52 protein-coding genes, 1 tRNA gene and 1 pseudogene (2 of these 54 only partly in view) are annotated in these 56,026 nt (G+C 67.2%); 30 read left to right on the top strand and 24 right to left on the bottom strand.

The annotated features are described in order from the left end of the window. The 9 genes and pseudogenes from C6Y53_RS14670 to C6Y53_RS14625 all read left to right on the top strand — a co-directional run. Positions 1 to 652, top strand: the 3' portion of a protein-coding gene (locus tag C6Y53_RS14670; protein WP_106473107.1) for an adenylate/guanylate cyclase domain-containing protein. Its footprint begins 632 nt before the window's first position; 652 of the gene's 1,284 nt are visible here — the last part of the coding sequence; the start codon falls outside the window, past its left edge; its stop codon occupies positions 650 to 652. Between the two features lie 471 nt (positions 653 to 1,123). Beyond that, positions 1,124 to 1,672, top strand: a complete 549-nt coding sequence (locus C6Y53_RS14660) for a hypothetical protein (RefSeq protein WP_149615536.1) — start codon at positions 1,124 to 1,126, stop codon at positions 1,670 to 1,672. Continuing rightward, on the top strand, positions 1,665 to 2,237 hold the full coding sequence (locus tag C6Y53_RS14655) for a hypothetical protein (RefSeq protein WP_149615535.1): 573 nt from the start codon (positions 1,665 to 1,667) through the stop codon (positions 2,235 to 2,237). Before C6Y53_RS14660 ends, C6Y53_RS14655 begins: the two co-directional genes overlap by 8 nt. Before the next feature lie 49 nt (positions 2,238 to 2,286). Further along, positions 2,287 to 2,811, top strand: a complete 525-nt coding sequence (locus C6Y53_RS14650; protein WP_149615534.1) for a hypothetical protein — start codon at positions 2,287 to 2,289, stop codon at positions 2,809 to 2,811. A gap of 341 nt (positions 2,812 to 3,152) precedes the next feature. Further along, complete coding sequence (locus C6Y53_RS14645) at positions 3,153 to 4,094, top strand: IS630 family transposase (protein ID WP_106473102.1); 942 nt, start codon at positions 3,153 to 3,155, stop codon at positions 4,092 to 4,094. Between the two features lie 44 nt (positions 4,095 to 4,138). Further along, positions 4,139 to 4,627: pseudogene (locus C6Y53_RS14640) on the top strand (IS3 family transposase); the annotation flags it as partial. A gap of 102 nt (positions 4,628 to 4,729) precedes the next feature. Beyond that, positions 4,730 to 5,134, top strand: coding sequence for a recombinase family protein (locus tag C6Y53_RS14635; RefSeq protein WP_106473100.1), 405 nt, complete (start codon positions 4,730 to 4,732; stop codon positions 5,132 to 5,134). Continuing rightward, on the top strand, positions 5,080 to 5,676 hold the full coding sequence (locus C6Y53_RS14630) for a recombinase family protein (RefSeq protein ID WP_211299397.1): 597 nt from the start codon (positions 5,080 to 5,082) through the stop codon (positions 5,674 to 5,676). The genes C6Y53_RS14635 and C6Y53_RS14630 overlap by 55 nt, the downstream gene beginning before the upstream one ends. 111 nt (positions 5,677 to 5,787) lie before the next feature. Continuing rightward, entirely contained in the window at positions 5,788 to 5,985 is a 198-nt protein-coding gene (locus tag C6Y53_RS14625) for a hypothetical protein (protein ID WP_149615532.1), read from the top strand. Positions 5,986 to 6,271: 286 nt separating this feature from the next. On the opposite strand, the gene C6Y53_RS14620 is transcribed toward C6Y53_RS14625, so the two are convergent. After that, positions 6,272 to 6,346, bottom strand: a tRNA-Thr gene (locus C6Y53_RS14620). Between the two features lie 83 nt (positions 6,347 to 6,429). Between C6Y53_RS14620 and C6Y53_RS21045 the strand changes: the two genes are divergently transcribed. From C6Y53_RS21045 to C6Y53_RS14570, 11 genes are all read left to right on the top strand, one after another. Further along, positions 6,430 to 6,594, top strand: coding sequence for a hypothetical protein (locus C6Y53_RS21045; RefSeq protein WP_211299396.1), 165 nt, complete (start codon positions 6,430 to 6,432; stop codon positions 6,592 to 6,594). 6 nt (positions 6,595 to 6,600) lie between these two features. Then, complete coding sequence (gene murA / locus C6Y53_RS14615) at positions 6,601 to 7,869, top strand: UDP-N-acetylglucosamine 1-carboxyvinyltransferase (protein ID WP_106473097.1); 1,269 nt, start codon at positions 6,601 to 6,603, stop codon at positions 7,867 to 7,869. Beyond that, a complete protein-coding gene (locus tag C6Y53_RS14610) occupies positions 7,866 to 8,345 on the top strand; it encodes a DUF2948 family protein (protein ID WP_106473096.1) in 480 nt (159 codons plus the stop codon). The genes murA and C6Y53_RS14610 overlap by 4 nt, the downstream gene beginning before the upstream one ends. A gap of 155 nt (positions 8,346 to 8,500) precedes the next feature. Then, entirely contained in the window at positions 8,501 to 9,802 is a 1,302-nt protein-coding gene (gene hisD / locus C6Y53_RS14605; protein WP_106473095.1) for a histidinol dehydrogenase, read from the top strand. Positions 9,803 to 9,808: 6 nt separating this feature from the next. Continuing rightward, positions 9,809 to 10,288 (top strand): UPF0262 family protein, encoded by a 480-nt coding sequence (locus C6Y53_RS14600; RefSeq protein WP_106473094.1) that lies wholly within the window; start codon positions 9,809 to 9,811, stop codon positions 10,286 to 10,288. 3 nt (positions 10,289 to 10,291) lie between these two features. Further along, positions 10,292 to 10,762, top strand: coding sequence for an arsenate-mycothiol transferase ArsC (locus C6Y53_RS14595; RefSeq protein ID WP_106473093.1), 471 nt, complete (start codon positions 10,292 to 10,294; stop codon positions 10,760 to 10,762). Between the two features lie 76 nt (positions 10,763 to 10,838). Next, on the top strand, positions 10,839 to 11,714 hold the full coding sequence (locus C6Y53_RS14590; RefSeq protein WP_106473092.1) for a carbon-nitrogen hydrolase family protein: 876 nt from the start codon (positions 10,839 to 10,841) through the stop codon (positions 11,712 to 11,714). Between the two features lie 84 nt (positions 11,715 to 11,798). After that, entirely contained in the window at positions 11,799 to 12,017 is a 219-nt protein-coding gene (infA, locus tag C6Y53_RS14585; RefSeq protein WP_005620785.1) for a translation initiation factor IF-1, read from the top strand. Between the two features lie 10 nt (positions 12,018 to 12,027). Beyond that, the gene (locus C6Y53_RS14580; RefSeq protein ID WP_106473091.1) at positions 12,028 to 12,606 is read left to right on the top strand and encodes a Maf family protein; all 579 of its coding nucleotides are present in this window, start codon (positions 12,028 to 12,030) and stop codon (positions 12,604 to 12,606) included. Then, complete coding sequence (locus C6Y53_RS14575; protein WP_106473090.1) at positions 12,603 to 13,625, top strand: ribonuclease E/G; 1,023 nt, start codon at positions 12,603 to 12,605, stop codon at positions 13,623 to 13,625. Before C6Y53_RS14580 ends, C6Y53_RS14575 begins: the two co-directional genes overlap by 4 nt. Beyond that, the gene (locus C6Y53_RS14570; RefSeq protein ID WP_106473089.1) at positions 13,622 to 13,801 is read left to right on the top strand and encodes a DNA gyrase inhibitor YacG; all 180 of its coding nucleotides are present in this window, start codon (positions 13,622 to 13,624) and stop codon (positions 13,799 to 13,801) included. The genes C6Y53_RS14575 and C6Y53_RS14570 overlap by 4 nt, the downstream gene beginning before the upstream one ends. Before the next feature lie 16 nt (positions 13,802 to 13,817). Here the strand turns inward: C6Y53_RS14570 and C6Y53_RS14565 are convergent, their stop codons facing one another. Genes C6Y53_RS14565 through hslV form a run of 3 tightly spaced genes read right to left on the bottom strand, consistent with a single transcriptional unit; the run spans position 13,818 to position 16,841 of the window. Next, on the bottom strand, positions 13,818 to 14,927 hold the full coding sequence (locus tag C6Y53_RS14565; RefSeq protein ID WP_106473088.1) for an alpha/beta hydrolase: 1,110 nt from the start codon (positions 14,925 to 14,927) through the stop codon (positions 13,818 to 13,820). A 52-nt stretch (positions 14,928 to 14,979) separates the two neighbouring features. Beyond that, a complete protein-coding gene (gene hslU / locus C6Y53_RS14560; RefSeq protein WP_106473087.1) occupies positions 14,980 to 16,287 on the bottom strand; it encodes an ATP-dependent protease ATPase subunit HslU in 1,308 nt (435 codons plus the stop codon). After that, positions 16,284 to 16,841 (bottom strand): ATP-dependent protease subunit HslV, encoded by a 558-nt coding sequence (hslV, locus tag C6Y53_RS14555; protein WP_106473086.1) that lies wholly within the window; start codon positions 16,839 to 16,841, stop codon positions 16,284 to 16,286. The genes hslU and hslV overlap by 4 nt, the downstream gene beginning before the upstream one ends. 98 nt (positions 16,842 to 16,939) lie before the next feature. On the opposite strand from hslV, the gene C6Y53_RS14550 reads away from it, so the two are divergent. Continuing rightward, positions 16,940 to 17,860, top strand: coding sequence for a hypothetical protein (locus C6Y53_RS14550; protein ID WP_106473085.1), 921 nt, complete (start codon positions 16,940 to 16,942; stop codon positions 17,858 to 17,860). Positions 17,861 to 17,913: 53 nt separating this feature from the next. On the opposite strand, the gene trxA is transcribed toward C6Y53_RS14550, so the two are convergent. The 8 genes from trxA to regB form a co-directional block, all read right to left on the bottom strand. Next, entirely contained in the window at positions 17,914 to 18,234 is a 321-nt protein-coding gene (gene trxA, locus C6Y53_RS14545) for a thioredoxin (protein ID WP_106473084.1), read from the bottom strand. Positions 18,235 to 18,271: 37 nt separating this feature from the next. Then, positions 18,272 to 21,682 carry a double-strand break repair helicase AddA gene (gene addA / locus C6Y53_RS14540; RefSeq protein WP_106473083.1) on the bottom strand — a complete coding sequence of 1,137 codons (3,411 nt, stop codon included), beginning with the start codon at positions 21,680 to 21,682 and terminating at the stop codon, positions 18,272 to 18,274. Beyond that, positions 21,679 to 24,615 (bottom strand): double-strand break repair protein AddB, encoded by a 2,937-nt coding sequence (gene addB / locus C6Y53_RS14535; RefSeq protein ID WP_106473082.1) that lies wholly within the window; start codon positions 24,613 to 24,615, stop codon positions 21,679 to 21,681. Before addB ends, addA begins: the two co-directional genes overlap by 4 nt. Beyond that, complete coding sequence (locus tag C6Y53_RS14530) at positions 24,608 to 25,300, bottom strand: nucleotidyltransferase family protein (RefSeq protein WP_211299395.1); 693 nt, start codon at positions 25,298 to 25,300, stop codon at positions 24,608 to 24,610. Before C6Y53_RS14530 ends, addB begins: the two co-directional genes overlap by 8 nt. After that, positions 25,297 to 26,298 carry an aminoglycoside phosphotransferase family protein gene (locus C6Y53_RS14525; protein ID WP_106473081.1) on the bottom strand — a complete coding sequence of 334 codons (1,002 nt, stop codon included), beginning with the start codon at positions 26,296 to 26,298 and terminating at the stop codon, positions 25,297 to 25,299. Before C6Y53_RS14525 ends, C6Y53_RS14530 begins: the two co-directional genes overlap by 4 nt. A gap of 16 nt (positions 26,299 to 26,314) precedes the next feature. After that, positions 26,315 to 26,800 carry a tRNA (adenosine(37)-N6)-threonylcarbamoyltransferase complex ATPase subunit type 1 TsaE gene (gene tsaE / locus C6Y53_RS14520; protein ID WP_106473080.1) on the bottom strand — a complete coding sequence of 162 codons (486 nt, stop codon included), beginning with the start codon at positions 26,798 to 26,800 and terminating at the stop codon, positions 26,315 to 26,317. A gap of 52 nt (positions 26,801 to 26,852) precedes the next feature. Further along, positions 26,853 to 28,394 carry a PAS-domain containing protein gene (locus C6Y53_RS14515; RefSeq protein ID WP_106473079.1) on the bottom strand — a complete coding sequence of 514 codons (1,542 nt, stop codon included), beginning with the start codon at positions 28,392 to 28,394 and terminating at the stop codon, positions 26,853 to 26,855. 76 nt (positions 28,395 to 28,470) lie between these two features. Then, positions 28,471 to 29,835: a sensor histidine kinase RegB gene (gene regB / locus C6Y53_RS14510; RefSeq protein WP_106473078.1), complete on the bottom strand. Its 1,365-nt coding sequence runs from the start codon at positions 29,833 to 29,835 to the stop codon at positions 28,471 to 28,473. A 120-nt stretch (positions 29,836 to 29,955) separates the two neighbouring features. On the opposite strand from regB, the gene C6Y53_RS14505 reads away from it, so the two are divergent. After that, on the top strand, positions 29,956 to 30,576 hold the full coding sequence (locus C6Y53_RS14505; RefSeq protein WP_106474127.1) for an SCO family protein: 621 nt from the start codon (positions 29,956 to 29,958) through the stop codon (positions 30,574 to 30,576). 70 nt (positions 30,577 to 30,646) lie between these two features. Further along, positions 30,647 to 31,201, top strand: a complete 555-nt coding sequence (locus tag C6Y53_RS14500; RefSeq protein WP_106473077.1) for an ActR/PrrA/RegA family redox response regulator transcription factor — start codon at positions 30,647 to 30,649, stop codon at positions 31,199 to 31,201. 45 nt (positions 31,202 to 31,246) lie between these two features. On the opposite strand, the gene C6Y53_RS14495 is transcribed toward C6Y53_RS14500, so the two are convergent. The 4 genes from C6Y53_RS14495 to C6Y53_RS14480 form a co-directional block, all read right to left on the bottom strand. Beyond that, positions 31,247 to 33,388, bottom strand: a complete 2,142-nt coding sequence (locus C6Y53_RS14495; protein ID WP_106473076.1) for a hypothetical protein — start codon at positions 33,386 to 33,388, stop codon at positions 31,247 to 31,249. A 42-nt stretch (positions 33,389 to 33,430) separates the two neighbouring features. Beyond that, the gene (locus C6Y53_RS14490; RefSeq protein WP_106473075.1) at positions 33,431 to 34,465 is read right to left on the bottom strand and encodes a hypothetical protein; all 1,035 of its coding nucleotides are present in this window, start codon (positions 34,463 to 34,465) and stop codon (positions 33,431 to 33,433) included. Between the two features lie 99 nt (positions 34,466 to 34,564). After that, positions 34,565 to 36,610: an oxidoreductase gene (locus C6Y53_RS14485; protein ID WP_106473074.1), complete on the bottom strand. Its 2,046-nt coding sequence runs from the start codon at positions 36,608 to 36,610 to the stop codon at positions 34,565 to 34,567. A 21-nt stretch (positions 36,611 to 36,631) separates the two neighbouring features. Next, the gene (locus C6Y53_RS14480) at positions 36,632 to 38,203 is read right to left on the bottom strand and encodes a trimethylamine methyltransferase family protein (RefSeq protein WP_106473073.1); all 1,572 of its coding nucleotides are present in this window, start codon (positions 38,201 to 38,203) and stop codon (positions 36,632 to 36,634) included. Between the two features lie 71 nt (positions 38,204 to 38,274). On the opposite strand from C6Y53_RS14480, the gene C6Y53_RS14475 reads away from it, so the two are divergent. Further along, on the top strand, positions 38,275 to 38,907 hold the full coding sequence (locus tag C6Y53_RS14475; protein ID WP_106473072.1) for a TetR/AcrR family transcriptional regulator: 633 nt from the start codon (positions 38,275 to 38,277) through the stop codon (positions 38,905 to 38,907). Here C6Y53_RS14475 and C6Y53_RS14470 read toward each other — a convergent pair. Further along, positions 38,895 to 39,539, bottom strand: a complete 645-nt coding sequence (locus C6Y53_RS14470) for a sulfotransferase family 2 domain-containing protein (protein WP_106473071.1) — start codon at positions 39,537 to 39,539, stop codon at positions 38,895 to 38,897. The genes C6Y53_RS14475 and C6Y53_RS14470 overlap by 13 nt on opposite strands. A gap of 14 nt (positions 39,540 to 39,553) precedes the next feature. Next, positions 39,554 to 40,453 carry a DMT family transporter gene (locus tag C6Y53_RS14465; RefSeq protein ID WP_106473070.1) on the bottom strand — a complete coding sequence of 300 codons (900 nt, stop codon included), beginning with the start codon at positions 40,451 to 40,453 and terminating at the stop codon, positions 39,554 to 39,556. Between the two features lie 75 nt (positions 40,454 to 40,528). Between C6Y53_RS14465 and C6Y53_RS14460 the strand changes: the two genes are divergently transcribed. Together C6Y53_RS14460 and C6Y53_RS14455 are read left to right on the top strand one after the other, a co-directional pair. Beyond that, positions 40,529 to 42,154 (top strand): AMP-binding protein, encoded by a 1,626-nt coding sequence (locus C6Y53_RS14460; protein WP_106473069.1) that lies wholly within the window; start codon positions 40,529 to 40,531, stop codon positions 42,152 to 42,154. A gap of 85 nt (positions 42,155 to 42,239) precedes the next feature. Then, entirely contained in the window at positions 42,240 to 43,232 is a 993-nt protein-coding gene (locus tag C6Y53_RS14455) for a hypothetical protein (protein WP_106473068.1), read from the top strand. Between the two features lie 50 nt (positions 43,233 to 43,282). Here C6Y53_RS14455 and C6Y53_RS14450 read toward each other — a convergent pair whose 3' ends face one another. From C6Y53_RS14450 to C6Y53_RS14430, 5 genes are all read right to left on the bottom strand, one after another. Continuing rightward, positions 43,283 to 43,891, bottom strand: coding sequence for a DUF6778 family protein (locus tag C6Y53_RS14450; protein ID WP_106473067.1), 609 nt, complete (start codon positions 43,889 to 43,891; stop codon positions 43,283 to 43,285). A gap of 175 nt (positions 43,892 to 44,066) precedes the next feature. Beyond that, positions 44,067 to 44,699, bottom strand: coding sequence for a uracil phosphoribosyltransferase (upp, locus tag C6Y53_RS14445; RefSeq protein WP_106473066.1), 633 nt, complete (start codon positions 44,697 to 44,699; stop codon positions 44,067 to 44,069). A 78-nt stretch (positions 44,700 to 44,777) separates the two neighbouring features. After that, positions 44,778 to 45,989 (bottom strand): phosphopentomutase, encoded by a 1,212-nt coding sequence (locus C6Y53_RS14440; RefSeq protein ID WP_106473065.1) that lies wholly within the window; start codon positions 45,987 to 45,989, stop codon positions 44,778 to 44,780. Beyond that, positions 45,986 to 47,305, bottom strand: a complete 1,320-nt coding sequence (locus tag C6Y53_RS14435) for a thymidine phosphorylase (protein ID WP_106473064.1) — start codon at positions 47,303 to 47,305, stop codon at positions 45,986 to 45,988. Before C6Y53_RS14435 ends, C6Y53_RS14440 begins: the two co-directional genes overlap by 4 nt. Positions 47,306 to 47,309: 4 nt before the next feature. Beyond that, complete coding sequence (locus tag C6Y53_RS14430; protein WP_106473063.1) at positions 47,310 to 47,699, bottom strand: cytidine deaminase; 390 nt, start codon at positions 47,697 to 47,699, stop codon at positions 47,310 to 47,312. A 187-nt stretch (positions 47,700 to 47,886) separates the two neighbouring features. On the opposite strand from C6Y53_RS14430, the gene C6Y53_RS14425 reads away from it, so the two are divergent. From C6Y53_RS14425 to C6Y53_RS14415, 3 genes are all read left to right on the top strand, one after another. Next, positions 47,887 to 50,160: an NADP-dependent malic enzyme gene (locus C6Y53_RS14425; protein WP_106473062.1), complete on the top strand. Its 2,274-nt coding sequence runs from the start codon at positions 47,887 to 47,889 to the stop codon at positions 50,158 to 50,160. 220 nt (positions 50,161 to 50,380) lie between these two features. Next, complete coding sequence (gene prpE, locus C6Y53_RS14420) at positions 50,381 to 52,270, top strand: propionate-CoA ligase PrpE (protein WP_106473061.1); 1,890 nt, start codon at positions 50,381 to 50,383, stop codon at positions 52,268 to 52,270. A 60-nt stretch (positions 52,271 to 52,330) separates the two neighbouring features. Next, a complete protein-coding gene (locus C6Y53_RS14415; RefSeq protein WP_106473060.1) occupies positions 52,331 to 53,761 on the top strand; it encodes an amidase in 1,431 nt (476 codons plus the stop codon). Between the two features lie 238 nt (positions 53,762 to 53,999). Here the strand turns inward: C6Y53_RS14415 and C6Y53_RS14410 are convergent, their stop codons facing one another. After that, positions 54,000 to 54,761, bottom strand: a complete 762-nt coding sequence (locus C6Y53_RS14410) for an NAD kinase (RefSeq protein WP_106473059.1) — start codon at positions 54,759 to 54,761, stop codon at positions 54,000 to 54,002. Positions 54,762 to 54,939: 178 nt separating this feature from the next. Here C6Y53_RS14410 and glyA point away from each other — a divergent pair, with 178 nt between their 5' ends. Further along, on the top strand, positions 54,940 to 56,026 hold the 5' portion of the coding sequence (gene glyA, locus C6Y53_RS14405) for a serine hydroxymethyltransferase (RefSeq protein WP_106473058.1). Its footprint extends 209 nt past the window's final position; only the first 1,087 of its 1,296 coding nucleotides appear in the window; its start codon is at positions 54,940 to 54,942; its stop codon lies off the right edge, out of view.

Below are 56,026 nucleotides of genomic sequence, written 5' to 3'. Positions count from 1 at the left end.
CGAACGCATGGGCAGACTCAAGCGTTTCCTGCCCACTGCCGTAGCCGATGTCGTTGTCTCTTCCGGTTCCGAAAAGATACTCTCCAGCCACCGCGCGTTACTGGGCGTGCTTTTCTGCGACATCCGCGGCTTTACCGCATTCTGTGAAACCGCCGAGCCTGAAGAAACCATCGAGGTGCTACAAACCTATCACGAGGAAATGGGCAAACTGATCAATGCCCACGGTGCGGGTGTCGATCTTCGTATGGGCGACGGGATAATGGTGCTGTTCAACGACCCGATCCCCCGCGACGATCCGGCAGGGGATGCCATTCGCCTGGCGATTGCAATGCGCGCCCGTATGGCGGAGCTGGGGAAAGACTGGAAGCGCACAGGCTATCGTCTTGGTTTTGGTGTGGGCGTGTCGCTGGGATACGCGACCGTCGGTCTGGTGGGCTACGAGGGGCGGTCCGACTACACCGCCTCGGGCACCGCGATCAACGTCGCTTCGCGTCTGTGCGAAATGGCCGATGACGGCGAAATTCTGCTCAGCGCTCGCGTCGCCATCGCGGTGGAAGACACGTTTTCATCCGTATCAACGGGCAAGGTCACACTCAAAGGAATACGCGAGCCGGTAGAGGTGTTCAGGTTGGACCCAGGACATGCCTCTTAGCAGGTGAACATCTGCGGACAAGATCGCTATGTCCACTGCCCCGACGGATGGGAAGAAATTCTGAAGCCAATCATCGCTTGATAGCCGATTGGTCACGGACCACCCTGCAGGCCCGGCTGATCAAGACTGGCGCGCGCGTTGTCGGCCATGCCCGTGCCATCGCGTTCCGGCATGGCGGTATCAGCGCCAAAGTCACGAACGAAACCGGCTCGACCGGTCTGCACAATGGGTGGCCGATCCGCCCCACACCCGAACCAAACCCGCTGCCGAGACCAGAAACCGCGCTCGACACAGGTGCCAACGCCCGATCACCGGTCCCGCGTGCCCAAGAGGCTTGATCAGAACAATCTGCACCGGCACCTTGGTGCAGAGGGCGTTCTACTTCGGGGATGTCGGCCAAAATTGCTTGTTGATATGAAGACTGTCACGATGGGTCCGCCTGCTTGACGGTTCCGGGCACAGGAGCGCTGCGTGTATCGTTTCTTTCGAGGCCACGTTTTGGGCCTAGCAATTCTGACGACCATTTTGGCGGCCCCCGGCTTCGCGGATACGCTGGGCACGCTCAGTTTTGAGTTTGAGGGCGCGAAGAGCGAATGGATCACCCGATCGCGCGAGGTCAGGGGAAAGCTCAGGCATTCGGCAACGCTCACGAAGGGTTCACTGCTCGATACCATCGACGTAACCGCCTATCCTGAAGAGGCAGCCATCAGGGAGCGGTTTGCGATTTCGATGGTGTTCTCCCGCCTGCTGACTGAAAACGGCAGTTCCGAATATGGTCGGCCAACGGGCACGACGATCATCCGGTTGCTGGGCGGAATTACCGGTCCTCGCTGGGAAGCGCGAGACATTTCCGTGTCCTTTGACCTTACCGAGACGTCCGAAGCCGAGGCGATGCTTGTTGGGAGCTTTGAAGGTGTTTTTTGTTATCTTGAAAAAGTCTATGCAACTGCCCAGGAAGACAGCTGTCGGCCCGGTTCGGGCGCATTCCACACCAGGTTGGTGATCGAAAACGATGAGTGAGGCTTCAGGTTCCGGCACGATTGTCGGACTGCTTTTACCACTCATTCTCGGTGCCGGCTCGGTCAAGGCAGAGCCGTTGACCAGTGTCTATTCGTCAGCTGATCCTGCGAATTGCACGTTCATCTCGAACGAAAACGGTGGGTCACTATATCGCTGCCCCGGGCCGGTTGGCCGGGATTTCATGCTGAACATTGAGGAACACAAGGTATTCCTGTCCTTTGGCACCGATCCGACACAGGAACAGATCTGGACCCAAGCCATGCCGGGCACACACAGGATCGGCGATGTCATTGAATGGGTCATGGACGGAGCCGTGCCGGTTGCGACCATCGTCCGGTATTACATCGACCGATCCGCAGCTGGTCTTCCCGAGGAACAGGTGCTGGCGGTGACGCGCATCGATCAAGGCACCGCGTGTCATGTTGCCTTGATCGACGCACGCCGAAACGACAATGCCAACGTGATTGCCCGTGAAGCAGCGTCCGTTGCGGCACCCGAGGGGACCTGTCGCGGTATGGAGGCACAGACGATAGGAATCATGGGGGTTCCAGAGCTTGTTAAGTAGCGCGGCCCTGTAGTTCGGCCGATGAGATCAAGGAGAGGGAAATACCGGCATGAAAGGAATACAGGCAGCCATCATCGTGGCTTTGGTCGTTCCAACCGCAGTTTCGGCAGAGGGCGTAGGGACAATCACAGCCGATTTCGGTGGCGAAACGAAAGAATGGCATATCATTTCTGTCACGCGGGGAAACGAGACGGCGATTTCCGCCGGTTATCGGGATCATCGGCTGCTGCCGACGTTGAGCCTGCAGGGCCATCCGGAACCCAGGTTCACGGTGAACGACGTCCTGTCGATTTCCGGCAGATGGTTTGGTGGATACGATGAGTCCAAGCCGATTTCAGGGGTCGAGATCATCTTCATGCCAAACGGCTTGTCCAATCCCTTTTACACAAGCGATCAGGTCCCGGGCGATCCGGTGATGACACTCGAACGGTTTGAAAAGGATGGCGAGGCGGGGCATGCGACAGGTGTGTTTTCAGGCAAGGTCTGCCTTGTTCCCGAGATGTATGCCGAACCCGACATGAGTGATTGCAAGGATATTTCCGGCAGTTTCGACACGCCCTTGCGGATCGACTGATGCGGCTGAACTGGAGAAACCCCGCAGAAATCTTGCTGGTGGCCGGCGTTGGAGCGGGAGCGCTGGCCGACCCCTGACCATCGACAGAATGGACGCCGAATTGTTTCGACGATCGTGCCGGCACAGGTGAATGCGACCTTTGATGCAAAACTTCAGACTTGATCTGACGGACGCCTCAGCGAACGGCGCTGAGAATGCGTTGCTGGCTGTCCGATGGCTCGGAAGCCCTGATCGTCTTGCCCACCGCGATATCTAGAGCGTGTCGCTCCTGATCAGATTCAGGATTCCCATGCGGCTCGGCCTGTGCTTCCATGTCTTTGAGGCAGATATGGGGGTCAGAGATGGGCAAACCGCATCCTCTTGAGTTGTGTGAACGTGCCGTGCGGCTTGTGGAACAGGGCCGCACGCATACCGAGGCGGCGCGGCGGCTGTGCGTTTCGATCAAGTTCGTCAACGACATGGTTCGGCTCAAGCGCGAGACCGGCTCGCTCGCGCCGAAACCTCAGGGCAATCCCGGGCGCGGCAAACTGACCGACGTAAAAGGCTGGGTGGAGAGCCGGATCGCGGCGCGGCCCGATCTGACTATTGACGAGCTGACCGCGGAACTGGACACGGAGCACGGGGTGAAGGTGCATCGCTCGTCGGTCGGTCGGCTTCTGCTCAGGCTCGGGCTGTCACACAAAAAAAACCTGCAAGCGCTTGAGCAGAAGCGCCAGGACGTTGCCGACCTGCGCCGCATCTGGATTGGCAAGCGCCAACCCTTCATGGCCAGGCATCTGGAAAGACTGGCATTTATTGACGAGACATCGCTCAAGACCAACATGGCCAAAACCACTGGCTGGGCCCCGCGCGGGCAGCGCCTGGTCGATCACGCGCCGTTCGGAAATTGGCGCACCCAGACCTTCATCGGCGCCCTGCGCCATGACCGCCTCAATGCCCCGTGGGTGATCGATGGCGCAATGAATGGGGAGATGTTCGACCTCTATGTCGAAACTCAGCTGGCGCCGAGCCTGCGTCCGGGCGACGTGGTCATCCTCGACAACTTGTCCAGCCACAAAAGCCCCGGCGCGGCCAAAGCCATGCGCGACATCGGCGCGTGGTTCCTTTTCCTGCCGCCCTACAGCCCCGACCTCAACCCGATCGAAGTGGCATTCTCAAAGCTCAAGGCGCTGATCCGAAAGGCCGCCGCCCGAACCTACCAAGAGCTCAGGAAGGCCGTCGGTCATGTGTGCGACCTCTTCACCGACGAAGAATGCTACAACTTCTTCAAGGCAGCTGGATAAAAAACCAATTAAACGCGACACGCTCTAGCGTTTCACGGAAGGTCACCTATGTGTCGACATGGGCGGGGATGGTCTATGTGGCCTTCATCATCGATGTCTTCGCCCGCAAGATCGTGGGCTGGCGCGTCTCGACCTCGATGACGACAGGCTTCGTGCTGGATGCCCTGAACCAGGCCATCTGCCAGCGATGCCCAACAGGCGGCGGGTTGATCCATCACTCCGATCGCGGCAGCCAGTATCTGTCCATCCGCTACACCGAGCGCCTGGCCGATGCCGGTATCGACACTTCGGTGGGCAGCGTGGGCGACAGCTATGACAACGCGCTGGCCGAGAGCGTCATCGGCCTGTTCAAGACCGAGGTGATCAACTTCCTCGGCCCCTGGAAATCCATGGCCCAGGTCGAATGGGAGACCCTGCAATGGGTCAGCCGGTATAACAACGAGCGGCTACACAGCGCCATCGGGCACCGGCCGCCACAGGAAGTGGAGGATACATTCTACGAACAGATGAACACCCTTGAAAAAGCCGCGTAGGTCTTGAACAAAAAAGCCTCTCGGAAACCCGGGGCGGTTCAAACCGGATTAATCCAAAAGATCAGAGGCCCCGCGAGATAGTGGGGCCGATCTGGAGGCAAGATGAACGAAGAAAACAAAAAACTGACGCAAGCGCGAAACGCGGTGATTTACTGCCGCGTTTCCTCGACCAAACAGCGGCTCGAAGGCAGCGGCCTTGAGAGTCAAGAGCAGCGTTGCCGCGCCTATGCAGATGACAAGGGCTACACTGTCGAAGCGGTGTTCCCAGATGATGTCAGCGGCGGCGGCGATTTCATGAAGCGCCCCGGCATGGTGGCACTGCTCAGCTACTTGGATGCGCAAAAGGGCAAGCCGTACGTCGTCATATTCGATGATCTCAAGCGCTTTGCTCGCGATACGGAGTTTCACCTAAAGCTCCGGCGCGAGTTTTCGCAGCGCGGTGCGACTATCGAATGCCTCAATTTCCGCTTCGAGGATACGCCGGAAGGCAATTCATCGAAACGGTGATTGCTGCGCAAGGTGAGCTTGAGCGCGAACAAAACCGCCGTCAGGTGGTCCAGAAGATGAAGTCCAGAGTCGAAAGCGGTTTCTGGGTCTTCCGCGCACCGGTCGGCTATCGATACGAGCCAGCGACGTCAGGCGGGGGCAAGGTGCTCGTGCCAGATGAGCCTTTGGCCGCAGTGCTACGCAAGGCGCTTGAGGGCTATGCCAGCGGTCACTTTGCATCGCAGGCGGAAGTTCAGCGGTATCTTGAACGCGATCCGCACTTCCCGAAGGACCTGAAAGACGGGACGCTGCGCCCCATGACAGTTACGCGGCTATTGAAGAAGGTCGTTTATGCCGGATATGTCGAGGCCCCGAAGTGGGACGTGAGCCTGCGCAAGGGTCAGCACGAAGGGCTAATCAGCTTCGAGACCTATCAGCAGATTCAGGACAACCTTGAAGGACGCAAACGCGCCCCTGCGGCACGCAAGGACTTTAACGAAGACTTCCCGCTACGGGGCTTCGTGCTCTGCGATTGCTGCGGCAACGCCATGACCGGAGCCTAGTCGAAAGGTTGCCGGAAGCATTACGCCTATTACCGTTGCGAGACGCGGGGCTGTGAGGCCAAGAGCAAATCGGTTCCACGGGCCAAATTGGAAGATGGGTTCGCGGAGATCATGAAGAGCCTGCAGCCGGTGCCCGCGCTATTCAAGGTGGCCAAGGCCATGCTGTGCGATGCGTGGGACATGCGCCTTGCCGAAGCGCAGAACACGAAGTCCGCTTTGCTTAAGCAACTCAAGGAAACGGAGCGGCAGATCGAGAACCTGCTGGACAGGATCGTAGATGCTGCAAACCCGTCCGTGGTCGGTGCCTAAGAAACACGGATAGAAAGGCTGGAACGGCAAAAGATCGTGCTGAGCGAACGAGCGGATAATACGGTGCCACCGAAGGGACGGCTGGAGGGTTGCATTGAACTCGCCCTGAAATTCTTGGCAAGCCCTTGGGGTATATACTAAAATGGCGACTATGTGATGCGCCAAACAGTCCTTAGATTGGCGTTCTCAAGGCCGCTCAGATACGATCAAAATGGGGTGTATGGAACTCCCGAATTTTCCTTCCCTTTCAGGGCATTAGAGGGAAAATCAGGGTCAAAGAGCGAGATGGTGCTGCTGGAGAGAATTGAACTCTCGACCTCTCCCTTACCAAGGGAGTGCTCTACCTCTGAGCTACAGCAGCATCGTGCGCGGGTCATTAGCTTCTATCAGACAAAGGCGCAAGGGCAATCTGGACGCTTTTTCGCCGCTGCGATAGACAGGGCCATGGCAGAGAAAACAACCGACGGCGCGCGGCAGAAAACCGGTGCGAAACAGGCGGGTTCCCGCGAGGAACGGCTGAAGGCGGCGCTCAAGGCCAACCTTGGACGCCGCAAGGCCCAGGCGCGGGCGCGGCGGACTGGAACGGAAACGGGCAGGAAAGAGGACTGAACACGCATGGATTCGATTCTGGTGACCGGCAACGGTCCGCTGTCCGGGCGCATTCCGATCGCAGGCGCCAAGAATGCCTGCCTGACGCTGATGCCGGCCACCCTGCTGTCGGACCAGCCGCTGACGCTGACCAACGCGCCGCGGCTGTCGGATATCCGCACCATGACCACGCTGCTGCAATCGCTGGGCGCCGAGGTGAGCAGCCTGCAGGACGGCCAGGTGCTCACGATGTCGAGCCACGACCTGGACAACCTGACCGCCGATTATGACATCGTGCGCAAGATGCGCGCCTCGATCCTGGTGCTGGGACCGATGCTGGCGCGGCATGGCCAGGCGATCGTGTCCCTGCCCGGCGGCTGCGCCATCGGCGCGCGGCCGGTGGACCTGCACCTGCGGGCGCTCGAAGCGATGGGCGCCGAGATGGACCTGCGCGACGGCTATGTGCATGCCAAGGCCCCGAACGGCCTGAAGGGCGGCCGCTTTGCCTTTCCCTTCGTGTCGGTCGGCGCCACCGAAAACGCGCTGATGGCGGCGACGCTGGCGCGTGGGACCACGGTGCTGGAAAACGTGGCGCGCGAACCGGAAATCGTCGACCTTGCCCGCTGCCTGCGCGCGATGGGGGCGCAGATCGACGGCGACGGCACCGACACCATCACCGTTCAGGGCGTGGATCAGCTGGGCGGCGCCACCCACCCCGTCGTGACCGACCGGATCGAACTGGGCACCTACATGCTCGCCCCCGCGATCTGCGGCGGCAAGGTCGAGCTGCTGGGCGGCCGCCGCGACCTGGTCGGCGCCTTCTGCGACAAGCTGGAAGAGGCCGATATCGACGTGACCGAAACCGCCGACGGGCTGACGGTTTCACGCCGCAACAACGTAGTGCGGGCGGTGAATGTCACCACCGAGCCCTTCCCCGGGTTTCCCACCGATCTGCAGGCGCAGATGATGGCGCTGCTATGCACCGCCAGCGGCACCAGCGTGCTGGAGGAAACCATCTTCGAGAACCGGTTCATGCATGCCCCCGAACTGATCCGCATGGGCGCCCGCATCGAGGTGCATGGCGGCACCGCCACGGTAACCGGCGTCGACTGCCTCAAGGGGGCGCCGGTCATGGCCACGGATCTGCGCGCCTCGGTGTCGCTGATCCTGGCGGGGCTGGCCGCTGAAGGTGAAACGCGGGTCAGCCGGGTCTATCATCTGGATCGCGGATATGAACATGTTGTGCGCAAGCTTTCGGGCGTCGGCGCGAAAATCGAACGGATCAAGGAAGAATGAGCAGGGACGCGACATTCCAGGAGGGCGGCGAAACACCGCTCAATCTCGGCGCACTGGACGCCGATGATCTGCAGGTGGTCTCTGCCCTGACCCAGGACGCGGTGTTTCCGATCACGGAAATAGGCTGGAAACCCGGCCAGCACCGCTTTGCGCTGCTGCTGAACCGGTTTCGCTGGGAGGACCGCGCCGCCGCCGCGGCCCGTGGCCGCGCCCCCGAACGGGTGCAGGCGGTGCTCAGCGTGAACAATGTGCTGGGCGTCGCGTCGCAGGGCGTGGACCGCAGCGACAGGGATGTCGTCCTGTCGCTGTTGTCGATCGGGTTCGAACCGGGCGAGGATGCCGCCGGGCATATCCTGCTGACGCTGGCAGGCGATGGGGCGCTGCGGCTGGCCGTCGAGGCGCTGGACGTGACCCTGCGCGATGTCACCCGCCCCTACCTGGCGCCGTCGCGGCAGGTGCCCGAACACCCGGAATAGGCGGGAACGGTCCGCGGCGCGCCCTGCCCCGGACCTGTCTGGACCCGTCCGGCCACGTTCCCGAACAAACCCCGCCGAGCCCGCCGTGCCGCTGGCGGCTTGAGCCCCGGCACCCGCACCGCTATGCCGGGCACCGACAACCAAGCGAGGATGCCATGCCGGTCTTTCTGGACAGCGCCGCCCCCGATTTCGAAACCGCCTTTGCCAGCCTGCTGGGCGCAAAGCGCGAAGATGCACCGGACGTGGACGACACCGTGGCGGCGATCATCGCCGACGTGCGCGCGCGCGGCGATGCGGCCGTGATCGAACTGACCGCGCGTTTCGACGGGCTCGATCTGACCGCCGACCGCCTGGCCTTTTCGGCCGGAGACATCGCGCGGGCGGTCGATGACGTGTCGGACGAGGACCGGGCCGCGCTCGAACTGGCCGCGGCGCGCATCCGCGCCTATCACAAACGCCAGATGCCCGCCGACGAGAGCTGGACCGACGACACCGGCGCCATGCTGGGCTGGCGCTGGACGCCGGTTTCGGCGGCGGGTCTCTATGTGCCGGGCGGGCTGGCCTCCTACCCGTCATCGGTGCTGATGAACGCGATCCCGGCCAAGGTGGCGGGCGTCGGGCGGCTGGCCATCGCGGTGCCGACGCCGCGGGGCGAAGTCAACCCGCTGGTGCTGCTCGCCGCCCGCCTGGCCGGCGTGGACGAGATCTACCGCATCGGCGGCGCGCAGGCGATCGCGGCGCTCGCCTATGGCACCGCGACCATCGCGCCGGTGGACAAGATCACCGGGCCGGGCAACGCCTATGTGGCCGCCGCGAAACGGCGGGTGTTCGGCAAGGTGGGCATCGACATGATCGCCGGGCCGTCCGAGATCCTGGTCATCGCGGATGCCGACAACGACCCGGACTGGATCGCGCTCGACCTGCTCAGCCAGGCCGAACATGACGAAAGCGCCCAGTCGATCCTGATCAGCGACGACGCCGGGTTCGGGCGCGCGGTGGCGCGGGCCGTCGATGCCCGGCTCGAAACGCTCGACCGGGCCGCCATCGCCGGGGCCAGCTGGCGGGATTTCGGCGCAATCGTCACCGTCCGCGACCTCGACGAGGCGGCGCGGCTGTCGAACCGCATCGCGCCGGAACACCTGGAGCTTTGTGTGGCGGACCCCGAAACGCTGGCCGGCAAATGCACCCATGCCGGGGCGATATTCCTGGGCCAGTGGACGCCCGAGGCGATCGGCGACTATGTGGGCGGGCCGAACCATGTGCTACCCACCGCCCGGTCGGCCCGGTTCTCGTCGGGCCTGTCGGTGATGGATTTTCTCAAGCGCACGACGCTGGCGAGGATGACACCGCAGGCGCTGCGTGCTATCGGGCCCGCGGCGGAACGGCTGGCCAGATCCGAAAGCCTGATGGCGCATGGACAGTCGGTGACCGCGCGACTGGACAAACTGAACGGGTAAGAGCTCATGTCGCATATCGCAAACATCGCGCTCGACGATGCGGGCCTGCCCCCGCCCACGCCCGAGATCGAACAGGAACGGCGGGTTGCGATCTTCGACCTGCTCGAAGACAACCGGTTCGAGCTGCCCGGCCGCGATGACCGGCCCGCCCCCGCCGGTCCCTACAATTTGGCGCTGTCCATACGCGACAAGCGGCTGGTGTTCGACGTGGCCACCGCCGACGACCGCAAGGCCGCCGAGTTCCACCTGTCGCTTGGCCCGTTCCGCCAGGTGGTCAAGGATTACTTCCAGATCTGCGAAAGCTATTTCGAGGCGGTCAAGAAGCTGCCCCCGCACCAGATCGAGACCATCGACATGGCACGCCGCGGCATTCACAACGAAGGCAGCCGCGTGCTGAAGGAAAGGCTCGAAGGCAAGGTCGAGCTGGATGAAGACACGGCCCGGCGCCTGTTCACCCTGATCTGCGTCCTGCATTTCGGAGGCTGACCCGTGAAGCCCCTGCCGCAGTCGGTTCTGTTCTGCTGCGACCACAACGCGGTCCGGTCGCCCATGGCCGAGGGCATCATGAAGAAATTCTACGGCACCGACACCTATGTCCAGTCGGTCGGGGTGCATAACGACATGGAAATCGACGGGTTTTCCATCGCCGTCTGCCAGGAGATCGACGTGGAACTGTCCCGCCACCGGTCGCGCTCTTTCGACGAGATGGAGCAATGGGGCGATGATCTCTCCTCGTTCGACCTGGTGGTCGCGCTGTCCCCGGCCAGCCAGCGCCGGGCGCTGGAACTGACGCGGTATTTCCATCTCGATGTCGAATACTGGCCGATTCTCGACCCCACCGGGCTGGGCGAATCGCGTCAGGACAAGCTGGCCAGCTACCGGCAGGCACGCGACCAGATCGTCAGCAAGCTCAGGGAACGCTGGGGCGAACCGACCGAAACTGGACAGCAGCCGCAATGACCGGCACCGGTCGCGCCCGCGCGCCACGGACCGGTCCGGCGTTCCGCGACATGGCCCTGCCCGTTGGGAGACCGCATTGATCATCGCCACCGCCGCCTACCCGCTGGACCGCCTGCAAAGCTGGGCGCACTACGAGGACAAGATCGCCACCTGGGTGGAGGACGCCGTATCGAACCGGGCGGACCTGCTGGTTTTCCCCGAATATGGCGCGATGGAACTGGCGTCGCTTGCGGGCGCGGACGTGGCGGGCGATCTCGAGGCATCGCTGCATGCGGTATCCGACCGGCTGGCCGATGCCGACGCGCTGCACGCGCGGCTGGCCGCCGATCATCGCGTGCATATCCTCGCCGCCTCGGCGCCGGCCGCCGCCACGCCCCGCCCTGTCAACCGCGCGCGGCTGTTCACGCCCGGCGGCGGCATCGGCGTGCAGGACAAGCAGATCATGACCCGGTTCGAGCGCGAGGACTGGCACATCGCCCCCGGCGGGCCGCTGACGCTGTTTGACACCGCCCTGGGCAAAATCGGCATCCTGATCTGCTACGATGCCGAGTTTCCGCTGCTGGGCCGGGCCCTGGCCGAGGCCGACGTGATTCTCGTGCCCTCCTGCACCGAGGCGCTGGCGGGCTATTGGCGGGTGCGGGTCGGCGCGATGGCGCGGGCGCTGGAAACCCAGTGCGTGACCGCCATGGCCTCGGTTGTCGGCGATGCCGCATGGCTGCCCGCGGTCGAGGCCGGCGTCGGCGCGGGCGGCGTGTTCGGCCCGCCGGACACAGGTTTCCCGCCCACCGGGGTGCTGGCCGAAGGGGCGCTGAACAGGCCCGGCTGGACCTTTGCCGAGATCGACCCGGCCGCCATCGCCCATGTGCGCCGCGACGGTGTCGTGCTGAACCGCGACCACTGGTCCGAGCAGGAAACGCGGCTCGAATCGGTCACAACCCTGCGTCTTGGCTGAATTGAACCCTTGAATCCTGATGGTTTTGGGCGCATCTAGCGACTGCGGCCCGCCTTTCAGCGGGCTTTCAGTGATGGAGACAACATGGCCAAGGAAGATACGCTCGAATTTCCCGGTGTCGTGAAGGAACTCCTGCCCAATGCGACATTTCGGGTCGAGCTTGAGAACGGCCATGAGATCATCGCGCACACGGCAGGCAAGATGCGCAAGAATCGCATCCGTGTTCTGGCCGGCGACCGGGTTCAGGTGGAAATGACCCCCTATGATCTGACCAAGGGTCGGATCAACTATCGTTTCAAGTAACGCCGGTCACATGGCGTTCATTCTCGGATCGGGCAGCCAGAGACGGCTGGACCTGCTGGGTCAGATTGGCCTGACGCCCGATGCGATTCTGCCCCCCGACATCGACGAAACCCCGCGACAGGGCGAATTGCCACGCCCCTATTGCACCCGTATCGCCCGCGAAAAGGCGCAGGCGGTCGCCGCCGGTGCCGATGACGTGGTGCTGTGCGCGGATACGACCGTGGCGCTGGGGCGGCGCATCCTGGGCAAACCCGCCGATGCCGGCGAGGCGGCAGAGTTCCTGCTGGCCCTGTCGGGACGGCGGCACCGGGTCTTCACCGCTGTCGCGGTGCGGCGCGGCGACCGGATATGGGAACGCGTGGTGGAAAGCCGGGTCAGGATGAAACGGCTGTCGGACACGGAACTGAACGCCTATCTCGCCAGCGACGACTGGCGCGGCAAGGCGGGCGCCTATGCGATCCAGGGGCCGGCGGGGGTCTTCATTCCGTGGATCAGCGGCAGTTTCACCGGCATTGTCGGCCTGCCGCTGGCGGAAACCGCGACGCTGTTGCAGGCGGCGGGCCTGCAATCCCGCGAGGCCGCGGCATGAAGGGGCGTTCCATCCTGCTCGACCATCTGGGTGGCCGCGAGGCGGCGGCTCTGGTGGTGGATGGGCGGCTCGACGATCTGCTGGTCGCCGGTGACGCCCCTGCCCCCGGCACCATCTATCGCGCCCGCGCCGACCGGCCGGTGAAAGGTCAGGGCGGCATGTTCGTGACCACGCCCGACGGGTCCGCTTTCCTGCGCCAGGTCAAGGGGCTCGCGCCCGGGGCCACGCTGCTGGTGCAGGTGTCGGGCTATGCCGAACCGGGCAAGGCGATGCCGGTCACCCAGAAGCTGCTGTTCAAGAGCCGCCACGCCATCGTCACCCCCGACGCGCCGGGGCTGAACATCTCGCGGCGCATCCGCGATGAGGACGAACGCGACCGGCTGCTCGAAATCGCGCATGAAACCATGGGCGACAGCGGTCACGGGCTGATCCTGCGATCCTCCTGCGAGGGCGCGGATGGCGATGCCATTGCCGCCGATATCGCCGACATGGCCGAGCTGGCGGCACGGGTGATGGGCGATGCGGGGGAAACCCCCGAAATGCTGATCGAGGGCGACGGCCCCCACGCGCTGGCCTGGCGCGAATGGGCAGAGCCGGCCGATATCGACCGCGCTCCGGGCTGTTTCGACGATCACGGCGTGCTGGATGCGATCGACGCGGCACGGGATCCGCGCGAAGCCCTGCCGGGCGGCGGGCATCTGTTCATCGAACCCACCCGCGCGCTGGTGGCCGTGGACGTGAATACCGGTGCCGACACATCGCTGGCGGCGGGGCTGAAGGCCAACATGGCGCTGACGCGCGCCCTGCCCCGCGCCCTGCGCCTGCGCGGCCTCGGCGGGCAGATCACGCTCGACCTGGCGCCGATGCCCAAGAAGGACCGGCGCGGGTTCGAAACCGCGCTGCGTGCCGCGCTGCGCGCCGACCCGATCGACACGGTGCTGGCGGGCTGGACACCGCTGGGCCATTTCGAGCTGCAGCGCAAACGCGACCGGGTGCCGTTGTCGGAAACCGCCGCATGAGCTGTCCGATCTGCAGCAAACCGACCCGCAGGGACTGGCGGCCATTCTGTTCGAAGCGCTGCGCCGACCTGGATCTGGGCCGCTGGCTGAACGGCGGCTATACCCTGCCCGACACCGATATCGACGCCGCCGACCAGACCCCGCCTGAACCCGGGCCCGACGACACCCGTCACTGACCGCGACCGGATTCCTCTAGTCGGCCCCGGTCCGTTGAGGCGGCCCTGCGCGGACCGCCTGATTGCGCGGCTGCACTGTCCCGGTGAGGATCTCCACCAATGTCGGATCCTCGGGCGCGACCCCGGTCGAGAGAACCTCGGCGTCGTTCAGCATGGCGATCAGGGCGGGCGAGCTCGCGACCACGAAATGCGATGACTCGGCCTCTTCCACAAAGGCGCTGGTATCGATCACCTCGATCGGCAGACCGGCCAGGTCGCCGGTGTTGCCGATGCTGCCCAGCCGTTGCCGGTCGGCAGTGCCCCGGATCCGCCCCGAGATATTCAGCGCCCTGTCCTTCGGGCTGGCGAAAATGACGAAAGGCTGCGGAAGGTCCCGGATCGCGGCCACCTGTTTGCGAAACAGCTCGACATCGATATCCGGGGAAATCAGCACGACGCCCGCCAGGTTGCGCCTGGACCAACCCGGCTGCCTGATCTCGATCTGGCGCAGGGTTTCCATCGTCAGGGCGCTGCCCAGCGAATGCGCCACCACCACCACGCGCCGCGCGCGCGACGAGCTGACGACGCGCAACAGCTGCTCCAGCCCGTCACGGGCGAACATCATGCTGTCGATGTCATAGGCATAGCCCAGCGCGCGGCCCCGGCTGGGCCAGGAATAGATCATCATCGCGCCGGCCAGGTTCATGTCTTGTGCCATCTGCGCCGACCGGAACGCGGCCTCGGACTGGGTGTAGTTGAAGCCATGAACGAACACGACCACCTCGCTTTCGGACGCGGCCCGCCCGGCGAGATGGCGGTTCAGCCGGGCGAGGAAATCCTGCTGCGAGGCAAAGGCGTGCCGGCCCGCCATGGTGAACTCGGTCGTGGCATCGGGGGTTCGCCCGCCGAACCTGAGCTCGCCCGGCCTGTGCGTGGGCGGCACCGAAACCGTGAGTTCGAGATACTGGACCTCATGCGACCGGTCGAACCGGAAATACCCGTCCGCGTCCCGTTCGCGTGTCGTCGCGCTGAACACAGTCTGCGGTGTCCCGACCGCCAGCGCATCGGGCACGGTCGGCGTGTATCGCTTGGAGGCGCAGGCCGGCAACACCGCCAGTGCCGCCAGCGCGATCCACAGCTTTTTCATCCGGCCGCCTCCGAACCGTTTTCGCCGACTGCCACGGACGGCCCCGCCGCGCCTAGAGAACGTAGCGGCTCAGGTCCGACGAACGGGTCAGTTCGCCCAGGTTGGCCTCGACGAATGCCGCGTCGACCACCACCGCCTCGCCAGACCGGTCCGGCGCGGAAAAGGACAGTTCCTCGAACACGCGCTCCATCACCGTGTAGAGCCGCCGCGCACCGATGTTTTCCACCGACTGGTTCACGTCGGCGGCGATCCTGGCCAGCGCCGCGATCCCATCATCGGTAAAGCTCACCACGACCTCCTCGGTCCCCATGAGCGCGGTGTATTGCAGGGTCAGCGCGTTGTCGGTCTCGGTCAGGATGCGCACGAAATCGCCTTCGGTCAGCGGCCGCAATTCGACGCGGATCGGCAGGCGCCCCTGCAGTTCCGGCAACAGGTCGCTGGGCTTGGCGATGTGAAACGCGCCGCTGGCGATGAACAGGATATGGTCGGTCTTGACCGGCCCGTGCTTGGTGGACACGGTCGTGCCCTCGATCAGCGGCAGCAGGTCGCGCTGCACCCCTTCGCGGGACACGTCGCCGCCACGCGCATCGCTGCGGGCGCAGACCTTGTCGATTTCATCGAGGAACACGATGCCGTTCTGCTCGACCGCCTCCAGCGCGGTGCGGGTCACGGTTTCGTCGTCCAGCAGCTTGTCGGCCTCTTCGGAAATCAGCACCTCGTAGCTGTCGGCCACCGTCATCTTGCGCCGCACCGTGCGCCCGCCGAACGCCTTGCCGAAGATGTCGCCGAGGTTCATCATCCCCATGTTCGACCCCGGCTGTCCCGGAATTTCCATCATCGACAGCGGGTTCGAACTGTCGGCGACATCCAGCTCGATCACGGTGCCGTCCAGTTCGCCCGACTTCAGCTTCTTGCGGAACATCTCGCGGGTCGCCTCGCGCGCATCGTCGCCGGCGATGGCCGCGATCACCCGGTCCTCGGCCGCCTGATGGGCGTTGGCCCTGACCTCGTCGCGCATGTATTCGCGCGTCTGCAGGATCGCCGCATCGACCAGATCGCGCACGATCTGTTCGACATCGCGGCCGACATAGCCGACCTCGGTGAACTTGGTCGCCTCGACCTTGATGAACGGCGCCCGCGCCAGCTTGGCCAGGCGGCGGCTGATCTCGGTCTTGCCGACGCCGGTGGGGCCGATCATCAGGATGTTCTTGGGATAGACTTCGTCGCGCAGATCGTCGGCCAGCTGCTTGCGACGCCAGCGATTGCGCAGCGCCACTGCAACGGCACGCTTGGCGTCCTTCTGGCCGATGATGAACCGGTCCAGTTCGCTGACGATTTCGCGGGGGGTCAGGTCGGTCATTTGGTGATCTTCTCCACCGTCAGGTTGCCATTGGTGTAAACGCAGATATCGGCCGCGATCGCCATCGCGTCGCGGGCCACCTGTTCGGCGCTGCGGTCGCTGTCCATCATGCCGCGCGCGGCGGCGAGGGCAAAGTTGCCGCCCGACCCGATCGCGGCCACGTCATGTTCCGGCTCCAGCACGTCGCCCGCGCCGGTGATGACGAAGATCTCGGCCCCGTCCGACACGATCAGCATCGCCTCGAGCTTTTGCAGATACTTGTCGGTGCGCCAGTCCTTGGCCAGTTCGACGCTGGCGCGGGCAAGCTGGCCGGGCGTCGCCTCCAGCTTGGCCTCGAGCCGTTCCAGCAGGGTAAAGGCATCCGCGGTCGATCCGGCAAAGCCCGCGACCACCTCGAACCCGCCGGGCGACAGGCGGCGCACCTTGCGGGCGGTGCCCTTGATCACGGTCTGACCCAGCGACACCTGCCCGTCACCGGCGATCACCACCTCGCCGCCCTTGCGGACGCCGATGATCGTGGTGCCATGCCAGCCGGGGAATTCGCTCTCGCTCATGCGCCTCTCCTTCGTTCTCGCGCCTATATGGAGCCGACACGCCGGGGACTCAAGGGCATGGCTTGCACCCGCCGCACCCGGCTCCTAGCTTGGCGCCCATGGCCGAACCGCGCATTCTCCGCATCCACCTCGACGACGGGCTGCGCGCCAGCGCGCGGGCCGGGCAGCACAATTTCATCAACAAGCTGGCGCGGGTGGCGCAAGCGGCCGGATATCGCGTCGAATACCGCCCCGATACCATCGCCGAACGGATGAAAAGCGCAGCACGGCGGGGGTTTGCGCTGTTCCACATGGCCGACCCGCCGCATGACCGCGCCCTGTGTTTCCGGCGCGTCTATCACTATCCGTTCTGGGCGATCGAACGCAGCGGGCGGCGCTGGGACTGGCATGTCGCCCGCAGCCGGTTCGACCCGGCCGACCGGGCGCCCGACGCGGACCGGTTCTGCCGGTTCTGGCGCCGGCGCCTGTTCGGTGAGGCAACCGGGGCGGCGCAGCCGGGCGATTTCATCTATGTGCCGCTGCAGGGGCGGCTGCTGCGGCACCGGTCGTTCCAGTCCTGCGCGCCGATCGACATGCTGCGGGCGGTGCTGGACCATGACGACCGGCCCGTGATCGCGACGCTGCATCCCGGCGAGCGCTACACCACCGCCGAACTCGACGCCCTCGATACGCTCGCCCGCGCCCACCCACGGCTGGACCTGCGCTGGGGCGGCATGGAGCCGTTGCTGGCCGGGTGCCATCATGTGGTGACGCAGAATTCGGCGGTCGCCTTCAACGGCTATTTTTTCGCCAGGCCGGCGGTGCTGTTCGCGCGGGTCGATTTTCACCACATCGCCGCCAACGTGCATGACCTGGGCGTTCGGCGCGCGCTGGAAACCGGACCGGGCATGACCCCCGATTATGCCGGGTATCTGCACTGGTTCTGGCAGCGCATGTCGATCAATGCGGGCAATGACCGGGCACCGGACCGGATCGCCGCGGCGCTGGCGCGCGGCGGCCTGCCGATGGCCCCGCCATGACATGCAAAGGGCGCCCGAAAGGCGCCCGATGACCGTTCCGCGCTGGCGCGGGCTCAGATCGCTTCGTCGATCCAGCTTTGCAGCGCGGCCTTGGGGGCCGCACCGGCGCGGTTCGACACGACCTCACCGTTCTTGAAGACGAACAGTGCCGGGATGCCGCGCACGCCCAGCCCCGCGGCGGTGTTGGGGTTGTTGTCCACGTCGACCTTGGCGATTTTCACGCGCCCCTGGTATTCGACGGCCAGTTCTTCCAGCGCGGGGCCGATCTGCTTGCAGGGGCCGCACCATTCGGCCCAGAAATCCACCACGACGGGGATATCGGAGTTGCGCACTTCGGCGTCGAACGTGGCGTCGGTGACGGCGACGGTGGACATGGTCTTGCTCCTGAACAGGTATCTCTGGCGAGTGAACCTAGGTACCCCCACCGCCATCGTCAAGGCGCGACGCACGCGACAGCGCCGCGGACACGAGATCGTGCGGCAGCGGCATCAGATGCGCGGTGCGCGTCCACAGGATCGCGGTGTCGACAACCCGGTCGGGCCAGACCTGCGCCAGCGCCGCCGCATAGGCGCCCATCTGCCGCAACAGACCCTCGGGACATGCCTCGGCGCGGGCGGGAACCGTCGCGTTGGTCTTGAAATCCACCGCCAGCACGCGCTCGGGCGAGACCAGCAGCCGGTCGATCTGCCCGTGAACCCGCGCCGCGCCGACCGGGGCGCTCACCGCCACCTCGGCCAGCGCATCCGCCGCGAACAGCCCGGCGAGGTCGGGCGCATCCAGCACCCCCGCGGCCTCGGCCAGCAGGGCCGCGCGTTCCGGGTCCGGCCAGTCCGGCAGCAGCACCGCCGCGCGGCGGGCGCGGTCCCCGGCCGGCAATCCGGGCAGATGTTCGAGCAACATGTGCAGCGCGGTCCCGCGCCGCATGGCCGCATCTTCGTCCAGGCCATCGCCGCCGGGCAGCGCCTTTTCCCCGCCCAGGTCCGATGGCGTCAGGGTCGGCACCGCCATGACCGGAGCCGGCGCGGGGCGCGTCAGGCACTCGGGAAGCACCGGCTCGGGCGGCACATCGGCGGTCTCGGCCGTGACCGGCAGTCCGGACCAGTCCCCCTCGGCCAGCCGCAGCCCGTCGCCGCCCTCGAACGGGACCGCTTCGGCCCCCGCCTGCGTCATGGCATCGCGGATCATGGTGAACCAGCACTCCGCGTCCTCCTTGAAATCGCCCGCCGCCGCGACGATCAGCCATTTCTCGGCCCGCGTCATCGCGACGTAGAGCAGCCGCAGCCGTTCCTGTTCCTGCCGCGCCTGCACGCCGGCATCCGCCTCGGCCATCAGCGCGGGCATCTCGGCCTGCGCCACCCGCCACAGCGGTGTATCGCCGGTCATCACGATGCCGGCGCCGGGCGGTTTGCGGCGCGGAGCGGTGTCGGGCAGGATCACGATCGGCGCTTCGAGCCCCTTGGCCCCGTGCACGGTCATCACCCGGATCAGATCGCCCCCGCTGTCCACCTGGCGCTTGATCTCGAGGTCGTCGGTTTCCATCCAGGTCAGAAATCCGGTCAGGCCCGGGATCTCGGTCCGCTCATAGGCCAGCGCCTGCCCCAGCAGCGCGTTGATCCCGTCCTCGGCCTCGGGCCCCAGCCGCGCCAGCAGTTTCCGGCGGCCGTCATGGCGGGTCAGGATGCGTTCGATCAGGTCGTAGGGACGCAGGAAATCGACGGCATCGCGCAGGTCCCGCAACATGGCGATCTCGGCCGCAAACTCGGCCTCGCGATCCCGCAGCGCCCGCCACAGGAACCGTGTTTCGCGCCGATGCGCCAGGTCGAACAAGGCCTGTTCCGACCAGCCGAACAGCGGCGATTTCAGTGCCTCGGCCAGCGACAGGCTGTCCTCGGGCGTGGCCAGGAACCGCAGCAGCGCCGCCAGGTCCTTCACCGCCAGTTCCGCGCCCACCTTCAGCCGGTCGGCCCCGGCGATGGGCAGCCCGCCCGCCTTGCAGGCGCGGATGATCTCGGCAAACAGGTCGGACCGGCGCTGGACCAGGATCAGGAAATCCCCCGCCCGCACCTTGCGGCGGCGGAACTGGCCCGGCCCGGCCCCGTCGACAGGAATGGTCTCGGTTCCGATCATGTTCGCGATCGCCCGCGCGATCCGATTGGCCAGCACCACGTCGTGGTGGTGTTCGCTGCGGCGGTCCACCGGGTCGGCCCAGTGCCCGTCATCGCCATCGTCGGATTTCGGCACCACCGGCCACAGATCGACCCGCCCCGGCAGATCGGATTTGAACGCGCGATGCAGCCCGTCGGCGCCAAAACCCGCGCTGTCGCACCCCTCGAACACGAGATCCACCAGCCGCAGGATCGCCCCGGCCGAGCGGAAGGAATATTCCAGCGTCAGGCTTTCCAGCGGCTTGCCCGCATCACCCAGCCGCTGGCCGAACTCGGCCTGCATCCGGTCGAACTCGGCCGGGTCCGCGCCCTGAAAGGAATAGATCGACTGCTTGCGGTCGCCGACCACGAAGATGGTGCGCGCATCCGCGTCGCGCGTGCCCTCGCCGCTGGCAAACTCCTGCGCCAGGCGTTCGATCACCTGCCACTGCGCGGGGCTGGTATCCTGCGCCTCGTCGACCAGGATATGGTCGATCCCGCCATCGAGCCGGTAGAGCACCCAGGCCGCCACCGCCGGATCGCTCAGCAGGCGCCGCGCGCCCAGGATCAGGTCGTCGAAATCGAGCAACCCGCGCCGCTGCTTGCGGCGTGCGTATTCCGGCAGGAAATCGGCGGCGAACGCATGCAGCGCCGCCGATTTCCGCGCCGCCGCCAGCGCCAGCCGCCGCTGCCGGGCGGTCTCGACCCGCCCCATCAACGATTCCAGCGCCGGCATCTGCGCCGCCAGCGCCCCTTCGCGCAGGGCCTTGGTGGGAAAGCTGCTGATCTTGGCGGTAAAGGGCTCCCTGGCCGAGGCCCCGGTCAGGAACGCGCCCTCGAACGCGGTCAGCGCGTCGACCGACGGAACCACCAGCCCGGCCAGCTTTTCGGCCGCCTTGGCGTTGTTGCCGCCGCTGTCGCGCAGGACCGGCAGAATGGTGGCGAGCAGCCCGGTCTCGCCGCCCAGGAACACATCGGACAGCAGCGCGGTGTCGTCATAGCCGGCGGGCAGGCCGAACAGCGCCTGCAGGTCCGCTTCGCCCATCGGTCGGGCATCGAACGCGGCCCGGCGGGCGGCAACCGCACCGGCGATGCGGTCGAAATCCATGTCCGACAGGTGCCGCGCCAGCCCGTCGATCAGCCCCGCGCGGGGCCCGTCCGCGAAATCCTCGACGATCTCGGCGCGCAGCAGCGCGGCGGCGCGGTCCTCCATCTCGGTGAATTGCGGGCTCACCCCCGCCTCGAGCGGGAACCGCCGCAGCAGCGCCGCGCAAAACGAATGAATGGTCTGGATCTTCAGCCCGCCGGGCGTTTCGATCGCCCGCGCGAACAGCGTCCGGGCGGCCCGCAGCGCGGTGGCATCCGTTGCCCCGTCGGCGCCAAGATCCTGCAACTGGCCCGCCAGGTCGTCATCGGACATCATCGCCCAGGCGCCCAGCCGCCGGAACAGCCGGTTCTGCATCTCGCTGGCCGCGGCCTTGGTATAGGTCAGGCACAGGATGTTCTGCGGCTCGGTGCCATTCAGCAACAGCCGCGCGACCCGGTCGGTCAGCACCCGCGTCTTGCCCGACCCGGCATTGGCCGACAACCAGGTGGACACGTCCGGCCGCGCCGCCTGCACCTGCCGTTCGGTGGCGTCATCGCGCGGTGTTTCGGTGGCGTCATCGCGCGGTGTCATGTCAGATCCTCCGGGGTCGCATCGACGGCGCGATCCCATTCGCCGAACCGTGCCAGGTGGTCATAGCTGCCGCGATCCTTATCGCTGAACAGCATCCGGCGCGAGGTATAGCCCTGTTCGGGGTCGAGATAGCGGGCGATCAGCCGGGTGAAATCGGCGCGGATCCCGGCCACGGGTTCCTCGTCCAGCGGCGCGTGGCGGATCGCGCCCTTTCCCGACAGCCCGACAAAACTGGCGCCCGCGACATGGGCCGGGGCGAACCCATCATAGCCCCCGTCCTCGGCGATCAGCGCACAGAGCAGAAGCTGCTTGTCGAACTGCACCTGCTGCTTTTCGGAGGGCACCTGCCCGGTCTTGTAGTCATAGATCCACAGCGCGCCGCGGTCATCGCGGTCGATCCGGTCGGCACGCCCGGTCAGGGTAAAGGCCGGCGCGGACAATTCCAGCCTGCCATCGGTTTCGAACCCGGTCGGACGGGCAATGGCCTGCCGGCCGGTCTCATCGCGCACGAAAGCACCGGCAATCCGCTCCAGCCGCGCCAGCCACAACCGCCTGGTCGCGGCCCAGGGCACGTTCTGTTCGAGCCCGTCATGGCACAGTTGCAGAAAGGTCTCGCGCGACAACAGCGCCGGGTCGTCCAGCGTCGCCCTGACAAAGCGGTCCAGCACGTCATGCACGACGATGCCGCGCAACCGCGCGTCGGGCGCGTCGGTCAGCGGGTCGAGCGGGGTCAGCTTCAGGACATGCCGGGCATAGATGGCATAGGGGTCGCGGATCAGCGTCTTGATCTCGGTCACCGACAGTCGGCGGGGCCGCGCGGCGACCGGCGGGCGTGGCGACGGGCGCGGGGCCGCGGCGATCCGGGGAGCGGCGTCGAGCCTGTCGGCATGGCGCAACCAGATCGCGCCGCGTTCCCGCATGGCCGCCAGCGCGGCGCGCCCGCCCGCATCGGGCAGCCCGTCCAGCAGGTTGGTCAGCCGGTTCAGCCAGCGCGACGGCACCGTCTCGGCGTCCTCGGAACGTTTCGCACGGGTCAGCCAGACCTCGGGCGCGGCCACCGCCTGTTCGAAATCATGCGCCGAAAGACCGATCCGGCGTTCCGGCAGCAGCAGGCCCGCGCGGTGGCGCATCGCCCGGTTCAGCCAGGGATCGGGAGGCGGCGCCTCGGGCCAGCTGCCTTCGTTCAACCCGCCGAGGATCAGCAGGTCCGCCCCCATGACCCGCGCCTCCATCGTGCCCCAGATCATGATGTCCGGATGCGGCGCATCGCGGTCGCGCACCTCGCCACCGGCCAGCAGGTTGCCCAGCAGGTCGGCAAAATCCCCGGCCCGCATGTCGCCGCCATGGCCGGCGGCGGCCCCCAGGTCGTCGAGCACCGCCCGCGCCGCCTGCCCCGCATTGCGGTCCCACAGCCCGCCGCTGCCGTCGCCGGCGCTGCCCCCGGCCACGGCCTCGGCCACCGAACAGAGCCGTGCCGTCCAGTCCGCCAGCGGGTGGATGCCATCGTCGGCCAGGCCGCAGAGACACCGGTCCAGCCAGTCGATCCAGGCCGCGAGCACCGCATCGGGGTATTTCGCCGCAAAGCTGCGCAGGCTGGCGGTATCCGGATATGGCACGCCCTTGCGGCGCAGGTGCAGTTCCAGGTCGCGGGTGTGGCGCAGGTGGTCGCCGCGTCCCGCGCCCGAATGGCAGAGCGGATGCTTGAGCAGCGCCAGCAGCCGGTCGGCGGTGAGCCGCTGGCGGAACAGGTCCGCGACCTGCCGCAGGAACCGGCCCGGCGGCGACAGTTGCAGCGGCAGCCCGGCGCTGTCGTCCGGTTCGATCCGCCAGCGATCCAGCGCCGCGGCCACCTGCCGGGTCAGCATCCGGTCGGGCGTGATCAGCGCGGCGCGGCGGCCGGTCTCGGCGGCCTCGCGCAGCCGCGCCGCGATGGCCAGCGCCTCGGTCCGGGGGCTGGGCGCCTCGAGCAGCGTCAGCCCGGCGGTGGCCGCGCCGATCCCGTCCAGCCGCGGCCCCTCGGACAGCCAGGCATCGGTCACCGGCGCGGGCCGCAGCGCCAGCGATACCAGCCGGTTGCGCTCGGCGCTGGGTGGCGCGGCATCGTGCCAGCGCCGGATGTCGCGCGGGGCCATGCCCAGCGCGGCGGTCAGCGCCCGGAACCGGTATTGCGGATGATCCTCGGCCAGCAGCGCGTCACCCATGCCGTCCCAGACCTCGTCCGGCATCTCGAAATCGAAGCCCGGCAGGACGACCGCGCCCTGCGGCAGCCGCGCCACCGCCTGCATCAGCAGTTGCGTGGTGCCGCGCGACCCGGTCGAGCCGGCCAGGATGACCGGGTGCGCCGGCGGATCGTCCCGCCAGCGGTCAACCAGCGTTTCGACCACCTGGCGCTGCCGCGCCGCCGGGTCGGGGCTGTCCGCGCCCGCCCCGGTGAACCGTTCGGCAATGTCGAAAAACGCCTGCACACGGTCCCAGTGGCCCGACAGGTCCGACACGTCCAGCGCGCGGATCGCCTCGGCGCGCACGCCTTCGCCCTGCATCTCGTCCATCAGCGCCGCCAGGCTGTCGGCCAGGTCGAACCGCGACGACTGCGCCGCCAGATCCGGCTGCGCCTCGAGCAGGCGCGCGATCAGCTGCGCCAGTTCCAGCCGCCGCTGCAAGGACGGCCGCGCGGGCGGCAGGCCGGTCGCGCCAAAGACGGCTTCGGGATCGGTGACATCGCAGAGCCGCGGCAACAATCGGGCCGGTCCCGCGTCGAACAGCATCCGCAGCCGCCGCGCCATTCGCCGGGTGTTGACGATCAGCACCACCCGCGCCAGCGCCTCGGGCGGCGCACCGTCGAGCCGCGCCAACAACCCGTCGATCAGCGCGCGCGGGAAATCGACGCCGGGCGGCACCGCGAACAGGCGCGGCGCGGGATCGGTTTCAAACATTGGGTTCCTCCAGCAGCGCTTCGGCCATCGCGATCCCCTCGGGGCGCCCGACATCGCACCACATGCCCGGATATTCGAGCAGATACAGCCGTTGCGCTCCGATCATCCGGTCCCAGAGCAGGTTGAGCGAAAACACCCGGTCGGCAATATCCGCCAGCCCCTCGGTGCGCAGGATCTGCGCGCCGCCATAGATCAGGCCCGACCCGCGCCGGGCGCGGCCGCCGTCGTCGATGTCGAAATCGCCCCCGCCCCGGCGGCCCCGCGCCCGGTCGGGCGGCACGCCGAGCAGCAGCGCGTCCATCCGCGCCGGATCCCATGCCTCGCGCAGCAGCCGCAGGGGGTTGGGACCGCGCCAGATCACATCGGGGTTCAACGTGAAAACAGGGCCGGTGCCCAGCAGCGGCAGCGCCGCCTTCAGCCCGCCGCCGGTATCGAGGATCTCGCCCGGCTCGGGTGACGCAGTCACGCCGCGCGCGGCCAGATGCGCCTCCATCCTGTCGGCCCGGTAATGGGTATTGGCGACGATGCGGCGCGGCGCGACATCCCGGACCAGCGCCAGCGCGTGATCAAAGAGCGGCTTGCCCGCGACCTCGATCAGCGGCTTGGGGCACTCGCGGGTCAGCGCCCCCATCCGGGTCCCGAACCCGGCGGCAAAGATCATCACGGCATCGGGCCCGTCGGTCATCGCGGTTTCAGCCTGTCCAGATTGGCCGGGGTCGGTTCGGGCAGCAAAGCGGCCAGATCGTCGCGCACCGGGGCCAGCGCCTCGTGGCGCAGCCCGTGCATCACATGGCCGTGGACGCGCGGCATGAACGCGAGATAGCGGGTCTTGCCATGATCGCGGGCCAGCCGGGCAAACACGCCGAGGATGCGCAGGCTGCGCTGGACACCCAGCAGCGCATAGGCGGTGCGGAACCCCGCAGCATCGCCCCCCGCGCCCCGGACATAGCGGTCGATGCAGGATCGTTCGATCGCGGCCGGGATATCGCGGCGGGCGTCCTGCAACAGCGACACCAGATCATAGGCCGCATGGCCGGTCACCGCATCCTGGAAATCCAGCAGCCCAACCCGCGCGACGCCATCGCGTTCGGGCAGCCACAGCAGGTTCTCGGCATGATAGTCACGCAGGATCAGAACCGGGTCGCCGCCGATGGTCCCGGCAAAGATGCGCCCGAGCCGGGCCACCAGCGCGTCGATCGCGGCCTCCGGCGGCGGGCCGGCCAGCGCCGCGCCGTAGCAGTCAAAGGCGATCCGGGTCATCTCTGCCAGCACCGGCGGTGTCAGCCGCGCCAGGTCGGGCGCGGGGTGGCGGTGCAGGTGCAACAGCAGGTCGGTGGCCGCCTCGTAGAGCGGCGCTTCGCGGGCCGCATCGGCCGCGATCACGCGGGCGAACAGGTCGTCGCCCAGGTCTTCGAGCAGCAGGAACCCCTGCGCCGCATCCTGCGCCAGAATGCGCGGCGCGCTCAGGCCCCAGCCGCGCAGCAACCCGGCGATCCGGACAAAGGGGCGCACGTCCTCGCCCCGGCCGGGCGGCGCATCCATCAGCACGGCGCGGGTGCCGCCGGGGCCGGTGAGGCGTTCGTAGCGCCGGTTCGACGCATCGCCGGCCAGCGGGTCGCGGGCGCAACCGGCCCAATCGGTGCGCGACAAGAAACGGTCGGCCAGGCGGCCACGCTCGGTCATACGGTCAGACATACTGTCAGTCATGGCGCAGACGCTCCAGCCTGGCCTTCCATTTCGGATCCCGCCACCGCAGCCGGGCGTGGCGGGCATCCTCGTCGCCGCTGTCCGGGTCCAGCCGCAGGGTCAGCGCATTATCCGGGACCAGCGGTCCCAGCCGGTCGGGCCACTCGATCAGGCAAATCGCGGTGTCGAACGCCTCGGACAGGCCCAGTTCGTCGATCTCGTCCGGGCCGCCCAACCGATAGAGATCCGCGTGCCAGATCTCGCCCGCCCGCGTGTGGTAGGTCTGCACCAGCGTGAAGGTGGGCGACGGCACATCCTCGGGGATCTCCTGCAACGACCGGATCAGCGCGCGGGCCAGAAACGACTTTCCCGCCCCCACCGGACCGTCGAGCAGCACGGTATCGCCCGCCGCCAGCACCCCGCCCAGCGCATGGGCGAACCGGGTGGTGTCATCGGGAGAGCCAAGTGCAAGGGTCAGGCCGGGCGCGGTCGTGGTCATGGCGCCACAATGGCCCCGGCATCGGCGGGCCGCAAGCCGGTTCGCGCCCGCCTCAGGTCAACACCGGGGCGGGTTCGCCATCGCCCTGATCCGGCAGGTCCGGGGCAGGCGCGGCCACCTCGGACACACGAAAGCTGACCATGGTCGCGCCGCCGGGAACCGGATAGACCGAACAGGTCAGGTTCGTGCCGTCACGCATGGTCACCGGCGCCCACCATTCGGCCCGGTTTTCCGAACTGGCCACGAAATCGCGCAGGTCGCCCCAGGCGGGGGTCGCCTCGCACAGCGACTGCCACAGGCGGGTCGCGTCCAGGATCGACGTCTGCGCAAAGCTCTTGTCCGGGTCGGCCTTCCACAACCGCCCATAGGCGGCATTGGACAGCGTCAGGTTGCCATCCGTCGCGAACACGGCGATCGCGTCATCGAGCCGATCCAGGATCGACTGGCCGAGTTCGAGATCCGAACGGAACCGGCGGGTCAGCGTGACCTCGGCGGTGATATCCTCGAACAGAAAGGCCACCGCGCCGTCGGGATGCGGCCGACCAGTGACCGAATAGACCGACCCGGACGGCAGCGACCAGGTTTCCTGGTAGCGCCCGTCCGATGCCGCGGCGACCAGATCCGCCATCTGGTGCCGCCAGCTGCCGTAATTCTTGGGTTCGGGCATCATCCGGTTGTCGCGCAACCGGTCGAAAAAGGACAGCAAAGTCGGCCGCGGGCTGAGGAATTCGGCCGGCAGCCCGGTCAGGTCGACCAGCGCCGGGTTGAACAGGACCAACTGGCGGTTGCGATCGAAGATCGCCAGCCCGATCGACAGCTGCGCGAATGTCTTGGCGAGGGTCTGGACGAAATTGCGCTGCGCCTGTTCCGCCTCGATCACCGCGTTGACATCGGTGGCATAGGTCAACGCGCCGTCACCGCGTTCGATTTCGAACAGGTCGAACCAGAGCTTGCGGCCGGTGCCACGGACCGGAACCGAGTGGCGGGTGCCGGCCTGGCGGCGGTCATCGCCGGAGAGGTCGAACAGGGTGGTATCCGGATCGGGATCGCGGCCATGCACCCCGGCAAAGAGGCGCGCATAGGCCGCGTTATGCCACGCCACCCGCCCGGCGCGGTCCGTCCACCAGATCGGGTGCGGGGCATCCTCGACCACCGCGCGCAGCCGGTCCAGTTCGCAGGTGCCCGCGCCGTCGGCGGCATCGGGGCCGGGGTCGGGATCGGGCCGGAGCGTCGCCCGCACCACGCCGCCGATCCATTCGCAGCCAAGCGTCATCGCCGGCCCCGGTCCCGAGGCGGCCATGGTCAGCGAACCGGCGCGGCGCAGGTCGGCGGGATCGTCCGGCAGGTCGGGGAACCGGGTGGCCAGACCGGCGCGGAACTCGGCCCAGTCACCGACCCGTCCCGCCATCGCGCGATCCGCCGCCGCCGATGCCTCGATCAGCTCGGCGCCGTCGAACAGCCATACCGCCTCGTCCGCCAGCACCGGCGCGGGACGGGCGACCGGGCGCGGCGACAGCGCGGCAAAGGCCACGGCCGCCGTCATCAGGCAGATAGCGGCCACCGCCAGCCATTCCCAAAGCACAAGATCCTGCATCGGGCGATCCCATTGCACGTTCCATCGTCACAATGCCGCCCAAAGGGTTAACGATATCTTAACGAAGGCACGGGTCTCACATCCCGATCCGCTGGTTCCGGCCGGGCGGCACCACGTTGGCGCCATGCTGCGCATCCAGGCTGTCGCGCGGCCAGGTGACCTCGACCACCGCGCCGCTGCGGTCGCCGGTGCCGTTGGCAAAGGTCAGCTCGGCCCCGGTCCGCTCCAGCAGGGTCTTGGCGATGAACAGGCCCAGCCCCATGCCTTCGTATTCGGGCCGGACGCGCCGCTCGCCCTCGCCGCGCCGCCGCCGCACGAAAGGATCGCCGATCCGGCCGATCAGCTGGGTCGGAAAACCGCGCCCGTCATCCATGATCCGCACAGAAATCGTGGCGTCTCCCCAGGCGGATTCGACCCAGACATTCGCCTGCGAGAAATCGACCGCGTTCTGGATCAGGTTGCGCAGGCCGTGAATCACCTCGGGCTTGCGCAGGATCGACGGCTGCGGCCCGCCCGATGCGGCGTTTTCTTCGAAACGGATCGCCTTGCCGCGATCCGCATGCGGTTCGGCGGCTTCGGCCAGGACGGCGCTCAGCGGCGCCTGGCGCAGGTGCAGGTCATCCTTTCCGGCCCGCCCCATGTCACGCAGGATGTCGCGGCAGCGGTCCGCCTGCTCGCGGATCAGCTCGGCATCCTCGCGCAGGTCGGGCCGGTCCTCCAGCTCTTCCACCAGTTCGCCCGAGGCCAGCTTGATCGTCGCCAGCGGCGTGCCCATCTCATGCGCCGCCGCCGCCACCACCCCGCCGAGATCGGTCAGCTTCTGTTCACGCGCCAGCGCCATCTGCGTCGCCGTCAGCGCGTCGGACATCGACTGCATCTCGATGCTCAGCCGCCGCGTGTAGGAGCCGATGAACACGGTGGCGATGATGATCGCGGCCCACATGCCGAACACGAACACGTCGGGAATGCGCAGGATGAACCCCTGTTCGGTGCGCAGCGGAACGTGAAACTCGGCCAGCAGGGTGACGAGGATGATCGCCGTACCGCCGATGATCAGCGTCGACCGCAGCCCCATAACCGTGGACGAAATCGTCACCGGCCCCAGCAGCAGCAACGCGAACGGGTTGTGCAGACCGCCGGTCAGATACAGCAGGAACGACAGCTGCAGCAGGTCGAACAGGACCATCAGGAAATACTCGCTTTCCGTCAGGCGCTTGTTTTCCGGGAACACCGAGATCGCGATCAGGTTGCCGATCACCGACACCCCCACTGCCATGTAGCACAGCCCCAGGTCGAGCTGCAGGTGATACATGCGCTGCGCCACGATGAGCGCGGTGAGCTGGCCGCAGATCGCCACCCAGCGCAGCAGGATCAGCGTGCGCAGGCGTATCCAGCTGCCGCGGGCTTCGCCGTGGATCGGACTGATATCGGTATCGGGCATGGATCAACCTGCCGGTTGCAACGGTTGTTCAAACTGATAGGGGTGCGGGCGCAATCGATCAACCGCCGCGCCCCGCGATCCCTGGCCGGGACGCGCCGGTGCCAGGACCGGAGACCCGCCATGAACCGCACCTATGCCATTGCTGCCGCCGCGGCCGTTGCCGCCCTGCTGGGCGGGCTTTACCTCTCGTCGCTGCGTTCCGGCGGCGACGACCGCTTTGCCGACTGCCGCACCGCGCAGGTGGCCGGCGGCTCGAACCAGATCGGCGGCCCGTTCGAACTGGTGAACGATCGCGGCGAAACGGTGACCGATGCCGATGTCATCACCGGGCCGACGCTGATCTATTTCGGCTATACCTTCTGCCCCGATGTCTGCCCGCTGGACACGGCGCGCAACGCCGAGGCAGTGGACATCCTGGAAAGCCGCGGCAAGACGGTCACGCCGGTCTTCATCTCGATCGACCCCCGCCGCGACACGCCCGAAGTCGTGGGCGAGTTCGCCGCCAACCTGCATGACCGGATGATCGGGCTGACCGGGTCGCCCGAACAGGTCAAGGCCGCCTCGACCGCCTACAAGACCTATTACAAGGCGCATGAGGCCGAGGATGAATTCTACCTCGTCGATCATTCGACCTTCACCTACCTGGTCGCGCCGGGCGAAGGGCTGCTCGAGTTCTTTCGCCGCGATGTCGGCGCCGAGGAAATGGCCGATACCGTCGGCTGCTTCGTCGACAAGCTGTAACGCGTTCGTTTGACCTCGCAGCGTCAGCCGTTAAGACTGTTTCGACGCGAGGCTGATCCGGAGACTGAACATGACGGAAGCGGAACAGGGCGAGATCGGCCCCGACAAATCGCTGCTGCTGGTGGATGACGACGAACCGTTCCTGCGCCGGCTGGCCAAGGCGATGGCCAAGCGCGGCTTTGCGGTCGAAACCGCGGGCTCCGTCGCCGCCGGCCGGGCCATCGCCACCGCCCGCCCGCCCGCCTATGCCGTGGTGGACCTGCGGCTCGAGGACGGCAACGGGCTCGACGTGGTCGAGGTGCTGCGCGAACGGCGCCCCGACAGCCGGGTGGTAGTGCTGACCGGCTATGGCGCGATCGCCACCGCCGTGGCGGCGGTCAAGATCGGCGCGACCGACTACCTGTCGAAACCGGCCGATGCCAATGACATCGCCAACGCGCTGCTTGCCACCAATGACGAACTGCCGCCGCCGCCGGAGAACCCGATGAGCGCCGACCGCGTCCGCTGGGAACATATCCAGCGGGTCTATGAGCTGTGCGACCGCAACGTGAGCGAAACCGCGCGGCGCCTGAACATGCATCGCCGCACCCTGCAGCGCATCCTGGCCAAGCGCAGCCCGCGCTGAGGATCCGGGCCGCGCCCGTCCCCCGTCAACCGCGGCCGGCGCGGTCTAGGTGTCGACCCGCTTCATCACCATCGTGGTGGCGTTGGCGACCACATGGTCGTCATGGCAGTTCACCGCGTGGAACGACCCGTCGCCGTCGGGGCGGTAGAGCGCGAAATACCAGTCCTCGTTCACCGCGCGCTGATCTTCGACCGACAGGTTCTCCAGCGCCATGAACGACCCGTCGTCATTGACCATCACCACACCGGCCCAGTGATAGTTCCAGATGTCCCGGCCTTCGTCCTCGGCTTCTTCCTTGCGGATATCGTCGTTGAGCTGGCACATGGCATCCCCCACCGCCGGCCGGGCATATTGGTTGAGGCCCAGTTCGCGTGACAGCGCGTCCATCAGCGCCGGATCTTCGGCAATGGCCATGTAGGTCTTGCGCATGTCCTTGGGGACCGGAACGGTCGGCGCGTCCCTGCCCGCAAAGACGAGGCCGGATTCCGCCTCCATCAGGGTGACCAGGCGCTTGAGTTCGTCGATGGCCGCGCTGGCCCGCGCCACATCGGCGGCGTCGTAATCGGCATCGTCCTTGAACACGTTGTCATAGATGCGCACCTGCGCCGCGACGCCCTTGGACATGCGGGTTTCGAGCCCGTCCTTGATGCCGGCGTCGAGATCCTTGTTTTCCCGCACGACTTTCCAGATCTGGGTGAACCGGGAATTCAGGATATCGAACTCGATCTTCAGCTGCTGCACCGTGTCGGCAAGGGCCAGTTCGTCCAGCACCTTCTGTTCCGCCGGTCCGGGGTCGGGTTTGCCCGCCAGCCTGGCGCCGACAAAGCCGGGCAGACAGGCGTCGAGCATCCCGTAGAGCGCGCGGGCGGCCCCCGAATCCTTGCCCTTGCGGATATGCTGCACCGCACCGCGCGGCAGCGGCTGCAAAGCCCGCTTGCCATCGCCGGTTCCAACCACGATGCGTTCGCTGTCGTCCACGCCGCCCGGCTGGTCCTCGGACCCCATGATCAACTGCGCGGTGCGATGGCAGTCGGCCCAGCTCAGGAAATCGGCGCCGCCGCCCTCTTCCTGGCGGCCCGCGTTGATCCGCTTGATGGTGACATGATCCTCGCCATGCGCGCTGGCCCGGACCGGGCGGTCGGCGAAGACCGGCTTGACCCGCACCTTGCCGTCATCGCCCGGCTTGCCGATGATCTCGAAGCGGATGAAGGAGTTGGCCTCTTCCAGCTGCCGGTTCGATTTCGCGACCGCCTCGGGCGACATGAACGCCTCCTTGGGCTTGTTCTTGTCCAGCCGCGCGGTGCCGATATCGGACGACCGCGCCGCCATCAGATCTGGGTTCGGGGGCGCCGCGGGGCGGGGTTTGAACGCCACCTGCGATTCCAGGATCTCGCGCACGCTGGGAATGGCGCCCGGCACGAATTCGGCCCAGCCTTCCGCCTCGGCCCGTTTGCGGAGAATGTCGTTGAGCGCCGCCTGCGCCACCTCCGGCAAGGCCGGCACCAGCTTCGCGTCGACATCACCGGTCCGGCCGGGTTTCTTGTTGCTGTTCTTTGCCCGCAGATAGGTCATGACCGCGTCATAGACGGCACTGGCGACACCCTGCACGCTGGCCGAATGGATGACGTAATTGTAGCGGGTGCAGGCATCGCCGAGCGGCCCGGTCTGCTCCGCCGGTGCTGCGAACATGTCGGGCGCGATCATCTTCTTGAGCGGGCCGGACAGATAGGTGTCGCCCGGCGGCCGGGGCGCTGCCGCGCCCGCGCCGGTTACGGGTTGCGGCGGCGGTTTGGCCTGACCCGCGCCCACCCTTGGCGGCTGTTTGCCGTCGGGCAATGGCGGCCCGCCGGAAACCGGCGGAAGCCCGCCCGGGACCGGGATGGGTGTGTTCGATTTCGCCACGTCTTCCGCCGGGATCTGCGCCAGGTTCAGGGCGGACCGCAGCCGCGCGATCCCCGGATGCGGCCCGTCAGAGGGCGCGGGCGGGACCGGTGGCCTCACCGGCGGATCCGGCAGCTTGTCGCGCAATGCGGGCCGGATGCTCAGGACCAGGTCACGCGCGGCCTGATCGGCGGCGACCGGGTCGCGTATCAACGCCCGGCGCAGCTGCTCCAGTTCCGAACGATAGACCTTCAGTGACGGGCTCTTGTCGCATTGGGCAATCAGCGCCTCGACGATCTTCAGCATGGCAGAAATTCCTCACCCGTGGACAGGAACGGCCCCGGCATGTCAGGCCGTCAGAGCGGCGCTGATTTCGTCCAGCGCATCGGTAAAGACGGTTTCGAACCTGTCGCCATCGACCAGCCCGTTTTGCCTGAGCGCCTGCACGACCTCGTTGCAGCGGATCTCGGATTTCAGGGTCGCGGCCACACGCGCCACCGCCCCGTATTGGCCATCGCCATCCGAAACCGACCTGTCCACCGCATCGTTGATCTGCCCGACCATATCGCGGATCAGGTCGCTCACCCGGGCGTTGATCGCACCGCGCAGCTCGGCCGGCCGCTCATAGGGCAGGCGCGCCTCGACCGCGCCGATCAGGGCGTCGATCTCCACCTTGATCTCACCCGGAACCTGTTTCCAGCGGGTGACGAGGAAGGCCCGTTTTCGGGTGATGTCCATGGCGATCTCGCCTGTATCCGGGTTTTCCGGGGCCAGTTTTTCGGGCTTGCCCGCCGCCGCCAGCAGCTTGGCCAGCGCGGCGGCGCATTGCAGCGCGGCGGTGTACTCCCCTGCCCCGGCCTTGGTGCCCGCGAGATCCCAGACCGCCGCGATTTTCGCCGACGTGCCGTCGGTCCGGCCCAGATGCGGGTCGACCGCCGCCGCGAGCCGGTCGCGCACCGCCAGCCATCTGGCCGCGAGCGCCTCGGCATCACCCGCCTGGGCAGCATCGTCGGTGCCGTCCTCGTCCAGGTCCCCGATATCGCTCTCGATCTCGGTGCCGTCGGCATCCAGCACCACGACATTCAGCGGCACCTTGTTGGCCTTCAGGAACTTCTTCAGCTTCTTGGCCATCCCGCTGAGCGTCCGGTCGCAGGTCAGCCGCAATTCCTTGCCGACCACCTCGCAACTGCCATGGGCCACCCGGGACGACCCGCTTTCCTTCTTGACCCCCCGGCCGAGCATCTCGCCCGATTTCCGGCGATCCAGCGCAAGGATGTGTTCGCTGTCCTTGCTGCCGGGACTGAAGGCAAATCCCAGCGGTTTCTTCCGGGCGATGGCGATCGTCTTCTTCAGCTCCGGCCCCGAAAGCGCGAGCGTCGACATGGCGGGTCACTCCTGTGCCTGATCGGCCGAGTATAGCCCAGCATGGCCCCCGCCGTCATCCGGCGCGTTCGCCCCCCGTCTGGCTGGCGGATGGCTGTTTCAGATATCCTTGACCAGCCGCAGCGCTTCGTAGATCGCGGCATGGGTGTTGCGCGACGACACCGCGTCACCGATGCGAAACAGCTGGAACGCGCCGTCCGGGTTGCGGGTCACCTGCTGCGGCCTGCCCTCGACCAGAGCGTCGTGATCCACCGCGCCGCCGTTCCGGCTGAGCGGCTTCAGGTCGAAATAGAGATCGGCCAGCGGCACCGTGCCATAGTTCACCACCACCTGGTCGTAGCGCGACCGGTAACGGTGATCGCTGTAATCGGTGCCGATGGTCGCGGTTAGCGCGTTGCCGTCGCGGCGGACATCGAGCAGACGGCGCGCGACGGTAAAGGTCACGTCCTTGTCCTGCAGCGCCCGCATGTAGGGCACCAGGTTCATGCCCATGATGTCGGGCGCAAAGACGCGGTCGGGCGTCATCACCTCGACCTTCGCCCCGGCGGCGGCGGCGGTCTCGGCGGCCTGAAGCGCGGGATTGTCGCCGCTTTCGTCATAGATCAGGATGCTGTCGGCGGGCTTCACGTCGCCCGAGATGATATCCCAGGCGGTCACCACATCGGCCTGATCCCGCCCGGTTTCGAACAGTTCGGTATTCGGCAGCCCGCCGGTGGCGACGATCACCACGTCCGGTTCCAGCGCGATCACATCGGCGGCCTCGGCCCAGCTGTTGAACCGGAACTCCACATCGCGCGCGGCGCATCGGGCCATGCGCCAGTCGATGATCCCGATCATCTCGCGCCGGCGCGGCGATCGCGCGGTCAGCCGCACCTGCCCGCCGGGGTCGGCGGCGGCCTCGAACACGCTCACCGCGTGGCCACGTTCGGCGGCGACGCGGGCCGCCTCGAGCCCGCCGGGCCCGGCACCGACCACGACCACGCGCCGGCGCCGGGGCGCGGGGGGGATGTCATGCGGCATGGTCAGTTCGCGCCCGGTGGCGGCATTGTGCAGGCACAGCGCCTCGCCACCCTGATAGATGCGGTCGAGGCAATAGTTCGCGCCGACGCAGGGGCGGATCTCGTCCTCGCGCCCTTCGATGATCTTGCGCACGATATGCGGGTCGGTCATGTGCGCCCGCGTCATGCCGACCATGTCCAGCAGCCCCGAGCCCACCGCGTGCCGCGCCGTGGCCACATCGGCGATCCGCGCGGCATGAAATGTCGGCATCCCGGTGGCTTCGCGGATCGAGCCTGCGAAATCCAGATGCGGCGCCGAGGTCATCCCCTGCACCGGGATCACGTCGGTCAGCGCGGCATCGGTATGCACCCGGCCCCGGATCACGTTGAGGAAATCGACCTGCCCGCAGGCGGCCAGCCGCCGGCCGATCTCGATCCCCTCGGGGGCGGACAGGCCGCCGGGCTCGGCCTCGTCGGCGGTATAGCGCACACCGACGATGAAGTCCGGCCCGACCCGCGCCCGGATCGCATCGAGCACGCGGAACAGGAAATGCAGCCGCGTGTCCAGCGTTTCGGCGCCGAACGCGCCGGTCAGCCGGTTGGTGAGCGGGGAAAAGAACTGGTCGACCAGGTGGCCATAGGCTTCGAGCTCGATCCCGTCCATGCCACCCTGCTGCATCCGGTCGGCGGCATCGGCATAATCGGCGATCACCCGGTCGATGTCCCAGTCCTCGATCAGCTTGGGAAAGGCCCGGTGGGCGGGTTCGCGATGCGGCCCCGGCGACAGCGACGGCAGCCAGTCGCCCCGGTCCCAGCCGGTGCGCCGCCCCAGATGCGTCAGCTGGATCATCGCCGCGCAGCCATGGCCGTGCAACGCGTCGGTCAGCCGCCGGATCCACGGCACCACCTCGTCGCGATAGGCGAGGATGTTGTTGAACGCCGCCGGGCTGTCGCGCGACACCACCGCCGAGCCGGCGGTCATCGCCAGCGCCACCCCGGCCCGGGCGCGTTCCTCGTGATAGGCGCGATACCGGTCCTTGGGCATGCCGTCCTCGGGATAGGCCGGTTCATGCGCCGTCGTCATGATGCGGTTGCGCAGCGTCAGATGCCCGAGCTGATAGGGCTGGAGCAGCGGATCCTTCGACATGCACGGTCCTCGTTCGTTCGCTCAATACCAGGCGTCGGCCATCGACGCCTTCCTGCTGGTGATGAAATCCTGCAACGCCTCGTCGACCGCGATGTCGATCGGCGGCGGGTCATAGGCGGCCAGCACCGCCTTCCACCGCGCATTGGCGCGGGTCGCGGCGTCGATGCCGCCCTGTTCGTCCCAGGTTTCCCAGGGCTGGTTGTCGTCCAGCGCGCTGTCCCAATAGGCGGTCTTGTAATGGCGCAGCGTATGCGCGGATGAAAACAGGTGTTCGCCGGGGCCGTTTTCGGCCAGCGCCTCGACCCCCAGCGTATCCTCGGTCACCTGCACCCCGGCGAGATAGGCATGAATCGCCCCGCAGAGGTCGGCATCCAGCATGAATTTCTCGTAGGACATGGACAGCAGCCCGTCGAGGAACCCCGCCGAATGCAGGATGTAGTTGGCCCCGGACTGCACCGCCGACATCATCGACATCATCGATTGCTGCATCGCCTGCGCATCCGGCAGCTTGGAGGTGCAGAAACTCCCGGCGCACCGCAGCGGCATGTTCAGCCGCCGCGCCAGTTGGCCCATCACCAGCGAGCCCAGCGCCGGTTCCGGGGTGCCGAAGGTGGGCGAGCCCGACCGCAGCGACATCGAACTGAGAAAGCTGGCCAGTATCGCCGGCGCGCCGGGCCGCACCAGCTGGGTCAGCGCGCAGGAAACCATGCTTTCAGCCAGGTTCTGCGCCGCCGCGCCCGCCATGGTCAGCGGCGCCACCGCTCCGCCCAGCAGGAACGGCAGGTGGATCGACCCCTGCCCCGCCCCGGCATAGGCGCGGATGCCGCGGGTCGTGATCCCGTCCAGAACCAGCGGCGAGGTGGTGTTGAAATTGCCCATGATGACACAGTTGCGATCGACGAAATCCGCCCCGAACAGGATCCGGCACATCTCGATGCTGTCCCCGGCCCGCTCGGGCGCGGTGATCGAGCCCAGGAACGGCCGGTCGGAATAGCGGATATGGGCATAGACCATGTCCAGGTGCCGCTTGTTCACCGCGATGTCGGTGGGTTCGCAGATGGTGCCGCCGGAATGGTGCAGCCACGGCGAGGACTGCGCCAGTTTCACGAAATTCTCGAAATCGGCGATGGTGCCGTATCGCCGCCCCCGGTCGAGATCCATCACGAAGGGCGACCCGTAGGACGGGGCCAGAACCGTTGCATCGCCGCCGATCTCGACCGAACGGGCCGGGTTGCGTGCGTGCTGCGTGAACCGGGCGGGCGCGGTTTTCAGCAGCCCGCGGACCAGCCCCGGTTCGAAGCGGATGTTCCAGCGGTCGCGGCCGATCTCGCGCACCTGCCCGCCCGCGCCCCGGAACAGGCCGACCGTTTCGGGATCGTCGCGGAACTCGACCCCGATCTCGGCCAGAATCCGGTCCGCCGCCGCCTCGATCCGCGCCAGGCCGTCGTCATCCAGGATGTCATATGGCGGGATGCGCCGGGTGATGAAGGGCGTTTCCAGATGCGGGTTCTGTCCGGGCGCGCCGTTGCGACCTTCGCCCCGCCCGCGCCGCCGCGATCTGCGCGTTGCCGGCGCCACCTCGCTTGCTGCCATCGCCGCTCCTCCCGACTGACAGTCATGTTCTGCCAGTTGACACTCATGTCAAGTTTTTTCATCCTTGCGCCATGAAGGACGACCCCATCCGCCGCCCGCGCGCCACCGAGGAAGACTGGCTGAAGGCCGCCCACGAGGTGCTGACCGTCTCGGGTGTCGAGGCGGTCAAGATCATGCCGCTGGCCAAGCGGCTGGGGCTGACACGCACCGGATTCTATTGGCATTTCAAGGACCGCGACGCGCTGCTCGAAGCGATGGTCCGGCGCTGGGAGGACAAGAATACCGGCAACCTCGTCGCGCGCTGCGACGCCTATGCCGAAAGCATCTGCGAGGCGGTGTTCAACCTGTTCGATTGCTGGCTGGACGATGCGCTGTTCGATTCCCGGCTCGACCTGGCGATTCGCAACTGGGCCCGCAACGACCCGGCGCTGCAGCGGCGGCTGGACCGGGCCGACGATCTCCGCAAGGCGGCGATGCAGTCGATGTTCCTGCGGTTCGGCTATGACCCGACCGAGGCCGAGATCCGCGCCCTCACCATGATCTATACGCAGATCGGTTACTTTTCGATGCAACTCGAAGAGGACCGGGACGAACGGTTTTCACGGATGCCCGCCTATGTCGAGGTGTTCACCGGCCGCAAGCCGACCGCCGCGGCGCTCAGGCGGTTCTACGCCCGGCACGGGCATGGCGATCAGAACGCATAGCCGAACCGGGCGATATCCTCGGCGAAAGTCTCCGCGACCATCGCGGCGGTCTCGTTGCTGAAATAGTCGCGATAATCCTGCGCACGGTCCGACCGGTTGACGCGCGGCAGATGCAGCGGGAATCCCAGATGCTCGACCAGCGGCGCGGCATCCTGTTCGAAATGCTCGATCCGGATATAGGCCGAGCAGTGTTCGCGCCCGTCGGCGCGGCGCATGTACCAGGACGCGGGCGACCGCGCAAAGCTGCGGCGGGTCAGCGGGTGGGCGACGAAATCCGCGAACTCCAGCTCTTTCGACAGCGTCACCGCCGCGTGGCCGAATTCCTGCGCGCGCAACCAGTGGTAATAGCTGACCATCCGGTCCCAGGGATTGCGCACCAGCGTGAAGGCGAACAGCCCGTCCAGCACCGCAGCGGGAACCAGCCCGTCGATATCCGCCAGGGTCGAGTGTTTCCACAGCCGCCCCCGCGTCTTCATGCCTTTCACCCGGTTGCGGCGGCGCCGCGCCTTGGGGGTGTCGCCCAGCATGATGTCATCCTTCATCGCCCGCGCCTCGAGCGCCAGCGCCAGCGCGGTGCCGCCGGTCTTGGGGATGTGGACAAAGACGTAGCGCCGCCCGGTACTCAGGATCATGGCCGCAGGCTACCTCATTCCGACCGGATCGCAATGATCGCGCCCGCCGTCGCGATCAGCAGGACGCCGACGGCCTGCCACGGCCCCAGCGGCTGGCCCAGCAGCAGCCAGGCAAAGAGCGGCCCGAAAATCATCACCGCATATTCGAACACGGCCACCCGCGACGGTTCACCCGTCTGGTAGGCACGGATGATCAGGAACACCGCGATCACCGAGCCCACCGCCTGCAACAGGATATGGGGCATGGCCGGGCGGATCGGCCAGATCCAGCCGCGGGTGACGAAATCCTGCGCGCCGGGTTGCGGCAACACCGCCAGCACCAGCGCCCCGACCGCCCCTGCCAGTCCGAGGGCGAACAGGTTGCCCGCCAGCAATGCCGGCGCCCCCTCTCCGGCACAGTGGCGGCGGGTGACGATGGCGCCCAGCGCGTAGAAGAAACCGCCCGCGACCGGGATCAGGGTGGCCGCGTCAAAGGCCCGCGGGTCCGGCTGCAGCACCAGCACCGTGCCGGTGAACCCCGCCGCCACCGCCAGCACCCGCCAGCGCCCGATCCGCCCGCGCAGCAGGGTCGCGGTGATCAGCAACACGAAGATCGGCGACGTGAACAGCCCCGCCAGCGCCTGCGCGATCGGCATGAAGGCCAGCGCCCCGAAATAGAACATCATCGCGGTGGACACCAGCACGCTGCGCAGGGTCACGGCACCCCAGCGCCGGGGTCGCAGCGCCCCCAGCCCGGCCAGTGCCATCAGCCCGACCAGCGGCAGCGCGATGAGCGACCGGATGAAATGGAACTGCCACAGCCCGATATGCGCCGACATTGGCGCGATGACATTGTCGATGGCGCCGATGATCGCCATGGCGAGGACCATCATCGCGGCGGCCCGCGCGGGACTGGTTTCAAACCGTGTCGTCATCGCTTTTCATTGCCGCGCGTTCGGCGCAATATCTGACCCGGAAACGACATCGCGTTGGGAAAAGGGGACAAACCTATGGGATGGATGGCGGAGGAAACCGGGCTGGACAAGCGGTCGGCAAATCATGTGCCGCTCACGCCGCTTTCGGGTCTGCGGCGCGCGGCCCATGTGTTCGCCGGTGAAATGGCCGTTGTCTATGGCACCCATCGCAAGACCTATGCCGAATATTACGACCGCTGCACCCGGCTGGCCTCGGCGCTGGCGTCGATGGGCGTGAAGCCGGGCGACGTGGTCGCGACGATCCTGCCCAACCTTCCCGCCCATGCCGAGGCCCATTTCGGAGTGCCCGCCTGCGGTGCCGTCCTGAACGCGATCAACACCCGGCTCGACCTGGGCACCGTGGCCTATATCTTCGACCACGGCGGCGCGAAGGTGGCGCTGGTGGACAGCCAGTTCATCGAGCTCGCGGAACAGGCCTGCGCGGCGATGGAGGGCGAGCCGCCGCTGCTGATCGAGGTGCCCGACGACCAGGCCGGCCATCCCGCCAGCGGACGGCATACCACCTATGAACAGATGCTGGGCAATGCCCGCCACGATTTCGAATGGATCATGCCCGCGGACGAATGGGAAAGCCTCGCGCTGAACTATACCTCGGGCACGACCGGGCGGCCCAAGGGCGTCGTCTATCACCACCGCGGCGCCTACCTGAACGCGATGGGCCAGGTGATCAGCTGGGGCATGGTGCTGCGCCCGCGCTACCTGACCATCGTGCCGCTGTTCCACTGCAACGGCTGGTGCCACACCTGGATGATGCCGATGGTCGGCGGCACCATCATCTGCTGCCGCGACATCACCGCCCCGGCGATCTTCGACGCCATCGCCGACGAGGGCGCGACCCATTTCGGCGGCGCGCCGATCGTGCTGAACATGCTGGTCAACGCGCCCGAGGCGGAACGGCGCAGCTTTGACCACACGGTCGAGGTATTCACCGCCGGCGCGCCGCCCGCGCCCACGACGCTGGCCCGGATCGAACCGATGGGGTTCCATGTCACCCAGGTCTACGGGCTGACCGAGGTCTACGGGCCGGCCACCGAATGCACCTGGGGGCCGCATCTGGATCACCTGCAGGGCGATGCCCGCGCCGCGATCAAGGCCCGCCAGGGGGTGGCCATGCCGTTCATGGAGCATATCACCGTGGTCGATTCGTCGATGGCACAGGTGCCGATGGACGGCCGCGCCGAAGGCGAAATCGTCATGCGCGGCAACGGCGTGATGAAAGGCTATTACAAGAACCCGCAGGCCACCGAAGAGGCGTTCGCGGGCGGCTATTTCCACTCCGGCGACATCGCGGTGCAACATGCCGACGGCTACATGCAGATCCGCGACCGGGCCAAGGACGTGATCATCTCGGGCGGCGAGAACATCAGCTCGGTCGAGGTCGAGGGCGTGCTGATGGATCATCCCGACGTGCTGCTGGCCGCCGTGGTGGCCAAGCCGGACGAGAAATGGGGCGAGGTGCCCTGCGCCTTTGTCGAACTGAAACCCGACGCCACCGCCGACGAGGCCGACCTGATCGCCTTTGCCCGCAAGACGCTGGCCGGGTTCAAGACCCCCAAACGGGTGGTGTTCGGAGACCTGCCCAAGACATCGACCGGCAAGATCCAGAAATTCGAGCTGCGCCAGCGCGCGGCAGAGGCTTGACCGGCCGGGCCGCTAAGAGGTTTGCCGCCCCGGTCCCGCGTGCTAGGGTCGGGCAAAACCAATGAGGCCCGGCAGTCTCCGCGCGATGACGGCGTTCAGCAAATACCAGCGGCTCGAAGCGGCCGGACTGTGGCGGCCCGCGCCGGATGACCAGCGCCGCGAGGTGATCGTGTCGGTCGGCGAGGCCACGCTGACCTTCACCGATTTCAACGACCGCCCGCTCACCCACTGGTCGCTGGCCGCAATCGACCGGCTCAATCCCGGCGAGATGCCGGCGATCTACTGCCCCTCGGGCGATCCGGACGAAACGCTGGAACTGAACGCGGACCAGTCCGAGATGATCGACGCCATCGAACGGCTGCGCCGCGCCATCGACCGCGCCCGCCCGCAACCGGGGCGGCTGCGGGTGGTGATCGTGCTGCTGGTTCTGGCCGCCGTGATCGCGGGCCTCGTCCTGTGGTTGCCGGGTGCGCTGCGGCAGCACACGACCGCGATGGTGCCGGCCAGCTACCGGCTCGATGTCGGCGAGGCGCTGCTGGACCGGATCACCCGCGTCGCCGGGCGCCCCTGCACCAGCACCTATTCCGCGCCCGCGCTGGCCCGGCTGGCGCGGCGGATGGAGGTGGCGCGTCTGGTGGTGCTGCCCTCGGGGCTGGACGATGCGCTGGAACTGCCGGGCGGCATCATCGTGATGAGCCGGTCGCTGTTCGAGAAATGGCAGGACCCGGCGGTGGCGGCGGGGTTCATCGAGCTCGCGAAGCTGCGCGGCCAGGCCCACGACCCGCTCGAGGAGGTGCTGGTAACCGGCGGCATCGCGGCATCGTTCCGGTTGCTGACAACCGGCCAGCTGTCCCGCAACGCGCTGGACCGCCATGCGGAACATGTTCTGGTCGCACCGCGCGCGCCGGTCCCGGACGAGACCCTGCACGCGGCCCTGGCGCGCAATGACATCCCCTTTGCGCCCTATGCCATGGCCGTCGGATTGCCGGCCAGCGACGCCACGGCGGACGAACCGGACCTGGCGCCGGTGCTCACCGATGCCGACTGGGTGCGGCTGCAGGGGATCTGCGCCGATTGATCGCTGGCTGATAACCGGCTGATATCCGGCGGAATTCCGCGATGTTCCGGTCAGACCCCGATCCGCGAGAAACTGCCCCGCGCATCCGGCCCTGTGCCCAGCCAACTGGCGATCACCACGGCGATATGGTTGGTGATCCGCACCTTCTGGGTCTGGCCCTGCTGATCGGCCGCGATGGCCTGTTTGCCGGACAGTGCCGGCAGGTCGGCTTCGAGCCGCGGTTCTTCGGCCAGCACCTGGCCGGTCGCGACATCGATCACCCGCACCGTCATGTCGATCGAATGCACACCCGAACTGGACAGCTTTTCGCGCGCCCGCTGGGTGAGGGCATGGAACCGCAACATGGTGATATCGAGCCGCACCGGACGGCCGCCTTTCAGCCCCGCCGCCCCGCGCCGGGCACCCGTTTCGACAATCTGCGCCACCTGCGCGCGCCGGTCGCCCGCGGGCTCGCCTTGCCACACGATGTCGGCCCTTGGCGCGAGGACGTTTTCCTCGGACACGCTCAGGCTTTGCGGCACCGTGACACGCACCGAGGTCACCCGCCAGCCCGCGGCCTGCGCCGCATCGGGTGCGTTGTCATAGCCCACTTTCCACTGTCCGCAGGCAGCCAGCAAGGCGGTCATGCCCGTCATCGTCAGGAAGGTTCTGCGTTTCATACCCATTCTCACTCATATTGCCTTGATACTGAAACCCGCCCCGGGACTGCCCGGTCCGGCGGCAGCGGCAGGCTATCCGCATTTCCGCCATACGCCAAGCCCGGCCGTATCCTACCCGAACCGGCGCTGCCGCGCGCGGTCAAATCGCGCGCGTGGTAAACGTCGCTGGCCGCTGTCAGCGGGTGCCGAACATCCGGTCGCCCGCATCGCCCAGCCCCGGCATGATATAGCCCTGCTCGTTCAGTCCGCGATCCACCGCCGCGGTCACGATCGGCACGTCCGGGTGGGCCTCCTGCATCCGCGCGATGCCTTCGGGCGCGGCCAGCAGGCACAGGAACCGGATATTGGTGGCGCCCGCCTGTTTCAGCAGGTCGACCGCCGCCGCCGATGAATTGCCGGTGGCCAGCATCGGGTCGACCGCGATCACCAGCCGGTCCTCGAGCGATTCCGGCACCTTGAAATAATACTGGACCGGTTGCAGGGTGGTTTCGTCCCGGTAGAGCCCGACAAACCCGACCCGCGCCGAAGGGATCAGGTCGAGCACCCCGTCGAGCATCCCGTTGCCCGCCCGCAGGATCGACACCAGCGCCAGCTTCTTGCCCGCCAGCACCGGCGCGTCCATCGGCTCCATCGGGGTGTCGATCATGCGCGTGGTCATCGGCAGTTCGCGGGTGATTTCGTAGGCCAGCAATTGCGTGATCTCGTGCAGGAGCTGGCGAAAGCTCGCCGTGGAGGTTCCCTTGTCCCGCATGATCGACAGCTTGTGCTGGACCAGCGGATGATCGACGACGGTCAAAGGCTCGGACATGACGGAACTCCCCGGGGTTGGATCTTCCCCTTATTGGGTCAGCGCGGGCACGAGGGCAAGCCAGCGCGGCGCCGGTTGCTAGAGAAAACTGCGCCCCGGCCCCTGCGCCGGCACCCCCAGATGGCCGGCGACCGAGGCCGCCACATCAGCGAAACCGACCAGCCCGGCCGACCCGGCCCCCTGCCCCGCAATCAGCACCGGCACCCGTTCGCGGGTGTGGTCGGTGCCGGTCCAGGACGGATCGTTGCCGTGGTCCGCGGTCAGCACCAGCAGGTCGCCGTCGCGCAGACGCGGCAGCAGCCGGCCCAGTTCGGCATCGAACCATTCCAGCGCGCGGGCGTAACCCGATATGTCGCGGCGATGCCCGTAGAGACTGTCGAATTCGACGAAATTGGCAAAGGTCAGCGACCCGTCGGCGGCGTTGTCCACCCGCTCGAACAGGTGTTCCATCAGCACCGCGTCGGGACCTTTCACCGACGTGTCGATGCCCTGCATCGAAAAGATATCGCCGATCTTGCCGATGCCATGCACTGCGCGGCCCGCATCCTGCACCCAGTTGGTCAGCACCGGCGCAGGCGGCGTGATCGCGAAATCGCGGCGGTTGGGGGTGCGGGTGAACCCGGCATCCGGGCCGCCGGTGAACGGGCGCGCGATCACCCGGCCCACCCGCATCCCGTGCAGGCGCGGGGCAATCGCGGCGCACAGCGCCAGCAACCGGTCCAGCCCGAAGGCATCCTCATGCGCGGCGATCTGGAACACGCTGTCGGCCGAGGTATAGCAGATCGGCCAGCCGCTGCGCATATGCCGCCCCCCCAGCCGTTCGATGATCGCGGTGCCCGGCGCGTGGCAATTGCCCAGTATCCCGTCCGTTCCGGCGGCATCGGCCACGAACCGCACGAGATCGGCGGGAAAGCTGTTTTCGGTGTCGGGGAAATAGTGCCAGTCCCACGGCACCGGCAGCCCGGCCAGTTCCCAGTGGCCCGACGGCGTATCCTTGCCCGGCGAGGTTTCGGTGGCGGCGGCCCAGAACCCGTCCGGGTCGGCCTCGAGCCCGGGCACGGCAGCGCCCGAGGCCAGCCGGACAGCGGCGCCCAGCCCCAGCCGGGTCATGTTGGGCAGGACCAACGGCCCGCTGCGCCCGTCACGGGCCCGGCCATCGGCACAGGCCTGCGCGATATGCGCCAACGTGTTGGCGCCGGTATCGGGGATCCCGTCGTTGAAGAACTCGCCCGCATCGGGCGCCCCGCCGATGCCCACCGAATCCATCACCACCAGAAAGGCACGGGTCATGGGACTATCCTTTCGTGGATCAGATCCGGCACCGGGGGGGCCGCATCGGCCAGCGTGATCGCCCGTCCCAGGCCGGCCGCGGCCGCATCGGCGGCATCTTCGCGGGCGGCATGGATCACCGCCAGCGGCTGCCCCTTGTCGACCCGCACCCCCAGCCGCACGATCCCCGACAGCCCGACCGCCGGGTCGACCGTATCGCTTTCCACCTGCCGCCCGCCGCCGAGACCCACGACCGCGAGGCCCAGCGCCTCGCCGTCTATGGCGGCGACGACCCCGGACCGGCGCGCGGGCACTTCGCGGATCACCGTGGCCTCGGGCAGGAACCGGCGCCAGTTGTCGACAAAGGCCAGCGGCCCGCCTTGCGCCGCGACCATGCGCCCGAACCGCTCGGCCGCCCGCCCGTCGGCGATCACCCCGGCGATCCGCGCCGCGCCGGCCTGCGCATCGGTGGCCAGCCCGGCATCGGCCAGCAGCACCCCGCCCAGCGCGGCGGATATCCGCACCAGCGACCCGCCTCTGGGCCCGTCCCCCGCGCCGGTCAGCACCCGCATCACCTCGGCAACCTCGAGCGCATTGCCCAGCGACGCGGCCAGCGGCTGGTTCATATCGGTGATGACCGCCGAGGTCCGGCAACCCGCCGCATTGGCCGTGCCCACCAGCGCCTGCGCCAGCGCGCGCGCCTCGTCCCCGGTCTTCATGAAGGCGCCGCTGCCCGTCTTTACGTCCAGCACCAGCGCATCCGGGGACGCGGCCAGTTTCTTGGACAGGATCGAGGCGGTGATCAGATCGAGGCTCTCGACCGTCGCGGTCACGTCGCGGATCGCGTAGAGCCGTTTGTCGGCGGGCGCGATGGTGGCCGTCGCACCGACGATGGCACAGCCCAGATCGGTCACGAGCCTGCGCAACCGGTCGCCCGCCACCGAAGTGGACAGGCCCGGTATCGCTTCCAGCTTGTCCAGCGTGCCGCCTGTATGGCCCAGGCCCCGCCCCGAGATCATCGGCACGAACCCGCCGCATTCGGCCAGGGCCGGCGCCAGGATCAGCGACACGCAGTCGCCCACGCCGCCGGTTGAATGCTTGTCGATCACCGGCCCGTCCAGATCCCAGCGCAGGACCTCGCCACTGTCGCGCATCGCCAGGGTCAGCGCCGCGCGCCCGGCGTCCCCCAGCCCGCCCATGCAGACCGCCATCGCGAACGCACCGGCCTGGGCATCGCTGACCCCGCCATCGGCCAGCCCCTGCGCGAACCAGCGCAGTTCGTCCTCGGCCGGCACCTCCCGGCGGCGCAGTCTGGCGATGATCGCGCGGGCATCCATCGCGCTAGTCTCCCATGTGGTCCCTGACAAAGGCGCCCGGCAACAGCGCGGCGATGCTGGTGACCTGTTCGGCGCCCGCCACCGTGGCCAGCGTCACCGGCACGGCCGCGCCGCCGAACTCGGCCAGTTTCTGACGGCACCCGCCGCAACAGGGCACGGGTTCGTGGCTGTCGGCCACCACATAGACCTCGGCTATCTCGCGATCGCCCGACGCGACCATCGCGGCGATCGCCCCGGCCTCGGCGCAGGTGCCTTCGGGATAGGCGGCGTTTTCGACATTGCACCCGGCATAGACCTTGCCCGAGGCCGCGCGGATCGCCGCACCGACCTTGAACCCGGAATAGGGCGCATGGGCGTTTTCGCGCACCGCCAGCGCGGTTTCCCGCAGGATCATCCATTCACCTCCGTTGCGTGCGTTGCGAACCGGACGCTTCGCCCCGGTCCGCCGCTTGCCGACAGTGGCTCCGGTGCGTCCGAGATGCAAGCAAACCGGCCCCGGCACGGCAGAGACAGATGCCCCGTTCCACCCCGCCGCGGAATGGTTTAATGCTGAACCAAATTCCCGAGGAGGAACCCGAGCCATGTCCGACAACCAGTCCCTGCGTCAGGCCGCGCTGTATTACCACGAATATCCAAGACCCGGGAAACTCGAGATCCGCGCAACCAAGCCGATGGCCAACGGCCGCGATCTGTCCCGCGCCTATTCCCCCGGCGTGGCCGAGGCCTGTCTCGAGATCCGCGACGACGCCGCCAACGCGGCGCGCTATACGGCGCGGGCCAACCTGGTGGCGGTGGTGACGAACGGGACGGCGGTGCTGGGGCTCGGCAATATCGGGGCGCTGGCCTCGAAACCGGTGATGGAAGGCAAGGCGGTCCTGTTCAAGAAATTCGCGGGCATCGACTGTTTCGATATCGAAGTAGACGAAAAGGACCCCGAAAAACTGGCTGAAATCGTCTGCGCGCTGGAGCCGTCCTTCGGCGCGATCAACCTCGAGGACATCAAGGCGCCCGACTGCTTCATCGTCGAGAAACTCTGCCGCGAACGGATGAACATCCCGGTGTTTCACGACGACCAGCATGGCACCGCCATCGTCGTCGGCGCGGCGGCCAAGAACGCGCTGCATGTGGCGGGCAAGTCCTTCGAGGACATCAAGATCGTCTCGACCGGCGGCGGCGCGGCCGGCATCGCCTGCCTGAACATGCTGCTGAAACTGGGGGTGCGGCGCGAAAATGTCTGGCTGTGCGACATTCACGGGCTCGTTCACGAAGGCCGCGACATCGACATGAACCCGCAGAAGGCGGAATATGCGCAACGGACCGACCTGCGCACGCTCGACGAGGTGATCGACGGCGCGGACCTGTTCCTCGGCCTGTCCGGCCCCAACGTGCTGAAACCCGCCATGGTCGCAAAGATGGCGGACCGGCCGATCATCTTCGCGCTGGCCAACCCCAACCCCGAAATCCTGCCCGATGCCGCCCGCGAGGTGGCCCCCGACGCGATCATCGCCACCGGGCGCAGCGACTTTCCCAACCAGGTCAACAACGTCCTGTGCTTTCCGTTCATCTTCCGCGGCGCGCTGGACGTGGGCGCGACCGAGATCAACGACGCGATGCAGCTGGCCTGCATCGACGGCATCGCGGAGCTGGCCCGCGCCACCACCAGCGCCGAAGCCGCCGCCGCCTATCGCGGCGAACAGCTCACCTTTGGCGCCGACTACCTGATCCCGAAACCGTTCGACCCGCGGCTGGTCGGCGTGGTCTCGACCTCGGTTGCCCGCGCCGCGATGGAAAGCGGCGTGGCGACCCGGCCGATCGACGATCTGGACGCCTATCATGCCCGGCTGAACCAGACCGTGTTCAAATCCGCGCTGCTGATGCGCCCCGTCTTCGAGGCCGCGGGCGCGGCCAGCCGGCGCATCGTCTTTTCCGAGGGCGAGGACGAACGCGTATTGCGCGCGGCGCAGGCGGTGCTGGAGGAAACCACGGAAACCCCGATCCTGATCGGCCGCCCCGAGGTGATCGAGGCGCGTTGCGAACGCCACGGGCTGACCGTGCGGCCGGGCCGCGATTTCGAGATCGTGAACCCCGAGAACGACCCGCGCTATTACGATTACTGGAACACTTATCACCAGCTGATGGAACGGCGCGGGGTCACGCCCGACCTGGCCAAGGCGATCATGCGCACGAACTCCACCGCGATCGGCGCGGTCGCGGTCTATCGCGGCGAGGCCGATTCGCTGATCTGCGGCACCTTCGGCGAATACCGCTGGCACCTGAACTATATCACCCAGATCCTCGGCACCGACCAGCTGCGCCCGCACGGGGCACTGTCGCTGATGATCCTCGAGGACGGGCCGCTGTTCATCGCCGACACCCATGTCCACCAGCTGCCGCAGCCCGAACACCTGGCCGAGATCGCCATCGGCGCCGCCCGCCATGTGCGGCGGTTCGGGCTGGAGCCGAAGATCGCCTTCTGTTCGCAATCCCAGTTCGGCAACCAGGCCGAAGGCTCGGGCAAGCGGATGCGCGCCGCGCTGGAGATCCTCGACAGCGAGCCGCGCGATTTCTGCTATGAGGGCGAAATGAACCTGGATACCGCGCTCGACCCGGAACTGCGGGCCCGGATCTTTCCGGGCAGCCGGATGGAGGGCGAGGCCAACGTGCTGGTCTTTGCCCATGCCGATGCCGCCGGAGGGGTGCGCAACATCCTCAAGATGCGCGCCGGCGGGCTGGAGGTCGGACCGATCCTGATGGGCATGGGCAACCGCGCGCATATCGTGTCGCCCGCGATCACGGCACGCGGATTGCTGAACATGTCGGCCATCGCGGGCACCCCGGTGACGCAATACGGATAGGCGGCGCCGCTTCGCGGCAAAAACTTCGCAGCTTTGCAACCGCACGCGGCGGGCGGGGGTGAAATTTGCGCAAACCGGCGGTTTGCAAAATTTTGCAACCCCGTTACCGCAAACCCTGCAAATATTTTGCGCCAATCTGACGCGGCGGCAGGCAACAGGCTTGCCCGACGGCCCTGATGTTCTTAACCCCTGATCCGAGTGGAGACAGGAGGAAAGCGGCATGGCCTACAGGGACGTTTACGAAAGCTGGAAGCGCGACCCCGAAGCCTACTGGATGCAGGCGGCCGAGGCGATCGACTGGGTCACGCCCCCCAGCAAGGCGCTGTTCGACGACAACGCGCCGCTCTATGAATGGTATAGCGACGCCCGGGTGAACACCTGCTGGAACGCGGTCGATCGCCATGTCGAGGCCGGGCGCGGCGAACAGACCGCCATCATTCACGACAGCCCGATCACCCATTCCCGGCGCGAGATCTCCTATGTCGAGCTGCGGAACCGCGTTGCGTCGCTGGCCGGTGCGCTGCGCGCCAAGGGCATCGAGAAGGGCGACCGGGTCATCATCTACATGCCGATGATCCCCGAGGCGCTCGAGGCGATGCTGGCCTGCGCGCGGATCGGCGCGATCCATTCGGTGGTCTTTGGCGGTTTTGCCAGCAACGAACTGGCCGTGCGCATCGACGACTGCCGGCCCAAGGCGATCATCGCCGCCTCCTGCGGGCTGGAGCCGGGCCGCGTGGTGCATTACAAGCCGCTGCTGGACGGGGCCATTGACATGGCCGAACACAAGCCCGAGTTCTGCGTCATCTTCCAGCGCGAACAGGAGGTCGCCCAGCTCGAAGAGGGCCGGGACGTGAACTGGTACGGGTTCCAGTTCGGGGTCGAGCCGGCGGAATGCGTCCCGGTCGAGGGCAACCACCCGGCCTATATCCTCTACACCTCGGGCACCACCGGCGCGCCCAAGGGCGTGGTGCGCCCCACCGCCGGGCATCTCGTCGCCCTGAACTGGACGATGAAGAACATCTACGACATGAACCCCGGCGAGGTGTTCTGGGCCGCGTCCGATGTCGGCTGGGTCGTAGGGCATTCCTATATCTGCTATGCCCCGCTCATTCACGGCAACACCACCATCGTCTTCGAGGGCAAACCGGTCGGCACCCCCGATGCGGGCACCTTCTGGCGGGTGATCGCGGAACATGGGGTCAGCGGCTTCTTCACCGCGCCCACCGCGATCCGCGCGGTCAAACGCGAGGACCCCACCGGCGCGCTGGCCAGCAAATACGACCTGTCCGGGCTGCGCACGCTGTTCCTGGCCGGGGAACGCGCCGACCCGGACACGATCGAATGGGCGCAGAAGGTGCTGAACGTGCCGGTGATCGACCACTGGTGGCAGACCGAAACCGGCTATTCCATCGCCGCCAACCCGATGGGGATCGAAAAGCTGCCGGTCAAGATCGGCAGCCCGTCGGTCGCGATGCCCGGCTATGACATCCGCATTCTCGACGAGGGCGGCCACGAGGTCGCGCCGGGCCAGCTGGGCGCGATCGCGGTGAAACTGCCGCTGCCGCCGGGCACCCTGCCGACGCTGTGGAATGCCGGCGACCGGTTCCGCAAATCCTACCTGACCACCTTTCCCGGCTATTACGAGACCGGCGATGCGGGGATGATGGACGAGGACGGCTATCTCTATGTGATGGCGCGGACCGACGACGTGATCAACGTCGCCGGGCACCGGCTGTCGACCGGCGCGATGGAGGAGGTTCTCGCCGCCCATCCCGATGTCGCCGAATGCGCCGTGATCGGGGTCAGCGACGATCTCAAGGGCCAGCTGCCCGTCGGCTTCCTCTGCCTGAACGCGGGCAGCGACCGCGCCCAGGACGATGTCGTCGCCGAGGTGGTCAGGCTGGTGCGCGACCGCATCGGCCCGGTCGCCGCCTTCAAGCTGGCGCTGGTGGTCGACCGGCTGCCCAAGACCCGGTCCGGCAAGATCCTGCGCGGCACCATGGTGTCGATCGCCGACGGCAAGGAATTCAGGATGCCGGCGACCATCGACGACCCGGCGATCCTGGACGAAATTCGCGCCGCCCTGCAACGGATCGGATACGCGGCCTGACGCGGAACGGCCCTTGCACCCGCCCCGCGCGGCGATAGGTTGCTGCGCGGGAGGACCATCATGGGCAACACCGAACTCTGGCGGCTGACCGCCACCGAAACCGCAACTGCAACCCGCGCGGGCGATGTCACCGCCGAGGCCGTCACCCGCGCGGCCCTGGACCGGATGGCGGCGGCCAACCCGGCGCTGAACGCGGTGGTCGATCCGCTCGATGCCGAGGCGCTGGAACGCGCCCGCGCACTGGACGCGGCGCGGGCCGGCGGGGCCGCCCCCGGCCCGCTGCACGGCGTACCGGTCACGATCAAGATCAACGTCGACCAGAAGGGCCATGCGACCTCGAACGGGGTGGTGGCGCTGAAGGATCTGATTGCGCCGGATGACGCCCCGCTGGTGAAGAACCTGCAGGATGCGGGTGCGGTGGTGATCGGGCGCACCAACACGCCGGAATTCTCGTTTCGCGCCGATACCGACAACCCGCTGTTCGGGCGCACGCACAACCCCTGGGGCGATCATGTCTCGGCCGGCGGGTCGTCGGGCGGCGCGGGCGCGGCGGTGATGGCGGGCATCGGCGCGCTGGCGCACGGCAACGACATCGGCGGCTCGCTGCGGTTTCCCGCCGCCGCCAACGGCGCGGTCACGGTCAAACCCGGCCTGGGCCGGATCGCGGCGTGGAACCCGTCGCAGACGGCCGAACGCGGCATGCTGGCCCAGGCGATGTCGGTGCAGGGGCTGCTGACCCGCTGCGCCGAGGACCTGCACCTGTCGATGCCGACGATGATCGCGCCCGACCCGCGCGATCCGTTCCATGTTCCCCTGCCCTGGCGCGGCGAGGCATCGGACGGGCCGATTCGCGTCGGTTTCACGCGCGACACCTTTGGTTTCGACCTCCACCCCGAGGTGGCGCTGGCGCTGGACGCGGCGCGCGATGCCCTGCGCGATGCCGGATATACCGTCGAGGAAATCGACCCCCCCGCCATGCCCGAAACCGGCAGCGACGGCTATCGCGCGCTCATGGGCGAGGTGAAAGCGCTGATGGGGCCGGACATCCGGGCCAATGGCTCGGCCACGATCAACGCCATCTTCGACGAGTATTTCGACCAGTTTACCCCGTTCGAAGGCACCGACCTGTTGCGCATGATGGCCCGGCGCAGCCACTATGCGCGGGAATGGTCGCTGTTCCTGGATCGCTATCCGCTGGTGCTGTGTCCGTTCCTGCCACAACCCTTCTTTGCGCCCGACCGTGACGTGCAGGGCGCCGAGGGCGTGCGCGAGGTGCTGGGCAGCGCGATCTGGTCCTACGCGATGAACTTCGTGGGGTTGCCGGCGGGTTGCGTGCCCGCGCGCCTGTCCGAACTCTCGGCCGGGCCGCAGCCGATCAGCGTGCAAATCGTGGGCCGGCGCTGGCGCGAGGACCTGGTGGTCGATGCCTGCGCCGCCGTCGAACAACGGCTGGGCCGGATGTGCGACGCGCTGTGGGCGCGGATGGGCTGAAACCGGGCACGAGACAAGAAAAATGGGCGCGGGTGGCCCCCGCGCCCTGTTTCGTTCTGGAAATATCAAACTTCAAACAACGAACTGCAATCACACTCACGGACCAAACACTGGTTACTGGCACGGTTATGCCTGACCTGATGCAGCCCGTATGTGATCCTGATTACACTGCGTAACGAGAACGTATAGAATCCGAACTTTTTCGGCGTGGGCACGCCGCCCCCGCCCCGCGATCCGGTCAGGTAAACTGTTCGGAAATAAGCCTTTCCTCGAGCCCATGCCCGGGATCGAACAGGATCCGGTGCTTGATGGCCGGTTCCGAGCGAATCTCGACCCAGTTGATATCGGGGATCGAGATGGAATCGGCATCGGCCATCACCGGGCGCTTGTCCGCCTCCATCACGTCGAACCGCACCTGCGCCGTCTTGGGCAGCAGCGCCCCGCGCCAGCGCCGGGGGCGGAAGGCGGCGATCGCGGTCAGCGCCAGCACATCGGCGCCGATCGGCAGGATCGGCCCGTGCGCGGAATAGTTGTAGGCGGTGGACCCCGCCGGGGTCGCCACCAGCGCCCCGTCGCAAACCAGTTCGTCCAGCCGCAACCGTCCGTCGACGGTGATCCTGAGCCGCGCCGCCTGTGGCCCCGCGCGCAGCAGCGACACCTCGTTGATCGCTAGCGCCTCGTGGATCCGGCCCGCCTGGTCCATCACGGTCATCGCCAGCGGGTTGATCACCTCCTGTTCGGCCTGCCCCAGCCGCTCGGGCAGGTCGGATTCCGCGTAGGCGTTCATCAAGAACCCGATCGTGCCCCGGTTCATGCCATAGACCGGCACGTCCAGATGCTGCGTCGCGTGCAGCGTGCGCAGCATGAACCCGTCACCGCCCAGCGCCACGATCACCTCGGCCTGCTCTGGCGGCACATCGCCGTGGCGGTTCACGAACGTGGCCCGCGCGGTCTGCGCGACCGGCGCATCGCTGGCCAGGAATGCGATTCGGGAATACATGGGGCAGGTTTCCGGTGCTGCGCAATCGGTTCCGAAAGAAACATACCTTTCCCGCCATGACCAGCCTTGCCGCCGTATCCGGCCGATGTGTCGTGTTACGGGCTTTTCCCGCGCCGGGGTTTCCGATACGAAATCCGCCATTCCTTCGGCCATAACATCCATGCGGAGTTCCCCAGAGATGAACGCACCCCAGCGCGACACCGGTTTCTTCACCGACACCCTCGCCCAGAGCGACCCGGAGATCTTTGACGCGATCCAGGCCGAACTGGGCCGGCAGCGCGACGAGATCGAGCTGATCGCTTCGGAAAACATCGTGTCAGCTGCGGTGATGGAAGCCCAGGGCTCGGTAATGACCAACAAATATGCCGAAGGCTATCCGGGCCGGCGCTATTATGGCGGCTGCCAGTTCGTGGACATTGCCGAGAACCTCGCCATCGACCGCGCCCGGCAACTGTTCGGCTGCGATTTCGCCAATGTGCAGCCGAATTCCGGCAGCCAGGCCAACCAGGGGGTGTTCCAGGCGCTGATCCAGCCCGGCGACACCATCCTGGGCATGAGCCTCGATGCCGGCGGCCACCTGACCCATGGCGCGCGGCCGAACCAGTCGGGCAAATGGTTCAACGCGGTGCAATACGGCGTGCGCAAGCAGGACAACATGCTGGACTATGACCAGGTCGAGGCACTGGCCATGGAACACCGGCCCCGGATCATCATCGCCGGTGGCTCGGCGATCCCGCGCCAGATCGATTTCGCCCGGATGCGCGAGATTGCCGACAAGGTGGGGGCCTGGCTGCATGTGGACATGGCCCATTTCGCCGGGCTGGTGGCGGCGGGCGAACATCCCTCGCCCTTCCCGCATGCCCATGTGGCCACCACCACCACCCACAAGACCCTGCGCGGCCCGCGCGGCGGCATGATCCTGACCAATGACGAATCCATCGCCAAGAAGGTGAACTCGGCCATCTTCCCCGGCATCCAGGGCGGCCCGCTGATGCATGTGATCGCCGCCAAGGCCGTCGCATTCGGCGAGGCGCTGCAACCGGAATTCAAGACCTATATCCGGCAGGTCGTCACCAACGCGCAGGCGCTGTCCGACCAGTTGATCAAGGGCGGGCTGGACACCGTGACCCACGGCACCGACACCCATGTGGTGCTGGTGGACCTGCGCCCCAAGGGGGTCAAGGGCAACGCCACCGAGACCGCGCTGGGCCGGGCGCATATCACCTGCAACAAGAACGGGGTGCCGTTCGACCCCGAAAAGCCGA

The organism is Pukyongiella litopenaei, from assembly GCF_003008555.2.
Classification (GTDB): Bacteria; Pseudomonadota; Alphaproteobacteria; order Rhodobacterales; family Rhodobacteraceae; genus Pukyongiella; species Pukyongiella litopenaei.
Note: the sequence above shows the minus strand (reverse complement) of the source record. Positions and strands in the feature narration are given on the sequence as shown.

Excerpts from the sequence above, each read along its gene's own strand:
- C6Y53_RS14495 (WP_106473076.1), bottom strand. The coding sequence starts at position 33,388 with ATGCTGAAGATCGTCGAGGCGCTGATTGCCCAATGCGACAAGAGCCCG.
- C6Y53_RS14550 (WP_106473085.1), top strand. The coding sequence starts at position 16,940 with ATGGCCGAACCGCGCATTCTCCGCATCCACCTCGACGACGGGCTGCGC.
- C6Y53_RS14650 (WP_149615534.1), top strand. The coding sequence starts at position 2,287 with ATGAAAGGAATACAGGCAGCCATCATCGTGGCTTTGGTCGTTCCAACC.
- C6Y53_RS14525 (WP_106473081.1), bottom strand. The coding sequence starts at position 26,298 with ATGACCGAGCGTGGCCGCCTGGCCGACCGTTTCTTGTCGCGCACCGAT.
- C6Y53_RS14410 (WP_106473059.1), bottom strand. The coding sequence starts at position 54,761 with ATGTATTCCCGAATCGCATTCCTGGCCAGCGATGCGCCGGTCGCGCAG.
- tsaE (WP_106473080.1), bottom strand. The coding sequence starts at position 26,800 with ATGACCACGACCGCGCCCGGCCTGACCCTTGCACTTGGCTCTCCCGAT.
- C6Y53_RS14515 (WP_106473079.1), bottom strand. The coding sequence starts at position 28,394 with ATGCAGGATCTTGTGCTTTGGGAATGGCTGGCGGTGGCCGCTATCTGC.
- C6Y53_RS14455 (WP_106473068.1), top strand. The coding sequence starts at position 42,240 with ATGACGGCGTTCAGCAAATACCAGCGGCTCGAAGCGGCCGGACTGTGG.
- C6Y53_RS14435 (WP_106473064.1), bottom strand. The coding sequence starts at position 47,305 with ATGGATGCCCGCGCGATCATCGCCAGACTGCGCCGCCGGGAGGTGCCG.
- murA (WP_106473097.1), top strand. The coding sequence starts at position 6,601 with ATGGATTCGATTCTGGTGACCGGCAACGGTCCGCTGTCCGGGCGCATT.
- C6Y53_RS14505 (WP_106474127.1), top strand. The coding sequence starts at position 29,956 with ATGAACCGCACCTATGCCATTGCTGCCGCCGCGGCCGTTGCCGCCCTG.
- C6Y53_RS14450 (WP_106473067.1), bottom strand. The coding sequence starts at position 43,891 with ATGAAACGCAGAACCTTCCTGACGATGACGGGCATGACCGCCTTGCTG.
- C6Y53_RS14530 (WP_211299395.1), bottom strand. The coding sequence starts at position 25,300 with ATGACCGACGGGCCCGATGCCGTGATGATCTTTGCCGCCGGGTTCGGG.
- C6Y53_RS14460 (WP_106473069.1), top strand. The coding sequence starts at position 40,529 with ATGGGATGGATGGCGGAGGAAACCGGGCTGGACAAGCGGTCGGCAAAT.
- C6Y53_RS14625 (WP_149615532.1), top strand. The coding sequence starts at position 5,788 with ATGAAGAGCCTGCAGCCGGTGCCCGCGCTATTCAAGGTGGCCAAGGCC.
- regB (WP_106473078.1), bottom strand. The coding sequence starts at position 29,835 with ATGCCCGATACCGATATCAGTCCGATCCACGGCGAAGCCCGCGGCAGC.
- C6Y53_RS14580 (WP_106473091.1), top strand. The coding sequence starts at position 12,028 with ATGGCGTTCATTCTCGGATCGGGCAGCCAGAGACGGCTGGACCTGCTG.
- C6Y53_RS14475 (WP_106473072.1), top strand. The coding sequence starts at position 38,275 with ATGAAGGACGACCCCATCCGCCGCCCGCGCGCCACCGAGGAAGACTGG.
- C6Y53_RS14600 (WP_106473094.1), top strand. The coding sequence starts at position 9,809 with ATGTCGCATATCGCAAACATCGCGCTCGACGATGCGGGCCTGCCCCCG.
- C6Y53_RS14655 (WP_149615535.1), top strand. The coding sequence starts at position 1,665 with ATGAGTGAGGCTTCAGGTTCCGGCACGATTGTCGGACTGCTTTTACCA.
- C6Y53_RS14575 (WP_106473090.1), top strand. The coding sequence starts at position 12,603 with ATGAAGGGGCGTTCCATCCTGCTCGACCATCTGGGTGGCCGCGAGGCG.
- hisD (WP_106473095.1), top strand. The coding sequence starts at position 8,501 with ATGCCGGTCTTTCTGGACAGCGCCGCCCCCGATTTCGAAACCGCCTTT.
- C6Y53_RS21045 (WP_211299396.1), top strand. The coding sequence starts at position 6,430 with ATGGCAGAGAAAACAACCGACGGCGCGCGGCAGAAAACCGGTGCGAAA.
- upp (WP_106473066.1), bottom strand. The coding sequence starts at position 44,699 with ATGTCCGAGCCTTTGACCGTCGTCGATCATCCGCTGGTCCAGCACAAG.
- C6Y53_RS14645 (WP_106473102.1), top strand. The coding sequence starts at position 3,153 with ATGGGCAAACCGCATCCTCTTGAGTTGTGTGAACGTGCCGTGCGGCTT.
- C6Y53_RS14630 (WP_211299397.1), top strand. The coding sequence starts at position 5,080 with ATGCCTCAATTTCCGCTTCGAGGATACGCCGGAAGGCAATTCATCGAA.
- C6Y53_RS14425 (WP_106473062.1), top strand. The coding sequence starts at position 47,887 with ATGTCCGACAACCAGTCCCTGCGTCAGGCCGCGCTGTATTACCACGAA.
- C6Y53_RS14610 (WP_106473096.1), top strand. The coding sequence starts at position 7,866 with ATGAGCAGGGACGCGACATTCCAGGAGGGCGGCGAAACACCGCTCAAT.
- addB (WP_106473082.1), bottom strand. The coding sequence starts at position 24,615 with ATGTTTGAAACCGATCCCGCGCCGCGCCTGTTCGCGGTGCCGCCCGGC.
- C6Y53_RS14485 (WP_106473074.1), bottom strand. The coding sequence starts at position 36,610 with ATGTCGAAGGATCCGCTGCTCCAGCCCTATCAGCTCGGGCATCTGACG.
- C6Y53_RS14415 (WP_106473060.1), top strand. The coding sequence starts at position 52,331 with ATGGGCAACACCGAACTCTGGCGGCTGACCGCCACCGAAACCGCAACT.
- C6Y53_RS14565 (WP_106473088.1), bottom strand. The coding sequence starts at position 14,927 with ATGAAAAAGCTGTGGATCGCGCTGGCGGCACTGGCGGTGTTGCCGGCC.
- hslV (WP_106473086.1), bottom strand. The coding sequence starts at position 16,841 with ATGAGCGAGAGCGAATTCCCCGGCTGGCATGGCACCACGATCATCGGC.
- C6Y53_RS14490 (WP_106473075.1), bottom strand. The coding sequence starts at position 34,465 with ATGTCGACGCTCGCGCTTTCGGGGCCGGAGCTGAAGAAGACGATCGCC.
- C6Y53_RS14500 (WP_106473077.1), top strand. The coding sequence starts at position 30,647 with ATGACGGAAGCGGAACAGGGCGAGATCGGCCCCGACAAATCGCTGCTG.
- trxA (WP_106473084.1), bottom strand. The coding sequence starts at position 18,234 with ATGTCCACCGTCGCCGTCACCGACGCCACGTTCGACGCCGAAGTGCGC.
- addA (WP_106473083.1), bottom strand. The coding sequence starts at position 21,682 with ATGACACCGCGCGATGACGCCACCGAAACACCGCGCGATGACGCCACC.
- prpE (WP_106473061.1), top strand. The coding sequence starts at position 50,381 with ATGGCCTACAGGGACGTTTACGAAAGCTGGAAGCGCGACCCCGAAGCC.
- hslU (WP_106473087.1), bottom strand. The coding sequence starts at position 16,287 with ATGACCGACCTGACCCCCCGCGAAATCGTCAGCGAACTGGACCGGTTC.
- C6Y53_RS14635 (WP_106473100.1), top strand. The coding sequence starts at position 4,730 with ATGAACGAAGAAAACAAAAAACTGACGCAAGCGCGAAACGCGGTGATT.
- C6Y53_RS14570 (WP_106473089.1), top strand. The coding sequence starts at position 13,622 with ATGAGCTGTCCGATCTGCAGCAAACCGACCCGCAGGGACTGGCGGCCA.
- C6Y53_RS14430 (WP_106473063.1), bottom strand. The coding sequence starts at position 47,699 with ATGATCCTGCGGGAAACCGCGCTGGCGGTGCGCGAAAACGCCCATGCG.
- infA (WP_005620785.1), top strand. The coding sequence starts at position 11,799 with ATGGCCAAGGAAGATACGCTCGAATTTCCCGGTGTCGTGAAGGAACTC.
- C6Y53_RS14470 (WP_106473071.1), bottom strand. The coding sequence starts at position 39,539 with ATGATCCTGAGTACCGGGCGGCGCTACGTCTTTGTCCACATCCCCAAG.
- C6Y53_RS14465 (WP_106473070.1), bottom strand. The coding sequence starts at position 40,453 with ATGACGACACGGTTTGAAACCAGTCCCGCGCGGGCCGCCGCGATGATG.
- C6Y53_RS14480 (WP_106473073.1), bottom strand. The coding sequence starts at position 38,203 with ATGGCAGCAAGCGAGGTGGCGCCGGCAACGCGCAGATCGCGGCGGCGC.
- C6Y53_RS14440 (WP_106473065.1), bottom strand. The coding sequence starts at position 45,989 with ATGACCCGTGCCTTTCTGGTGGTGATGGATTCGGTGGGCATCGGCGGG.